Raw genomic sequence first — 57,671 nt, 5'->3', positions numbered from 1 at the left:
CAGACTGAGGGTACATCTCTGCAGTCTGACATAGGGCACATATATAATACATCTATTATAATTATTATTTAATTATAGTATTTTACATATGGATTTGCAAGCTGTATAGTAATAGCAGAAAAAACAAATACATGATGATAGTTACATGTATTACTGTTAAAAGGGGGATACCGTCATGGTAGTTAACATAAAATCAAAAAAGCATGCTTCCTCCAGGGCTCCGGGACACGCGGGCAGCCGCGGCTCCCTTCTGGCAAAACTCTTTCTCTCAACCCTGTATCTGAGCGCATTTACCTTCGGTGGCGGATATGTCATCGTCACACTGATGAAGAAGAAATTTGTAGACGAATACCACTGGATTGATGAACAGGAGATGTTGGATCTGGTGGCCATTGCCCAGTCCTCGCCGGGCGCCATCGCTGTCAACGGGGCTATCGTGGTAGGCTATAAACTGGCCGGCATGGCAGGGGTACTGACCGCGGTCATTGCCACTGTCCTCCCGCCGTTTACCATCCTGACTCTGATCTCCTTCTGCTACGCCGCCTTCCGCTCCAACCTTTTTGTGGGATGGATGTTAAACGGAATGCAGGCCGGCGTGGGGGCTGTCATTGCCCAGGTGGTCTGGGAGATGGGCAGCGGCATCGTAAAAGACAGACAGTGGATATCCGTCCTGATTATGGCCGCGGCCTTTATTGCCAATTATGTATACAATGTCAACGTAGTCCTGATCATCCTTTTGTGCGCCGCCATAGGTGTGGTGCGGACCCTCTCTTCCGGGCATAATAAAAAAGGGACGGAAGGAGGCGCGCTATGATTTACTTCCAGCTATTTTTAAGCTTTCTGCAGATTGGCGCATTCAGTTTCGGAGGCGGATATGCCGCCATGCCTCTGATCCAGAACCAGGTGGTCACCCTTCACGGCTGGCTGAACCTGGCTGAGTTTACAGACCTTGTGACCATTTCCCAGATGACCCCTGGTCCCATTGCCATCAATGCCGCCACCTTCGTGGGCACCCGCATTGCAGGTACGCCCGGGGCCCTGGCGGCGACCATTGGGTGCGTGCTGCCGTCCTGCATCCTGGTTACCCTTCTTGCAAAGATCTATCTCAAATACAGGAATTTAAGCCTGATCCAGGGTGTCCTCAAATCCCTGCGGCCTGCCGTGGTAGCCATGATTGGTGCAGCGGGCGTCAGCATACTGGTCACTGCCTTCTGGGGACTGGCGGGCTTTACCCCTGACCTGGGAGCCATAAACCTGCGTTCCGTATGTATTTTCACCGGCGCCATGATACTGCTCATACGTTTTAAGATGAATCCCATCCTGGTCATGGTGCTGTCAGGACTGGCTGAAACAGCCTGCCAGCTGGCCATGCGCGTGATATAGCATCTGCTTATCATTGACTTTAAAGAGGTTCCGATATAGAATCGAATGGGTACATCAAACAAAACACCCGGAGGATTCTATGTTAGCGGAATGTATTGCACTTGGATTATTTCTGGCAGGTCTCGGACTCTGCATTGTTACGGGCATACAGATTCTGTATGCCCTCAGACTGTAGACAAACTGGTTTTGGGCTTTGTATCCCAAAGCCAGTTTTCTTTTATTAACCAAATTGCGTTCAAAATAAAGTTTGTGAAATGGGCTGCTCCCCATTTCGCTTTCATCCTGGCCAGCTTTTTCAGATTCATGCAGGCAAATGTAAGCCCGACTTTCATTTCCATTCGGGCTTTTCCAAACATCTGTGTATATCGAAAACCATGATTCTCCTTTGCACTTCCAAAGATTCGTTCTATGGTTTCTTTCCTTTGTGAATATAATTCTTTCATACCCAGGGTTTGGCGGATCTCCTCACACATCTCCATGTAAGGTTCCCATATGTGGCGCATAACCGTCTTTACATGATCTTTGCTTTGGGTACATTTTGCAAGATAGGCACAGCTTGCACAGGCACTTCCACAGCTTTTGTACTCGCGATATCCCTCACGGTTGGTTGTTCGATAGGTCAGCACCTGATTGTTGGGACAGATATAGCAGTCGTAATACTCATCATAAACGTACTCGTATTTCTTGAAGAAACCCTCTTTTGTCAGGGGGCGTTTGTATGGTAGGAGCGGTTTGACTCCTTGATCGATCAAAAGTTTTGCTATACCGGGAGTTTTATATCCTGCATCGGCTATCAGGGTCTCTATTCCGATCCCTTTTATCTTGTCATATAAAGACTTGAAGGTTCTGCTGTCATGATTGTTCCCGGGATGAACGCTATAGCTGAGAATCCATCCATTCTTATCACATGCGGTCTGTACTGCATAAGCAAATACATGTTTATGTTCTCCTTTGCGAAACCATCCGCTTTCCGGATCAGAAGTGCTTGCTTTCACTGTCTTTTCTTCTTTGCCGCCGGCTCCACCGGATGGTGTATTGTTGTCATCCTCTTTTTCTTTCAGCGGACGTTTCCCGTGTGCTTCACGGTCTTCATTGATTTCCTGTTTCAGCAGATCTTCAAAAAATAATGCCTCATCATGAGCAATACGCTTCTGCATCTTTTTATTGTTTGCTCTGGCTTTTACATGGGTGGCATCCACAAAAACTTCATTAGGGTCTACCAGCTTAAATTTGTAGCATTCAGAAAGGATATGCGCGAATATCTGTTCAAACAGGTCGGTGTCTTTAAAGCGTCTCGTATAGTTCTTTCCAAAGGTTGAAAAATGTGGCACTTTATCCAGCATATCCAACCCGAGGAACCAGCGATAGGCGACATTTACCTCAATCTCTTTTACCGTCTGGCGCATGCTTTTAATGCCATAAAGATATTGGATGAAAGGAATCTTGATCAGCATGACGGGGTCCATACTGGGGCGTCCGTTGTCCTGACTGTATTTATCTTCTACCAGTTCATAAATGAAGGACCAGTCGATTGCTTTGTCGATGATCCGCAGCAGATGGTCCTGTGGAACCATGTCATCCATGCAAAACAACTGAATCTGTTCTCTTTTTTTATCCGCATTCTGTGTCATCATAAGCATCTCACCGCCTGTATTTGATACATCTATTATACCAAAAAAGAGCCTCAAAGTCTTGTAAGTGCTGACTTTTCTGGCTCAATGGCGAAGAAATTCCGAGGCACTTGTCCTCGGAATTTGTCTACAGTCTGCGGGCATACAGATTCTGTATGCCCTGTTGTTCGGCCTGCTCTGTTTTTCCATCTACTGTCTGGCCAAAGGATATTCGGCAAGGGAAACCGGCTCCATGCTGTGGGAGGGTATTTCCCAGGTACGGAATATCCTTATTATTTTTGTATTTATCGGAGGCCTGACCGCTGTGTGGCGAATCAGCGGCACCATCCCCTATATCCTATATTATGCGGTAGGATTCATACATCCCAGGTATTTCGTGCTCTGCACCTTCCTCCTGTGTTCTTCCATGTCCTTCCTCACCGGTACCTCCTTTGGCACGGCAAGTACCATGGGAGTCATATGCATGCTCATATCGAATGCAGCAGGCTTAAGCCCCTTTCTTACAGGCGGCGCCATCCTCTCCGGAAGCTTTTTCGGGGACCGCTGCTCCCCCATGTCCTCCAGCGCCCAGCTGATATGCAGCCTGACCCGGACAGACATCTATCTGAACATAAAGCTTATGTGCCGCAGCAGCGCGGTTCCCTTAGCCGCAACATGCATCCTCTATGTGGTCCTGGCTTCCGGTTCCAGCGCTCCGGCGGACAGGGAGCTCCTGGACCTGTTCAGGACAAATTTCTCCCTCCACTGGGCCGCCATGCTTCCGGCTGTCCTGATTCTGGTTCTGTCCCTGTTGCGCGTGGATGTAAAATATGCTATGGCCGTCAGCATTGCAGCCGGTGCCGCAGTGGCCCTGTTTGTCCAGGGAGCCTCCCCCCTGGTCCTGCTGCGCTGCTTCCTATACGGATATGAGGCCCAGGACGGGACGCGACTGGCCCAGCTGTTGAACGGTGGCGGCATACGCTCCATGGTAAAGGTGGGCATCATCGTGCTCATCTCCGCCTCCTACTCAGGAATCTTTTCACACACCTGCCTGCTGTCCGGGGTAAAGCATGCCCTTTTAAGGTCTGCCCGGCGCCTTACTCCCTTTGGCACTGTCCTGGTGACCTCGGTCCTCTCCTGTGCGGTCAGCTGCAACCAGAGCCTGGCCACCATCCTTACCTGCCAGATGTGCGACGGGCTTTACCCCAAAAAGGAAAAGCTGGCCCTCGCGCTGGAGGACACAGCCATTCTCATTGCAGCCCTGATTCCCTGGGGTATTGCCGGCACTGTGCCGGTGGCCGCCATCGGCGCTCCCATGGGATGCATGTTTTATGCTTTTTACCTGTATCTGGTTCCCCTGTGGAACCTGATTACGGCCCTGTACCATGACCGGATCCGGGCCGGACGCACTGCCTTCACCTCATTCATGTAATTCCAGCGGCAGGCCGTCGGGATCATGAAAGAACGTCATTCTCCTGCCTGTAAACTGGTCCATGCGGACAGGCTCTGTATCCACTCCCTTTTCATTGAGCTCCCTCACGGCAGCATCCATATCCTCCACCCGGAAAGCCAGGTGTCTCAGTCCCAGGGCTTCAGGGTAACTTGGCCTGGGAGGATTATGCTTCCCTGAAAACAGCTCCAGTTCGCACCCGTCCAGCTCCAGATCCAGCTTATAGTCATCTTTTTCCGGCCTGTAATTTTCCCGGATCACTTTAAATCCCAGAAGCTCCACATAGAATCTTCTGGACACCTCATAATCTGAAACAATAATAGCCACATGGTGTATTTTCTTTAAATCCATTTCATACTTCCTCCTGCTTGCGCCTGGTTATTCCCAGGCTGTCCCTGCTGCGGGCCGCATGTACTCTGTTTCGTCCCTTTTCCGCAGACTGTTCTCTTTCCACAGTCAGCCAAATCCCTACAAAAAGTCACTGAGATACCAGCGTTTTAAGCTCCCCTCCTGAAACACATACTCCGGCGTCTTAAGGGGATAGGAAAGCTCCGAGGCATAATACCACGGATCGTCCATATGAAGGGGATTGTTAAGAATGTGGAAATCCTGGGCGGGCATATATCCCTGGGCCAGAAGGAAACAGATGTCCCCATCCCCGTTCACAGCCACATCCGCCACCATGACGCAGTGCCCCGGACTTCCCCCTTTTATGAACATGTCACCGGCCTTTATCAGGCTTATATCAATGGCCGTACACTCATTGTCCAGGGAAAGGGTGCCTGCGTACATCATCACATACTTCATGTAGAGCAGGAATGTCTCATAAGAATCATCATAAGAAGCCTTCTTAACCCACGACACCTGGTTTCCGTCCACTGACAGGCGGTTCCCTTCTCTCCAGGAGGGATAATCCATCAAAAATCCGTTGGTAAGGTGAAATGCAATCTCATCACCGGCCCCATGGGCCCACAAGTACTCTCCGTACATACGCATGAGGCTGTCCGCGCACTGCTGCAAGTCACTGTCAAATACAGGCAGAGCAAATACCGCTTGATGGGCTGTCTGGTTTCCCTTTTCACTGCCGTCGTACAGCATCACCGGGCTCCCGTCCGGCTTAAGGGGATAGGACCTGATATAGTCCTGGAAGCTTCCCTCCCCGGCATCTGTTCTCTGAAATCCTGACGGTACGGGAATACGCTCTGAAAGAACGGCTCCTGAGGGATTCACGGCAATTCCCGTTCCCTCCGGCTCCGGCGAAGCTGTCTGCGTCACCCTCTGTACATCCCTTCCCTCCAGTCCGGCCACAGCCTGCTGCTGTTCCTCCGCCGTCTGTTCATCTGCCTGCCCCGGACTGCATCCCCACAGGAAAGCAGCCAGAAATACCATACCCGCAGCCCCCCTAATCCATTTAACCATATATTTTTCTCCTCCCTGTCACCTGTCCACAACCACCTTGTCGCTCTTTATGGTCTCCCTTTTATCCCTGCCGTCAGGAACAAACCGGAACACCACAAATTCCACATCCTCCTCCGACTCATTGGCAAAGGTGTGAACCGAGCTTCCCACACGGACAATCTCCTGCTCACGGACCTTCCTCGTCCTCTCCGCCCCGTCCTCCAGCCAGCGGCAGGTCAGCACCCCCTTTGTTATGAGAAGGCACTCATCTATACGGGTATGATAATGCCATTCCTGAACACTCCCCGGTGTAATCCGGTTCAGGTGAATTTCGGATTCCTCAAAGATATGGTAGCTCACATGGGTTCCATTGGGCTTCTGTACGGTTATGGCATCCTCCATGCCAGAAAAACTGATTGGTCTCATATGCCGGCGCCCTCCTTTTACTCAACAGTTTACAGCCTTCCGGCACATGCGTCAATCCTTTGTGCGCTCCCTGTTTAAGAGCGCGCTGTACTCATGCTCCCAACAATGGTATAATGAGCTTACCGCAACACAAAAAAATGAAAGAACAGGGGAATTAATCATGGAAATCATTCAGGTAAAAAAGGACAAAAAGAAGTATCTGGACCTGCTCCTGCTGGCAGACGAACAGGAGGATATGGTGGACCGCTACCTGGAGCGGGGCGATATGTTTGTGCTGACAGACGGCACAGTCCGGGCGGAATGCGTGGTGACAAAAGAAGGTCCCGGCATATATGAGCTTAAAAATATAGCGACAGCCCCCCAGTTCCATAGACAGGGATACGGCCGCCGCCTGATTGAATATGTTTTTACCTATTATCCGGATTTAAGGACCCTTTATGTGGGAACCGGGGACAGCCCTCTCTCCCTGGGCTTTTACCATGCCTGCGGTTTTATAGATTCCCACCGGGTGGAGCGCTTTTTTACCGACAATTACGACCATCCCATCATTGAGGACGGAATCCAGCTGGTGGACATGGTCTATCTGAAACGGGAACGGGACATGGCATAACTGCCGCAAAAGGAGCGGGACCAGGCCGTTTTGCCTCCCGGCTAAACCTGGCTTCCAAACTCCTTCAGCCACTTTCTCCGGGCCTTGTAATCCGGCAGGATCCGCTCCACCTCAGCCCAGAACCGTTGGGAATGGTTCATCTCTTTTCTGTGGGCCAGCTCATGAACCACCACATAATCCAGTATTTCCGGCGGCATGAGCACCAGCTTCCAGTGGAAGTTCAGATTCCCCTGGGCGCTGCAGCTGCCCCAACGGGTCTTGGCGGCCCGCACGGCAATGCGGTTGTAATCCACTGCCATGCGCTTTGCGAAATAGGCGCACCGGTTCTCCAGCTGCATCTTAGCCTTCTTTCGGTAAAGCTTCTCCAGCTCAGGGTCCTTCTCATAGTCTTTGACCGGCCTTGACTGCTCCTGCCTGCGCCGCTCCATAATCATGAACCATTTCTGCACAATCCATTCCTGGCGCTCCTTTATAAAGTCCATCACGTACTGGTTTGGAATGCGCTCCGGCACTCTGGCATACACATGGCCGTCTGCCTTGATTTCCAGTCCTATGGTACGCCGTCTGGAGTAGACCACCTCTACGGGAATGACACCCTCCTGTTCCCTATGGCGCCAGCTAATCTCCACCTTCTGTATCATGTAACGCTCCTTGTTATCCTACAGAACATCAGAAAAATGGGGACGGAGACGCTTGAACATCTTAAGTCCCAGCAAAAGCACCACCGCGGTAAAGCCCCAGTAATAAAGGGTCAGTGTGGGCCGTTCCCAGAACCAGTTTCCTGTTAGCATGGTATCCCTGTACCCGGCCACCACATAATAAAAAGGATTCAGCTTGAACAGCACTTCCACCCATTTTCCCGCTCCGGTAAACATGGATTCGTGGTACATGATGGGAGTCATCCAGATACCGAACTGGAGGCAGATACTCACGATCTGCGCCATATCCTTAAAGAACACATTAACCGCGCTGGTAAAAAATCCGATTCCCAGGGCCAGCAGAGAGGCAGCCAGGGAATAATACACCAGCTGGAACCATATGACAGAGGGCATCCTGCCTATAATCAGATACATCCCAAACATGATGACCACAAAAAAGGCATGGACCAGCAGACAGGATATAAGCTTGATAATGGGCAGTATTTCCACCTTGAACACCACCTTCTTCACCAGATAATTATACTCCTGGAGACAGTTGGTAATGCTGTTGACGGATTCACTGAAAAAGAACCATGGCACAATGCCCGGCACCAGCCACTCCACATAAGTGAACCCTTCAATGGGAGGCGGGGATTTAAAGCCCATTCCGAATACGACCGCATAGATGCTGACTGTCACGATAGGCTGTATGAACATCCACACCACCCCAAAGTAAGAGCCCACAAAGCGTTTCCGGAAATCAGCCTTGCCCAAATCCCATATAAGCTTCCGTTTTCCTATAATCTCTTTCATCAGAGAAAGCACATAATTCATATAAGTAAATTCCTTTTCATCAGAACTTGAAGGTATCCCTGAGGCCGCTCCACTTTCTGTCCTTATCCGATATAATCAGCTGCATGTCCGGTTCTATGGGCCAGTCCACCCCGATTTCAGGGTCGCTCCACAGCAGGCCGCCCTCGTCTCCCGGATGGTAGAAGTCCGTGCACTTATAAGCGAATTCCGCTTCATCGGACAGCACCAGGAATCCATGGGCAAATCCTTCGGGTATATAAAACTGCTTCTTATTCTCTGCGGAAAGAATGACGCCAAACCATTTTCCGTAGGTTTCGGAATCAGAACGCAGATCCACCGCCACATCGTAGACAGTACCTCTCACCACCCTTACCAGCTTGCCCTGGGGATACTGCTTCTGGAAATGCAGCCCTCTCAGTACGCCCTTGACGGACATGGACTGGTTGTCCTGTACGAACACCATGCCGAGACCTGCTTCCTTAAAATCATTCTGATTGTAGGTCTCCATAAAATAGCCTCTCTCATCCTTAAAAACTGCAGGTTCAATCACATACAGCCCCTTGATGTCGCAGGGGGTCACTTTAATCTTTCCCATAAATCCATTCGCTCCTTTTTTATTGTCAAACACGTCTGACCGGCCCGCAGCCGTTTGACAGACGTTATCCACATCCATCTGGCAATTCTATCACTTTATCCACTGACTGGCAAGTCCTTATGCACTTGCGGACCGCAATTTGGGACAGCTTTGTCACACCCTCAGGCATACCAGGCTGAACAGGCGCAGCACCACGTAGATATCCATGGCGGCCATGGCAAACAGCAGTCCCCTGTCATCCCAGTCCGTCCGCACCACCTTGTCATTTTTAAGGCTGAGAAGGAACATGGGGAGAAGCGGAAGCAGATATCTTCCCTGTACACCGTTTATGACATTGGAGCTCACCGGCGTCCAGGCCAGCAGCATGGAGAACATCAGCGCTCCCAGGCATACCAGGCAGAGAAACCATATCCACAGACGGCCCTTCCATTGGATAAAAATGCTCTCTCCTGGTTTTCTGAGCGCCAGCATCACCAATATGGCTGTCAGACCCAGTATGACCGCATAAGGGGTGTTGAGCACTGCATCCATATTCCCCAGCGCTCCTCCAATCATACCGGAGTAGAGCTGTTCCCCCTGCCAGGCCAGGGTATTGTAACACATCTTAAGCACCAGCAAGGGACTGTGAAGCAGCTGTCCGAAGGTGTAGCCTGTTTCCCCGGCCCAGGCTACATATCCCTGGTCAGCCTGGGTGTACAGCGACACCGTCCTGTGGTTTACCACTGCCATGGCCGCGGCAAATGCTCCCAGTACGGAAGCAGCCGACAGGCTCCATTTTCCCCAGCCTCCGAACTTCCTCACCGGTATCAGGAGACAGAAACCGGCTATGACGCCGTACACCATTTTGCAGGGCCCCATGACAGCCATCACAAGGGCCAGTACAGCCACATCCCTAACCTCCACGCGCTCAGCTTTATAGGCCAAATCAAGGCATACCGCTGAAAAGTATCCGCTGAGGGCTATAATCATCACATCATAAGAAAAGGAGGCCGCCAGATGGAGGGTCATGGGAAGCAGGGCTGCTCCTGCTGCCACCTCCTTGCCAAAGGGCATCCTTCGTATAGTGAGACATCCCATGGCAGTAAAAAACATAAGGTTGAACAGGCGTCCCAGAAATAACAGACCCAGACCGCCCAGTCCCAGCATCCTTGCCAGGGCAATGCCCATGGCCTGGGGAACATAGGCCAGGGGCGTGGTCCGTACCGGCATCTGGTATGACATGACTGTGCCCTCCTCACCAGTGCCGCCAAGGCCCCTCTCCTTTATGGTCCTGTATGTGCCCTCCTCCAGCTTCTGTCCCAGTACAACCGCTGTTTTTCCGCCGTTTTCCACAGCTTCATAATCCATAACTCCCGTCAGGTCCTCGATGAATACATCCTGGGCCCTTATGAATACCCGCTCGTCCTCCGCCCGGGCCGTCCTGCCCATCAGGCGGCTTGAAAGCTGGTAGGCGCTGATATAATGGCTCACCTCGTCCGGTGCTGACAGGGGAGGAAGGACCACCATATACATCAGGCCGATTCCCATGGCTGCTGCGGGAAATATCCGCGCCAGGCCATAGTCCCGCCTTACCAGGAACAAATATCCCACTGCCGCCAGTACCAGAACCGCAAAGACCATCAGCCCGCCGTACCATCCGTAGAGGAAGCGGTCCCCTGTTTCAAGGACACCGGCCCTGACATCCGTCATATGCCACAGTCCAAGGGCAAGAACGCTGAAAGAGCCTATCAGCCAGACACAGCGGGAATGTCCGCTCAGCATCCTCCCCGACCCGGCATCGTGCCTGATTCCCGGTCTGCCGCTCTCCTGTTTCCTCCCCGCTTTCTTACCTGCCATCTGTTTCCTCCCCGGCCATTTTCTTTGTACTCATGACCTCCCTGCTGTCCTTTCCGGCTGACTCCTCCTTTTCCAGGAACCGCTGTATCTTAAGCTCCAGTTCCTCCCTGTCCTTCTGGTCCAGTGCAATGCGCTGCACCAGCTCCTTTTGCCTGCTTTCCATCTGGGACATCTGGAGTGTCATTCCAAATACCTTTACAATCAGCAGAAAAATCATGAACAGGAAGAGAAAATTAGGCGTGGAATAAATTCCCAGCAAGTGGGCGCAGGCATCCGCCACAGCCGGAAACAGTGAGAACACCACCAGAATCAGGGCCATGATAACCCAGAACAGCGCCGCCTCAATCTGTACCTTAGCCTGCCGAATCTTCCGCATCATAAAAGCCATAGTCAATATAGAGACTATAACCAGAATCACTCTGAATATCACTGTCATCATAGGATGAATCCCCTGCCTTCTTTTGTTATTTCCAATACTCCTTATTCATACTGCACGCTGCCGCCAGCTTCACAGGAAGGAAACGGTAACACCTGCCCAGACGGTAGCCCGCGTATTTGAATCCGCTCTTTACAATCAGTCCGGGCACCAGCCATGGGCGGCGGTGGGTCACAAGGTAACGGGCTGTCTGTCTGACCAGACGTATTCCCTCGCCCTCCGAGTGAATGCCTGCGAACACCTCCGGATGGTCTGCCTGGGATACGGCCAGGTCGAAATTGCGATGGAACTGGGCCGCGCACCCATAATTGTGGGAATGAATGACTCTGGCCTCCGCCACATACGCGATGGCATAATCGTCCTGGAGCACTGCCTTCCCCGCAAATATCATATCCTCGTTGAATATGGTCTTTTGAATAAAACCGCCCTGGAACCAGAACTTCTCCCTGTCATAGGCGCAGCATACATTGGAGGCAAAAAAGGTCTTGATGCCCATTCTTCCCAGGTCCTCCTTGGTCTTTATACAGCTGTCCTCCGGATAATTAAAGGAACGGGTAAATCGCTCTGCCATGGCGCAGTCCTTATCCGGCAGCTGCCTGGCATAGGCCATGATGACCGACTCACCGCCGGGTCCCCTCTTGTCAAAGGCAGCCGCCAGATGCTCAATCAGTCTTTCATCGGCCGGAACCGCGTCGTCTGTCATGAATACCATGATATCCGCCCTGCTGCAGCGGGCCCCCCTGTTTCTGGTGGCTCCATGGTCAAATTCCTCCTTGGACAGATGATGCACTTCCAGATTGCCGATACCCTCAAAGCCCTTATCATTCCAGTAGGCCTTCTCTGTATTCATGACAATGATTTTGCCTATGGGATAGGTCTGCATGGAAAGCATCTTTAAAAGCCTGGAGAACTTTTTTCCGGGCTTGTAGGTGGGTATGATTACATCCACCCGCAGCACGCGCTTTCTCTCCCGGCCATCCGCTATCTCAGTATTACGTGTTACTTCCTCCATTACCGGCATTCTCCTTTTTCTCACTCTGATAGGCGCCCGCCGTATACAGGCCGAAACCTATCACTAATCCTATCATAAGCAGCAGATAGCAGCCTGCCGCCCCATTGATTCCAAATTTTGATACCAGAAAGCCGGATGATACCGCAGCCGCTGCCGCGGCTGCCAGATACACGGTAAATATGGCCTTCTGCCTGCGCATGATCACAAGGGCATAGTACATCAGGTTGGCCAGGGCATAGAACCCTCCTCCCAGAACTATGATGATGAAAGCCCCGTAATAGCTGACCAGCCTTCCTTCATAGCCGCTCCCAAGAATCATCTCCATCACGGACAGCACCCATTTTCCCAAAACAGCAGTGGCCCCCACTGCCAGTACCGTTAGTCCCAGGATAATGGCGCCGATGCGCATGAGCTCCTTCTTAAAGCAGTCATAGTCCCTTCCGGTCCACAAGTCTGTAAGCCTGGTCAGAAAGGGCCTGATTACAAAATTAGCTACCATATAAATAACAGAGGTAGGCATAAAAATCAAGTTAAAGTATCCCGACGCAGCGTCATTCATCCTGGCGTCAATGGCATACTTGGCAGCTGAGAACACATAAAAGTCCAGAAAAGCCGATATAAACAGGAATAAGGTACTTTTAAACAGCCTTCCCGTCTTTCTTTCCCCCTTGTTCCAGTCCACCGACGGAAGGGCATGGATAACATCCAGGTTAAACAAAGCGATTCCGGCTGCCTGGGCAGCCACCGCGGCCAGACAGGAGAACAAAAGGTGTTCAAACGCCGCCAGCGTCACCAGAAATACGCTGACTGAAAAAAGAGTACGGAAAAAGTTGGATTTTCCCGTAAGATACAGGCTTCCCTGGCGTTGGAACTCCGACTCATATACATCAGCATACCCATCTATTACCTTGTATATGACAAGCAGAATGAGAATCATGCATTTGTCCGCCGGGTAACGCCCCACACCGTGCATAAAGGTGAGGAACACAGCCCCTGCCGCCAGGGCCATAATACATGTTATGTTCCTGTGCTCCAGATAATCCCCGAAGGAATACTCACCTGTTCCGTCCGTAATCTGGAAGGGACGGATACCAAAATAAGCTACAATGAACATCTGCTGTCCCAGAGTGGAAAATCCGAAGGAAAAGATGCCTCCCTGTCCGTCTCCCACCACCCGTATGACCAGAAAAGACAGAACCATGCTGGCCAATGCATAGACAAAACTCCCTGCAATATTCCAGACCACGTTCTGCCGCCCGATATCCGTTCCTTTATATAATAAATGTTTCGTCAGATTCTTCATATATTCTCCAAGCTCCGGAGGATAGCCGGAAAGCAATTTTCAAACGCCCCTAGCGTTTCCTGAAATTCTGAATCATAAGAATGGAAATCAGCATCCTGGCCATATAGTGGACGGCTGTCAGCGGTTTCAAATAGCTCTCCCCCTCCGTCCTTTCGTCAATGGTCACCTGCAGCTCCGCTACCCTGGCACCCTGTTTGATCAGAAAAGAAACTGTATCCGGCTCCGGTCCGTAATTCAGGTTAAGGGCAAATTCCTCTATCATCTTCCGGTTGAACATGCGCATGCCCGAGGTTGGATCCGTCACCCTGGTGCCGGTGGTAAGCCGGATGGCGCTGCCTATGACTCTGCTCCCAATCATCCTGGCCGACCATCCCTTTTTCTCCGTCACGAACCGGGAGCCGATGACAATGTCATACCCTTCCTCCATCTTCTGTCTCATGGCCTCAATGTACTCCGGCCTGTGCTGTCCGTCTCCGTCAAACTGGATGGCGTAGCGGTACCCCTTCCTGTAGGCGTATTTCATACCGGCCTGGAAGCATCCGGCCAATCCCAGATTCACCGGCAGGTCCAGAAGGTTATATCCCTTTTCCCTGCAGATTTTGGCGGTGCAGTCCCTGGAACCGTCGTTCACCACCACATAATCCAGCTGGGGAAAACCCCTGACCAGGTCCTCCACCACCCTCTCTATGTTCTTTTCCTCATTAAAAGCCGGTATCACCAGCAGTACCTTATCCATGTTCGTCTCCTACATCCCCCTGATGATGCCGCAGATACGGTCCACATCCTCCAGCTCCAGATCTGCATAGCACGGAAGCGTCAGCACACGGTCAGCCACATAGGCTGCCACCGGCGTATCCTTGGAGGAAAATCTGCCCTTGTAACACTGGAAATCATTAATCAGGGGATAAAAATATTTTCTCGGGTATATTCTGTGCCCTGCCAGGCAGTCATATACCTGATCCCGGTCAGCTTTAAAGTCCTCAAACAGCACAGGGAAGTAGGCATAATTGGGCGTAAGCCCTTCCCTGAAGGAAGGCAGCCTGATACCCGGCACGCCTGCCAGGCCGGACAGATAACGTTCCACCACCAGCCTGCGCCTGTCTATCTCCTGGTCCAGATGATGCAGGTTGCACAGTCCCATGGCTGCCTGGAATTCATTCATCTTGGCATTCCCGCCTACCCATACCACATGCTCCTGGTCCACAATCCCAAAATTCTTAAGACAATTCAGACGGTGCTCCATCCAGTCCTCCCGGAAGGTAACCGCTCCCCCTTCAATGGAGTTAAACACCTTGGTGGCATGAAAGCTGAAAATACTGGCGTCTCCGAACTCGGCCACGCTTTTTCCCTTATACCGCTCCCCAAAGGTATGGGCCGCATCGTATATCACCCGCAGCCCGTGTTTCCTGGCTATGGCCTCAATCCGCTCCACATCACACAGGTTCCCATACACATGGACCGGCATAATGGCCGAGGTCTTTTCCGTAATCAGGGCCTCGATCTTTTCCGGGTCCATGGTGTAATCCTCGGGACGGATGTCGCAGAATACCGGAGTCAGGTTATTGCGCACAATCGCATGGGTGGTGGACGCAAAGCTGAAGGGGGTGGTAATCACCTCGCCCGTCAGCTCCAGGGCCTGGATGGCCATTTCCAGGGCCATGTGCCCGTTTACAAACAGCACCATGTTCCGGATTCCCATGTACTCCTTAAGCTCCTTTTCCAGCTGTTTATGGAAATCCCCCATATTCGTCAGCCAGGCGCTGTCCCATATGGGTTTTATCATCTCTATATATTCTTCGTAAGAAGGAAGGGAGGACCGGGTGACCAGTATCTCCTTCTCTTTATCTTCCTGTCCGTTCATACGTCATTTTGTCCTTTCTGCAGGCCTCCCTGTATCTCAAAGCCTGCCTCCGCACTCCGCTGCGCCTCTCACTGCCTGCCTTCACGCACCGCTGCGCCTCTCAAAGCCTGCCTTCACGCGCCGCCGCACATCTCTATGCCGATGCCCCGCGCCGTCCTACCACCGCATCCTGCACACCACGGTCAGAAACCACACCTCTGCCAGGACGAGTCCCAATACAGCCCTTGCCGCTGCCATGCCTGCGGGGCCGGTTCCCAGATATTCCTTATAGTAGTACAGCTTGCTCCTGTGAAGCAGCCTCTGCTTATCCACGATCCGTTTAAAGCTTTTGTCAATGCTGACAGAGTGGGCATGGACATAGGACTCATCCGTAACCAGCACGGTCTTAAGCCCCATTTTCCTGAACTTCTGTCCCAGCACCTTTTCTTCATAATACAAAAAGATGTGTTTGTCAAATACTTCTTTTATTTCCCCCGGCGTGAGAATGCCTGTCTTTAACATAAAAAAGGACCCGGGAACCGCATCCACCAGGCGGCAGTCCTCATCCCCCGCATATGCGAGCCTGTAGGAAGGCGTATTCAGCATGGCCTTAAACAGCCGCCTGGTAACCAGTCCTGTATCCAGCAGATCCTTCCACAGAGGAAGGAGGGTCCAGTAAGAAAACAGTTCTCCCCCCATCGGGTCCTTCACCCTGGCCGAGGCAGCCACCGCGCCCTGTGTCTTGTCCAGTGCATCCTTTACCCGCCGGATACAGCGGGGGGTCACATGAATGTCCGGGTTGGCAATGATTACATAGTCTGCCTCCAGACAGCTTACGGCGTAATTGATTCCCTCCTGGTTTCCCATACCGTAGCCGCCGTTTTGCTCCAGCCTGAGCGCGTGGACCTTGCCGCTGCCATTCAGTGTCTGCAGGCGCTTCCATGAATCATCGGATGAGTGATTGTCCACCACCACCACGGAGTCCAGACATTCATAATCCTTAACCTCATCCACCAATGACAGGGTGGTGTAAGAGTCATTATAGTTCAATATAATCATGCTTATCTTATCCATATCATTTCCCGCTTCCAAAAGCCTTCTGCTTCCTGCGGCTGTCCACCAGCCTCATTCCCAGCCTGCGGCTGATCCACAGCCGGAAGGCAGGGCAGATAAGGCTTGCGTGGTTAAACACCCACCACATGTGCATGTACAGCCTCTTTCCCTCCTGCTTTGGGGTTCCCTTCCAGGGAGTCTTATCCAGATAATACTCATAGAGCCTTCTGAAATGGTTGTGGTTCCCGGCTATCCAGGGCCTCTCGTCTCCCAGATAATGGATGATGACAGGGGCCTTTCCCGCCTGCCGGTATCCGTCCTCCCCCACTGCCCGGTATGCCCCGCACATGGACACCAGGGTCCTGTATCTGAAATACCGGTAGTTGGTAAAATAATTATACCGGACCGGCAGCGTCATGATTCTGCCCCTCAGCGCCCCGTTTATGGTATCCTGGTCACAGGCAAAAAGGCTGCCCTGATGAACCCTGTAAAATTCCAGCAGCTGCCCCAGCACATCCTGGTTTCTCCATGCCTCCAGGTCTATAAGCAGGACTCCGGAATTATAGTAAGGCTCATCCTTTTCCATGCCGATGGATTCCTTCATCTCCCTGTAAACCGTTGGCTCCATCACCATGCCGGCCAGATGGTTTCCAAGCTCCGTCTCATACAGAGGACGGATACTTCCGTTCACAATGGTATCGCAGTCCAGATACAGGGCCTTTCTTACGCTGTCCGGCAGCACCTTGGGGGCAAAGAGGCGCCCCATGGCGCTTATATCAAATCCCCTGGTATCCACAGCATAGTCGAACCGCTCCCTCAGGTTTCCCAGCTCAGCCACATGAAGGCTGCGGCAGAATTTCCCCGCAATACCGGCCAGCCGTTCAAGGTAAGCCTCACTCATTCCCACGGACAGGATATATATGTCCATCCGGGGGATATTCCTGTTGTGGTCTAACAGGGAATAAAGGGAGGCTGCCAGATGTCCGGCATACCCGTCATTGGACGCGTAAATAATATTAACAGTTTCTGTATTCCAATCCATATTATGGCACCTGTTTCTTACATTCTCTAGTCTTTCTAAGGTCATTTTGTTTACAATTTTACATTATAGCAGGTAAAAAGTAAATCACATCTGGAATTTTCCTGCCAAATATGATAGATTAAGACATGTATGGTAATCTATATAAAATTCAGGAGGATGTTACGAATGAATAAGTTAATGAAGCGTGCTGCCGCAGCCCTTCTGTCCGGACTTCTGGTCTTAGGTCAGGCCGGACCCGCATTGGCCGCGCAGGATGATTCTAATTATGGTCCGGCTTTTTCCACAAAAGTCGAACAAACCTCCCCTGGTTCTTTAGACGGCCAGAGTGGAGATGGACAGGGCTCCGGCCCTCAGGCGGTGGCTCCGGCCAACGCAGCCCCGGCAGAACAGGCCGATGGCGCCGGCGCAGCAGCCGGCAGCACCGAGGCAGCCGCTGGTACAGCCGGCACGGACGGCGTGACCTCCGCTGCCACGGACCAGAACGCGGCACAGGCAGCAGACGATTCTGCCCAGGCCGATGCCGAGGCAGCCGCCGCAGCCCAGTTTGCAGCAGAAGAAGCAGCCAGACAGGCATCAGCCAATACACCTTTTCTTCAGATTCAGGTGCTCCGTCCGGATACCACATGGACTGACCCTGTAATAGGCGATACACCGGTGGTGTCTGAACAGGGATTCCGTTCCATGTCCGTCTATCTGAACAACATCGTGGGCGATATCCTTTACAGGACGTATACCAGCGCACATGGATGGAGCGACTGGGCCATGAACGGCGGCCACACAACTGTCTGGGAGGACGGTGCCCTGGTGGAAGCCATCCAGATGCGTTTCAACGGCTTTGTGGGCAACACATTTGATATTTACTACTGCACTACCCTGAACGACGGGACAGAGTTAAACTGGGCGCGCAACAGCGCAACAGCAGGAACCATGGGCACAGGAAAGGTGCTGAGCAGCTTCAGGGTCTCTCTCTGGGGCAAAGGTGTGGAAGGCGCTTCCTACAACATGGAGAAACCATTGGAAGCAGCGTTCCCGGATGGAATCCAGGTTGTGGACGGGGCAGTGGCGTACAGCAGCGGCAACGGCGTTCCATTTACCGGATGGGCCTGGAATGACAGGGACCGCTACTACTTTGTAAACAATGCGCCTGTAACAGGCTGGCAGTACATAGACGGTTTCAAGTATTACTTTGACGAAACCGGCAAGCTGCTGACCGACTTAGAGCCCATTGTGGGCAACAGCGGCCCGTTCCTCATCAGCATCAACAAGCAGATGAACTGTATGACCATTTTTGCACAGGACGGCGCCAACGGCTTCATCATCCCGGTAAAGACCTATCTTACCTCTACCGGACCGGATACACCCATTGGAACCTTCCAAACCCCGGCCAAGTACCGTTGGCGTGACATGAACCACGGAATCTTCACCCAGTACGCGACGCGTATTTACAAGGGTTTCCTGATTCACTCCATCCTGTACAGCCGTCCGGACCCCATGACATTAGATCCGCTGACCTATAATTATCTGGGTATCGCAGAGTCAGCCGGCTGTGTCCGCCTCCTTTCCGGAGACGCCAAGTGGGTATATGACAACTGTGCCCTGGGCACAACGGTGACCATCTACAACTCACCAAAGCCAGGCCCTTATGACCGGCCGGCTATTGAGTGGGTCATTCCGGGAGACCAGCACTGGGATCCCACGGATCCTCTCTTTGCCCAGCAGCAGTAATCTTTAAACCATGGGTAATCATTAAAACCAGGCTGTAACGCATACAGCAAAAATGGCGGGGAACCGTTCACTGGAATCACTTTCCAGTGAACGTCTTCCTCGCCATTTCGTATACTACCGGCATGGTGTGCTCAAATCTCAGGAAAAACCGCATCCTGGGCGTAAGCTCTTTATAGTACCTGCGGTACTGTGGATTGAATATCTCTTCAAACTGCTTGGTGTTTACCATTGTCTGGTAATAAGTCCTGCGGGCAGCGCTCTCTGCCGCTTCCTTAAACCTGCCCCCTGTGGCCCTGTCAAACTGCTCATAGGTGCGCTTCATACGATCACAGTAAGCCCTCTGCTTTCCCTGGTAATCCCCGTTCTTTCCCTCCACGGTCCAGGAGCCTGCCACGCCCACCCGGTAGGCGCTCATGGCATCGTCAAAATAATACCCGTATCCATTTGCCGCCGCAATCAGCTGGATGGGCGTATCCCCCACAGGACAGTCCACATAGTAATCCGGCAGCTCCCTCACCAGACGGGCCGGAAATGCCATGGACGACATGGCGTATCCCGAAGGCTTGTCGATGATTTCCTCCGGCGGCAGTACGCGGCTCTCCCGGTACGGCCTCATCTGTCCCTCTGTCAGCGCCCTTCCCACCAAATCTATTTTGGCGCTGTGGATGCACAAGGTACAGTCAGGGTGGGCTTCCATGTAATCCACCTGCTTCTGAAGCTTATCCGGTGACAGGAAATAGTCGTCCCCGTCACACATAAAAATGTACTTTCCCCTGGCCCTGGGGAAGTTAAAGGCTCCGCTGATGTTGTCAATTCCCTGTGAATACTGGTTTTCTGTCTGAATTAACGGCTTCACCTGGTCCGGATACCTGGCCGCATATTCCCGGATAATGCTGCTGGTCCCGTCCGTGGATGCATCATCGTGAACCAGTATCTCAAATGCAAAATCTGTCTTCTGCATCAGAAAGCTGTCCAGGGCTGTTCTGATATAATCTGCATGGTTGAATGTAACACAGTTGATGCTGGCCATAATAGCTGTATCTGCGGTCTGAGGCCCGGTTCCGCCTTCCACTCTGTCTCCCATATCCTGTCACACCTCCCTGTCACTCTACCTTGGTGATATATTCTTCGTATTTTCTGGCAATATACATGCTCTTGATACGGTCGTCCCGCTCTATTTCCCTGCCCTCAAAGCAGCGCAGATGGTTTGTCACACAGTCATATCCCGCCAGGCAGGAAAACTCCACCCCGCCGGAAAACCTGGGGTTGCACTCCAGCATGTGGTAAACGCCGTCCCGGTCCTCTATAAATTCCATGTTTACGCATCCCCTGACTCCCAACAGCCCGGCAATGGCACGGCACCGTTCTTCCAGCTGCCGGTTCCTGAACACCAGCACTGAGGTTCCCGCGCCGTTTAAGGTCCGCAAAAGCTCCCTGCGGCAGACGGTTGCGCACGTGCCCTGCTCAGGACTTCGTACCACGTCCACCGTGACCACGTTTCCCTTTATCATGGGCTGGACAATATAACCTGCCGGATCGGTTTCCCCCAGGAACCCCTCCATCTCACGGCGGGAGCCCACAAACCTAAGGCCCTGGCTGCTCCTTCCGTTGCAGGGCTTGCACACAGCCGGGTAGCTGATTTCATCCAAATCCGCATCCTCCAGGCGCACAGTGGGAATCACGGTTCCCTCCATGTGCTCCTCCAGATAACGGTACAGCTCCATCTTGTCGCGGCACAGGCCGATACATGCCTTGTCCGACATACATAAGGCGGCATTTATTTCGCCGAATTCGCGGCGGTGCAGGTTGAACACATCGATCTCCGCGTCCGTCAGCGGGATGACAGCCTTTGCCCCTTCCTTCCGGCAAATGGACAACATAGTCTCAATATAATGGTCTGTATCCGATGCATAGGGAACCTGATAAAACGCATCCACATTCCCGGCGTCCGCAATCCACTCACCGGGATACACGTCGCAGCCTATGACCCGCATACCATTTTCCCTGCATTTCTTGATGACGATATCAGCCGAAAACGACCCTATGGCTGTCACAACCACTGTCCTCATTTTTCGCTCCTCCTGCTTACTCTCCACTTGTTATCCCTCATTCTGATTGATTGATTCCTGACAGCTTCCATCCTGTTTACTTTCTTCCGGGCAGCCTGTCCACTGCCAGGCCCCTGATATACCGGAACACTTCCAGGCCCAGAACCCAGGATGCCAGCATGTACACAACCGCGCCAAAGAGAATCTGCATTCCCAGGCCCAGCCATCCCCCAGGAACATATCTTCCCGCAGCCATGACAGCCGCAGCCATAAGGATTGAGACTGCCACCGACGGAATGATATCCTTCCACTGTTCTATTATGCTGTAATTAAGAAGGCGCTTATTGGGCCACGCGTTGATGAAGGTGCACAGGAAATCCGCCGCAGCCTTAAGCGCTACCAGCACCAGTGGATTATAGCGTATGCCCACTGCCAGAACTGCCAGGCCCACCATCTTTTTTACAATTTCCAATTTAAGGAATATATCGCTGCGTCCCATGGCATTCAGCGCCTGAAGGTTGGCAATGTGAATGGGCCAGAAGGAATAGGCCACACACATGATTTGAAGAAAGGGAACACAGGCCAGCCATTTTTCCCCCAACAGCAGCAGTACCATGGGGCGGGCTACTGCTATAAGGCCCGCCATCATGGGAAGCACCAGATAGGAGCTGACGGTGATGGCCCTTCGCAGCATGGACTTTACACGCTCCGGCTCGTCCTGGCTGGCTGACAGCACAGGCAGCATAACGGACTGGATGGCGGCTCCCAGGTTGCTGACAATCAGCTTGGGAAACTGTTCTCCCCGGTTATAGTTGCCCAGCATGGATTCATTGTAAATCCTGCCAATCACCAGTCCGTATATATTGTTATATACCGTATCCAGAAGGGAGGCGCACAGCAGCTTCCATCCAAAGGCGAACATGGTCTTAATCCGCAGAATACTGAACAAAAGGCGGGGTTTCCAGCTGATGCTCATAAACAGAATCAGCATGTAGAAAAAGTAATATGCAATCTGCTGCCATACCAGGGCCCATACCCCCAGCCCACTACAGGCCAGGAAAATGCTGATTGCCCCTGATATCATGGATGCCACAAAGGAGGATATGAACAAGCCCTTAAACTCCATATTCCTGGACACATAGGCATTCTGTATGGAGATTACCCCTCCCGGAAACAGGACCACGGCCAGCACCCGCACCAGAGCCGTCATCTCCTGGTTGCGGTAAAAGTATGCGATGCCGGGCGCTGCCAGGAACAGGACCAGGTAAATGACCGCGGATACAGCCATGTTAAAGAAGAAAACCGAAGAAAAATCCGTGTCATCCACCTTCCGCTTCTGAATCAGCGCAGTGCTGAAGCCGTTCTGAACCAATACATTGGCAATGGTGACAAATATAAGTATGACGCCCACCACACCGTACTCTTCCGGCGAGAGCAGGCGCGCCAGTATGATGGAAACCAGGAACTGGACACCCTGGGCGCCTCCATTTTCCATTAACTTCCAAAACAGGCCGTTTAAGACCTTTGTCGTTGTCTGTTTTTCATTCAATGCCTGTTTTCCTTCCTTTCTTCATGGAACCGCGGACAGACCGGCACCTCAGGGCACACCTTTGAAACAGGCTCCCGGTCAGTCCCCAATGAACAGCATCTGCCCCAGTGTACGCACCAGCGTGTTCTTGGTAAAGCCGTACTTCACAATCAGTCCCATTTTTCCCAGCCGGCCGCAGCGGGGCAGTCTTATGAAAGCCTCCAGTGTTTCCTGCTGTTCCCGGTTCAGACGGCTGTAAAACATATGGTAAAAGCTGTCCGCCTGACCAAACATCCTCCTGTAATTCTCTCTGGCGCTGCTTCCGTCCTTTACCCGTGTCCTGACAGAATCCAGGCTGTCTCCCTTCTCAGCTCCCAGGGTATTGCCGCCATGCTGCCTGTAATAGTACAGGGGCCTGTCCACCCATCCTATCTCTCCAAAGCAGGACGCGATAAGGGCCAGCCATGCATCGTGCATAAGGCAGACCCCGGGAATCTCCTTTAGATAAGGCAGCATACTGCGGCTGACCATCACGGCGCCTCCGGTCACATTGTTCTGTACCAGAAGCTGGGGCAGGCTGGTGCGTTCCGGGGAAATTTTCTGATACCGGAAAAAGCTGTCCGCTATGGGCCGCAAAGCCTCATTCGCCACGGTCAGGTCTGAATGCACCAAAAGGGGAACATTGCCACGGCCCGGTTTCCGTTCCATTTCTTTCATCTTATCAGACAGCATCCGCGCCTTTTGGGGCATCCAGACATCGTCCTGGTCGCTCAGCATAAAATAATCCGCCCCGGCCAGACGCCCCAGATGGGCCAGCTGGCTTTTTGTCATCTCATACTCTGGCAGCAGGCTCCCATGCTGAGGCTGCTCCTCCGGACCATGGGCTGCATCCGCCATCAGCTTAAGGAGCTTCAGGAAATGGACAGCTGCTCCTCCGGACGGCTCCTTCCGTAAAAGCACCAGCACCCGGTCCCCCCGGCTTGCCTCATATTCCTTCAGCAGTTCCCTGGAGCCGTCCGAGGAACAGTCATCCGACACCAGGATACGGACGTCTTCCTCATCCTGTGCCAGTATGGAATCCAGCTGCTGCCTTATATATCTGCTTCCATTATAAGAAGCCATCAGTACCGTAATCATTTTGAGCGTTTCTTCCTTCCATTCATCCATGGCAGCCGTGTCTCAATCAGACGCACCACCCCAGGATCCACTGCCAGCACCAGGGCAAAAAGCAGGATATCCCAGGGCGTACTGCCTAATACTCCCGGATACATCATTCTGCCTGCCGCCACCTTAAAAAATGCAATGACCGGAACCAGATGGGTACACATGACAGTCAGGGAATGTGTTCCGTAATATGTAAAGAACGGCACAAGAACCCGGCTGAAAATCCGCCATTCCTTCCAGCTGCCTCCGCAGGCAGACACCCGCTCCCCAAACATCAGGATGGTGACAGAGGAAAACCAGGCGGTCAGAATCCAGGATACCGGATTTTCCATGGTCAGAAAATTAAAATCACACCCCGGAATCAAAACCGTCAGGACAATGCCCAGGCACATGAGCAGAAAGGCAGCCGCCAAACCGGCCCGGCCCTTTAAGTACATGGATGCCTTCTGCCACGCGTCACAGGCAAATGTACCCCCCAGGGCCAGCAGGAAGCCCACCAGGCCCTTGATATACACCATAATCGGCAGATGTATGACGCGCCACAGAGTGGTATCCTGTCTGGAACCATTGATATAGAGGATGAGGCACACACTGGCCGCCCCGGCCAGACAGGCTGCAATCCCCATTTTCCTGCGGCTGCCGTATATCATGTTAAACAGCAGCTCCGCTATGAACATACTGGGAAGGAACCACAGTGTCTCTAACCCCACCAATGTGCCCGTATAATAGATGTCGGACATAAGTACCAGGAAGGTATACTGCTGGGGCCACACCAGGAATATCCGAGAGAAAATAAACAGCACGCTGTAGCACACATACGGAATTCCCAGGGATATAAGCCTTTTTCCTGCCATCTCCCGGCTGGATATGCCTGTCCTTTCCTTCCCGTAACGCAGCGCATACCGCCATCCTGTATAGACATAAAAAACAGCCAGCATAAAGAAGCCGTACCAGTCAGAGAGTATGCCTAGGCTGGTCTCCACCAGACAATGGCTGGCTACCACTCCCAGCATTCCCATGCCCTTTGCCACATCCAGATAGACCTGGCGGTCCTGTGTCTTAGTCATCTGCCGTATATCCTTCCTGTCCTTTGTCCTGTCTTATCCGAAAATCTCCTCTGCCCTGTTCATGGCAGACTCGATTACCTTGTCCATGTCGTAGTACTTATATTCTCCCAGGCGGCCGCCAAACAATACATGGGATTCCGCCCTGGCCAGTTCCTCATACCTCTGGTACAGCTCCTGGTTTTTCTGGTCATTCACCGGATAGTAGGGTTCCATGCCCTCCTGCCAGCTCACCGGATACTCCCTGGTAATCACTGTCTTTGGCTGTGTGCCGAACTCAAAATGCTTGTGCTCGATTACCCTGGTATAGGGCGTGTCGCGGTCCGTGTAATTCACCACCGCCACTCCCTGGTGGTTTTCCCGGTCCAGCACCTGGGACTCAAAACGCAGGCTGCGGTACTCCAGCTTGCCGAACCGGTAGCCGTAAAATGCGTCAATGGTGCCTGTGTATACCACGGTCTCTCCCAGGCTGTCATAGTGTTCCCTGTTTTCCAGGTAATCCGCCGAAGTCTCTATATCACAGCCCTCAAACAGCTTCTCCACTATGACATTATATCCCCCTATGGGAATTCCCTGATAGGGATCATTGAAATAATTGTTGTCATAGATATACCGCACAGGTATACGTTTGATGATAAAGGCCGGAAGCTCCTTGCAGTCCCTGCCCCACTGCTTTTCCGTATACCCCTTAATTAATTTCTCGTACAGTTCCCTTCCCACCAGACGGATGGCCTGTTCCTCCAGGTTCTTCGGCTCGCCAGTAATCTCCGCCCTCTGCTTCTCGATGATGGCCTTAGCCTCATCCGGTGTGGATATGCCCCACATGCGGCTGAAGGTATTCATATTAAACGGCATGTTGTACATCTGGCCTTTATAATTGGCCACCGGGCTGTTGGTATAGCGGTTAAACTCCGCCAGGGAATTCACAAATTCCCACACCTTCCGGTTGCCCGTATGAAAGATATGGGCGCCGTACTTGTGCACATGGATGCCCTCAACGTCCTCACAGTACACGTTTCCGCCTATGTGGTTCCTCTTCTCCACCACCAGACAGCGCTTTTTGTTCTTTCTGGCGTACCAGGCAAACACGCCTGCATACAGACCGCTTCCCACTAATATATAATCATATTTTTTCATATCCGGATATGCTCCTTTGCTTCTCGCTCTCTTTGCTTTCACAATTGTACTATGTTTCACCGGAAATGTAAATGGATTATGTCCCCTGCCGCCCCCGCAAGGTCCCGGACCCGCAGGAAACCATGAAACATAAACGGACGTACACAAAAACGCGGAACACAGACAATGGCATCCCTCATTTATAAAGACTGGATGCCATGTCTTTGTTCCGCGTCCCGGTTAACTGGTGGTCATGAATTGTTTCAGCGCATGAAACAGCTGGTGAAAATCAATGGGTTTTGCTATGTGGTAATTCATTCCGCTGGTCAGTGCCTTTGCCACATCCTCGGCAAAGGCATTGGCAGTCAGGGCAATAATGGGGATGGTTCGGGCCTGGGGGTGGCTGCTTGCCCGGATCATGCGGGCTGCGGTGCAGCCGTCCATCACCGGCATCTGCAGGTCCATGAGCACTGCCTCATATGTACCTGGTGCTGAGGAGGTGAAGCGCTCATATGCTTCCTGTCCGTTTTCTGCCCCATCCACTTCCAGGCCGTGTTCACAGAGTATGGCCCTGGCAATTTCCATGTTAAGGGCATTGTCCTCCACCAGGAGAATCCGCCTTCCCGCCAGGGAGGCACAGTCCATGTCATCGTCCCGGATGCAGTCTCTCATACCTCCTGCCCTTTCCTGTTCCTTTCCCTGGATTCTGAAATTCAGGGTGACTGTAAAACTGCTTCCCTCTCCCTCCCTGCTCTCGACATGTATGTCCCCCTGCATGGTGGACACTATGCCATGGGCAATGGACATGCCCAGGCCGGTTCCCTGCTGCTCCTGCACCACAGGCACGACGGCCCTGGAAAATGGTTCAAACACCTGCTTCATATATTCCTCTGACATGCCGATGCCGTTGTCCTCCACCACAAACCGGTAGCAGGCCCACCCCGCTTTCCCCATGGGGACTTCCTCGGTCGTCACTCGGATGATTCCGTTGTCCGGCGTGTATTTCACCGCGTTGGTAATCAGGTTTAAAAGCACCTGCTTCACCCGGTTGGCGTCCCCTATAAGCGACTCATGGATCACACCCTTCCGGCTGAAGGTTATGTCATGGTTTTTCTCCATGGCAGTGGGCTTGATGATGGAATATATGTTATCCAGCATGGTTTCCAGATGAAAGGGTTCCTCCAAAAGTTCCAGCTTCCCCTTCTCGATTCTGGACATATCCAGTATCTCATTAATCAGGGACAGCAGATGGCTGCTGGAGATGCTGATTTTTTCCAGGCAGTCCCTTACCCGCTCCGGCTGGTCTGTGTGGGATGCTGCAAGCGCCGTCATCCCTATGATTGCGTTCATGGGCGTGCGTATGTCATGGGACATCCGGGCCAGGAAATTACTTTTGGCCTCGTTGGCCATGGTGGCTGATTCGTATGCTGCAAACAGGCTTTTCTTATTCTCAGCTTCCTCCTCCAGCTCCTTGCGCTTCTGCTCATCAATGCCCATATTGGCGAAAATGACCTTGGTGACAACGCCGTCTGCGGTCTCCGCAATGCTGAACCTGGACCTGACCCATCTTATACCGTCCGGATATACCCGGCGGAAATCCACATCGTACACCGGCTGCTCCGGTGTAAGGTTCGTCCTCAGAAACTCCGGGCTTCCAACCCGCCGCATCTTTTCCTGGTCCTCCTCATAGACATGACAGCGGACGAATTTCTCATAATACACAGCCATGGAACCCTTGGGAAATTCCTGGCGCCTGCGAATGATTTCCTCCTGCCAGATTGCCTCCTCTATATCGTGCTCCAAATCAAACAGATAGATGGAATAGTAGCACTGGCACAGGTTGGTCAGCACGCTCTCCCGCAGCTCCACCTCCTGCCTGGCATCAATATTCCGCCCTGTTATGAGAATCCGGTCGCCCAGTTCCATATGGATGGGAACCCCATAGTAACGGTAATAATGAAGCTTCCGGTCCCGGTCCCGGATTCTCAGAATGCCCTCCAGGGATTCTGTGTCCCTGTAGCTGTCAGGAGAACAGATCTGTTCAAGCTTTTCTTTGTCCTCCCGGGGAAGGGACGGCATCACCTGGCTGAGTAATTCGCTGAGCATTCCCTTAGGCGCTATCTTCAGCCGATCTCCCATGTAATGGAGGCAGCTGTACTCCTGACTTGTTGGGTCCAGGCTCAGGACAAGAGTATAAATCGTGGATACAGCCACTCTGGCCGTTACCTCGTCCATCCGTTTCTCCACCTCACCGTCCTGTATGTCAAATGCCAGGATAGCTCTGGCTTTTAAATCGGATTCAGGTGCAAACGGTATGGCCATAACCCGCTGCCAGCTTCCGCTTCGGATACGGTACAATTCCTCTATCTGCTTTTCCCCTGACAGGAACTGTTCCTGTATATATTCATATTCCGCAAACCGTTCAATCCTGTTTCTGAATTCCGGTCTGATGCAGGACCGTGAATATCCGCGGAGAAATTCCCTGAAATCCGTATATTTCGTCAGATTATCCTTTAAATCCTCCGCAGCCTTGATTATCTTATAGGAGCCGTCCCTTAAATCGCACAGCAGGATTCCCCTGTAGCGTCCGCTCAGGGTCTGGATGACCGCATCATATTCCTTCTGGAACATGATGGTATCCGTGATGTTCTGGTGGTATCCCCGCAGGCGGATTCCATCCTCCCATTCCTGATCCTTCATGCCGCCGCACCGCACGGATATAGGCCCCCACAGGGGATGGTTCCATTTATACTGGACTTCCTGCACCTCTGCCCGGGTACTGGCAATCGCCTTGGACACGGTCTCCTGCACAGCTCCTTTGTATTCATCCTGGATTCTGTTATACCATACCTGGTAGCACTCCTCCGGTGCCGGCGCAGCGTCCAGCCCCAGAAGTTCCAGCATGACACTGTCCGCGTGCATGACAGGCTCCCTGCCCTGACAGAGTATGATTTCCCACAGTCCTGTGCGGGTGCTGCGCAGAATGTCTGTCTTCCCTTTATCTGTAAAGTAATCCTGCATAGAGGCCATTCCTTTCTCAGGCCGGAATTTTCTTCCGCCCTCTGTGCGTCCCATTTCGCCGCCTTTCCTCTATTATACACAGAACCACCCTGACATGACAAGCAAATAACAAAACACAGTCCCTGCAATACCGCACCCGCGCCTCTTCTTATATCACAATGTCCTTATATATACCCTGCATTCATAAGGCTTCAGTTGTTCCAATGTCTGTCCGCAATCCGCTTCCCCGTAGTTGCCTATCAGCTGCCGGCAGCCTTCAAGCTCCGGTTTTTCTCCCAAATCCGCAGCAGAAGCCTTCATATTGGCCAGCACTACAAGTTCCTGACCCTGATAGGTGCGCCTGTACGCCAGCACCTGAGGATGTTCCCTGTATATGAATTCAATCTCCCCTTCTGATATGACTTTATATTCTTTCCTCAGGGCAATCAGCCTCTTGTAATAATTCAATATGGAGCCGGAATCCGCTGCCTCTGCCTGGGCATTGATATAAGAATGGTTCTCCGGTATGCCTATCCACGGCTCCCCCTGTGAAAATCCGGCATATCGGCTGCCGTCCCACTGCATGGGCGTCCGGCCGTTATCTCTGGAACGGGCAGCCAGCACCTTCAGCGCTTCCTCCCCGGTGATTCCCCGCTCTGTCAGGATACGGTAATAGTTAATGCTTTCAACATCCCGGTACTGGGAAATATCCCCGTAATGCGGGTTGGTCATTCCCAGCTCTTCCCCCTGGTACACATACGGCGTGCCGCGGAACATGTGGATGACCGTTGCCAGCATTTTGGCAGATTCCTTCCAGTATCGGCCGTCATCCCCGAACCGTGATATGGCTCTGGGCTGGTCGTGGTTGCACCAGAACACGGCATTCCAGCCGTTTTCCCGCTCCATGCCTTCCTGCCACTCCATGAACAGCTGTTTAAGCCGGACCAGGTCAGGCTCCGTCAGTTTCCACTTATCCCCGTCCCTGTAGTCCACCTTCAGGTGATGGAAGTTAAAGCACATGGATAACTCCCGGTCCTCCGGCCTGCTGTAGCGGATACAGTTATCCAGGGTGGTGGAGGACATCTCTCCCACTGTCACCATGTCCTCTATGCCCGTATCCCGCACCAGCTCCTGGAGATACTCATGTACCCTGGGCCCGTCGGTATAGAAGCGGCGGCCATCCCCTTTGTGATCATCCTCAAAAATATCCGGTTTGGATATCAGATTCACCACGTCGAACCGGAATCCCTTCACTCCCTTTGCCTTCCAGAACAGGATTACCTCCTTAAGCTCCTGACGCACCCTGGGATTATCCCAGTTTAAGTCGGCCTGGGTTACATCGAACAGGTGGAGATACCATTTTTTCAGGCGGGGTACATACTCCCAGGCATTTCCCCCGAATTTGGACTGCCAGTTGGTGGGCGGCGCGTCCGGGCTCCCTTCCCTGAAGATATAATAATCCATGTACTCCGGATTGCCCTCAAGTGCCTTCTTAAACCATGGGTGTTCCGTGGATGTGTGGTTAAATACCATATCAAACATGCATCCCATGCCCCTTATGTCCGCTTCCCGGATCAGTTCCTCCACATCCTTCATGGTGCCGAATACAGGGTCAACTGCCCGGTAGTCAGCCACATCGTACCCGTTATCATTGAGTGGGGAGCTAAAAAACGGTGTCAGCCAGATATAATCAATTCCCAGCTCTTTTAAATAGTCCAGCCTGCTTATGACTCCGCGTATGTCGCCCAGGCCGTTTCCTGTTGTATCCTGAAAGGACTTGGTATAAATCTGGTAAACCGTACTGTCCTTAAAATGTCCCATAAATGGTTCCTCCTTCATATCTGCTCCGTCATATCTGCTCCGACAAATCTGCCCCGTTATATGACTCAATCTATCCTGGCCACCGCATCCGCCAAAGCCCTTACCCTTCGTCCGGTCTGCCAGCTTATAGCTCCTGAATTTCCGGGATTGGTAAGGACCATGATGACCATGTCGCTGTGCCCTGCCCCGGCAATCTTCTCACGGTCAAATGCAATCAGTTCCTCTCCGGCTCTGACCCTGTCCCCGGGCTTTACAAAGGCCCTGAAACCATCTCCCTTCATATCCACTGTATCCAGCCCTATGTGTAACAGCAGTTCCATGCCGTTATCCAGAACCAGTCCGCAGGCATGCAGGCTTTCTTCCATGACAACAGCCACCATGGCGTCAGCCGGCGCCCTCAAAACGCCGTCTTCCGGTTTAATGGCCACCCCGTCCCCCAGTGCCCTGGATGCAAACACCTGGTCAGGAACATCTTCCATGGGGATAACTTCACCGGATACATATGCTTTTAATTCCCTGATTGGCTGGCTTGCAGAGTCTTTCCTTTCCTCCCAGCTGGCTTCATGGCCGGACTCATTTTGGTTCTCCCGGCCGCCGCCTATCCCCTTCTTCCTTCCTATGGCATAGGTCAGGCAGAACGGAATCAGGATTACCAGTCCCATGGCAGCCGCGAAGAGTCCCATGTACTGGGGCTGGATGGACAGGATGCCCGGTATGCCTCCCACACCAATGGCATTGGCCTTGATTCCGCTGACAACAGACAGCACCGCGCCCACTGCCGATCCGGCCATTCCGCAGATAAATGGAAAACCGTATTTCAGATTCACACCAAACATGGCTGGTTCTGTTACACCCAGGTAACAGGAAATGCAGGCGGGTACGGATACTTCCTTTGCCTTGGCGTCATTCTTCTGGAGAAGTATCATGGCCAGTACAGCGGAGCCCTGGGCGATATTGGACAGGGCAATCATGGGCCACAGGGTGGTGCCTCCAAAGTCAGCTATCAGCTGGAGGTCAATGGCATTGCTCATATGATGCAGTCCTGTGATTACAAGAGGTGCATAGAAAAAACCAAAAATACCGGCAAACACGCCCTTAAAGGGAGATGTCAGGCCCGCGTTCACACAGTCTGAAATCACGGCGCCAATCTTCCAGCCAATGGGTCCAAGGATGCCGTGGGCCACTGCCACGGATATCAGCAGGGAGCAGAAGGGGACCACAATCATGGAAATCATGGCAGGACATATTTTTCTGAAGAACCGCTCCAGGTACACCAGGGTAAAGCCGGCCAGCACAGCCGGAAGCACCTGGGCCTGATATCCAATCATATCCACCTGGAAGAGTCCGAAATTCCACTTTGGTATCTCTGCCGCCGCCGTGGTGGCAACACTGTACGCATTTAACAGCTGGGGCGACACCAGTGTGATTCCCAGAACGATTCCCAGGGCCTGGGTCGTTCCCATCTTCTTGGTGATGGACCAGACAATGCACACAGGCAGGAAATGGAATACGGCCTCGCCGATAAGCCACAGGAAGCTGTTGATACCAGCCCAGAATACAGATATCTGGGTCAGTGTCTTAGTGCCGCCGTCAAACAGGGCAATCTCCCCGATGATATTGCGGAATCCCAGAATCAGACCGCCTACAATGATAGCCGGAATCAAGGGCGCAAATATCTCTGCCAGACTGCTCATGATTCTCTGGATAAGGGTCTGGTTCTGCATGGCAGCCTTCTTCACCGCCTCCTTGGAGACTCCCTCTATGCCTGCCACCTCCGCAAAATCATTGTAAAAGGTACTCACCTCATTGCCGATTATGACCTGGAACTGCCCTGCCTGGGTGAATGTACCCTTGGCAGAGGACAGGCTTTCGATGGCCTCTGTATCCGCCTTGGACGGATCGTTTAACACAAAGCGCATCCTGGTAACACAGTGTGATACGGCTGCAATATTCTCCCTGCCGCCCACATACTCCAACAGTTTCTTTGAATCCCCGGTAAACTTTCCCACGTTCAATACCTCCTATGAATCTGACCACGAAACAGCATCTTGTTTAAACAAGTACCTTATATTTGGATTATATCTTGTTTAAACAAGTTTGTCAATAATGATTTTGACTTTTTCCGGTGTTTTTCACATTCTGTACCTAAAAAGCACCGGACGAACATTTGCCTGAAGCTCCCTGTTCTCCGATGCCTTGATTTACCTACTTTGTCCGATGGGCCAGATCGTAAAATACGAACCGGTCCGGTCTGTGCCTGGACTGGGTGAACTCAAACATGACTCCCTCCTTGTTATAGGTCATGCTGCTCACCACTGCCATACAATTATAATCCTTTAAATCCAGATACGTTTCATCAATCTGGTTGACGCGCTCCACGGTCATTTTCCTCTTGGTGGTCACAATGCTTTCACCCAGGTCCTTTTCCATATATTCATAGATGGAACGCTCCGCGATCTCCGGTGTCAGGTCCCGTACCACATCCTTTAAGAAATAGTTGTGGTCAATGATTAAGGCTTCCCCCTCAATGCAGCGCACACGCTGGATATAATAAATCTGGGCTCCCACAGGAAAGGTGGTCCTCCTTTGTATGGTCTCATCCACGGTCAGCTCCGCGAAACAGACCACCCTGGTGGTATAGTTCTTCCTGTTCCTGGCCACTGCTTCCTTCAGGCTCTCTATGCCGCCCAGTATGAACTCCGACTGCTGCTGTCCGGGCTGGTAAATGATTCTCACTCCCTTGCCGTGGATACTCTGCACGTATCCTTCCGACGCCAGCTGCCCGATGGCCCGGCGGATGGTATTCCTTGAACAGTCAAACTCCTTTACCAGGGTATTTTCCGAGGGCAGCAGTTCCTGGAACCCGTAGGTCCCATCCTCCATCTTTTCCCGGAGCGCCATATAAATCTCATTATATTTTGTCTTTGCCATATAAACCTCATACATCTCTTTTTATAATGGGTCTGCCGGATAAATCCCCTGCGCAAACCAAAACAGTTTTGTCCGTTTTAAACCGGCATGCCCCGGAATTATCCGAGAGGAATTCCTACCACATACAGCCGTATGAAAAACAGTACCATTAAATGCAGCGGGTAAAACCAATAGAAGGCGTATTTCCATGGAGCCTGTCCCTTTTTTCCGTTGTAAAAATACAGGGGAACAGCAGACAGAATCCCTGCCCCATAACATATATTCCAGGATTCCAGTAAAGACAGGATACCGCCGGACATCACCTGGACAATGCGCTTCTCCCGCAGGAGATAAAACAATGAGATAATTAGTATCCCATCCATGTCGTAATCCGCCTTCAAAAACACAGCGGCCAGACATCCGCCTCCGATTACGGCCGCCATCCCGGCGGCGCGGCGCGGCTGTGTTAAGCCCTCGCTCTGTTTCAGGCCCCGGAGCACCAGCAGCCCGATTGCCAGCTCAACGTACACGTTGCTGCTTCCCCCGGCCCACGTATTCCACACAGCCAGGCGGAAAGGAATTTCCGAGATAAGCGCAAACGCAGCCATCCTGAGCCAGTATCTGCGCCAGTCCCTTGTATGAAGGAATCCCTCCACCAGCAAAAAGCAGTAAATGGGAAATGCAATCCTCCCAACTGTTCTGAGCATCCGCCACAGCCAATAAAGGGTATCCCCCCATTGGGATGTCATGAGCATGGCGACCTGTTCCAGGTTCCCCCGGTAGTATACAATCCGTTCCAGCAGCACAGCTCCAATATGGTCCGCAAGCATGGTGGCCATGGCAATATATTTCAGGGCGGTACCGCTTAATCCTACCTGTATTTCCGGTTTCTTTCTGCTGAACGGCATGCCTTCATTCCTTCCTTATATCTAATCTATCTATTTATCTTATCACCGGGTGATTGGTTTGCAAAGTATTTTCTTCACACATTCTTTATGAAGCCACCAGCTTTTCCCCCTTGTATTTATTTCCACATGATATATAATGCTCTATAAGACTTCTGCTAAAAAGATGTTAAGAAATGGAGGATTTTATGAAGAAAAAGACACAATTCTTGTTAAACCTGGCGCTTACCGCCATCTTTTTTATTTTGATCATTTTCCAGGGGCCCAATCTGAATCCCCTGTATCCGGATGGGGCATTTTCATGGTGTTTCATCATCAGCTGCTATGTGGTGCTGAACTTTTTCGTAGCCCTGGGCAGTGTCCGGGTAGGTGCCAATGAATACGGCCGCCCGCAGATCAGCATTGACAAAAGTGTAAGGGGTTATAAAAGGGGCTTCGTCCTTCTCGCCATCCTTTGGGTACTGTATTTTGGCGTTTCCATCCTGTCCATGCCCCTTTTTAATTACAAGGCCTACAGGGACCAGTTAGGCGTCCCGGCCGTATCAGAATTCACGGATACGGTACAGCCCCTTGCTTTGGACCAGCTTCCAATCGTGGACAAGAGTCTGGCAAGAGAGCTGGCCGATAAGAAGGTGGGCGAAAATCCCGGCCTGGGAAGCCAGGTCATCCTGGGTACCCCTGTCATCCAGAAGGTAGACGGAAAACTGGTATGGGTCGTTCCCCTGGAGCATTCCGGCTTCTTCAAATGGCTTAAAAACATGGACGGCTCCGCGGGTTATATCGTGGTGTCGGCCAGTGATGTCAGCGACGTAACCCTGGTAACAGACTATAAAATCAAATACCAGGCCAACGCCTACCTGTTAGACGACTTAAACCGCCATGTGCGCTTCTTTGGCGGCGGACTCTTTAAAGGTCTTACAGACTATTCCTTTGAGCTGGATGATGACGGCGTTCCTTACTGGGTCATTACCTCCTATCAAAACCGCTGGCTCTTTAACCTGCCGGAGGCCGACGGAGTGCTGACGGTCAATGCCACCACAGGAGAGACCACCCATTATACCATCGCCACACTGCCGGATTGGGTGGACCGCGTACAGCCTGAGAATTTTGTAATGCAGCAGATACAGAACCAGGGTGTCTATGTGCACGGCATTTTCAACTTCTCCAACCAGGACAAATTCCGCCCCAGCCAGGGTGATATCATCATCTATAACGGCGCCCGCTGTTACCTGTTCACAGGCCTAACCAGCGTGGGATCCGATGAATCAGCCATTGGCTTCATACTGGTGGACATGGTGACCAAGGAATCCAACATCTACCAGATGAGCGGCGCAACTGAAATGGCAGCCCAGAGCTCTGCGGAAGGAAAAGTCCAGCAGTTTGGCTACCGGGCCTCCTTCCCAATGATTATCAATCTGGACGGACAGCCCACCTACTTCATGACCTTAAAGGATAATGCGGGCCTGATTAAACAGTACGCCTTTGTGTCTGTCTCCAACTATACCAATGTGGGAACCGGAGAGACCATTGACAGCGCCCTGCGCAATTTCCGCCAGGTGCGCGGAAACGCCGGAGTGAACATTACCACCGGCCAGACCATTTCCAAGGAGGAGGGCACTGTCCTGCGCATTGCCAGCGAAACCATAGACAACACTGTCACCTATAAACTGATACTGGAGGAAAAACAGGACTATATCTTCACCGTGTCCTATGACCTGAGTAACGAGCTGGCCCTGACCCAGCCAGGAGACAAAGTGGCCCTGGAGTACATGGATGACCCGTCCGGAATCTGCTCCGCGTCGTCCTTTGACAATCTGGAATTTGACCAGTCCGGGCAGTAATATGACGATCCTCCCAGAGACTGGCGCAGACCTGCCGCAGACAGGCTAAGCACAAATAAATCAAAAAGACGGTACTGAACATAAGGTAATCGAAATGATTCCTTGTTCAGTCCCGTCTTTTTTGTATCTGGAGTTCCTGCTTTAGATAAATCCTAATCGCTCAGAAATCTTCCCGGCGCACTCCCGAACCTTCTTCAGCTCCTCTGAATAGTCCACTCCTACCTCCTTCACACCAAACACGCCGACCACCCCTGACAGCCTTGTCTCGAAATTGTAAATCGGACTGGCAATGTTATAAAAGGGACCGGGGCCGTCTAATCCGTAGGAAGCAAGTTTCTCCGTCCTGATGCGGTTCTTCTCCTCCTTCGACAGCTGGCATATTTTCTTTTCATGATGTGTGAACACTTCGGCTATTTTGGCAAATGCCGTGTTCTTGATCGGTTCCTCGTCTCCGATGGACGGCGTCATGACAACCGGATGCTTAGGCTCACATTTTGCAATATAGAGAATCTTTTCACCGTCTATCTTGCCTAATAGTACCGCCTTTCCAATATCCTCTGCCAGAGCCTTCATACACTGGTAAGAATTGCTCAGCAGATCCGAATTCTTCGAGTAGGAACGCCCGATGGCATATGCACGGAACCCAATGCCGTAACAGACCTTATCTGTGCACCTGTATATCATGGCGCGCTCTTCCAGGGCGTGCAGGATATCATACACGCTGGTCTTTGGATATCCTGTTATCTTCACTAAATCTGCCAGTGATATTTCGCCATGCTTGGAAATTATCTCCAATATCTCCACCGTTCTTAACACAGTCCTGTTCATGTTTCACCCTTATCCTTCGTATATTGACTTAATTATACAATAAATCAGGCAAAAACAAAACAATCTGTGGAAAAATCACAAGAAGCCCAATTACCGACATAATCATCGCCACGAATATCCATACCTCTTTACCTGCCTTTGAGACCGTAGTTTTGGCGATAGAGGAGCCCAAATACAATAAACTTCCCACAGGCGGGGTGATGGAACCCACCAACACGGTGAGCACCAGCACAATACCGAAATACAGCGTGTCAATCCCATAAGCTTCCATGGCCGGTACCAGGATGGGCGCAAATACAATCAACACAGGGATTCCCTCCACAAAAAGTCCCAGTACGAACAGAAACAAAATCACCATACACAGGGCCACTGTCCCATTAGAAGTCAGGGCCTGCATCACATTTACCACGGTCTCCGGAAAACTCTCCCATGCCAGGAACCAGCTGAATATGGACGCCATGGCGATTATAAAGAGGGATACAGCAGTTGTGGCAGCCCCCTTTACCAGTATCCTCGGGATATCCTTTAATTTAATGGTTTTATACACAAATATCCCGATAATAAACGCATATACCACTGCCACCACACCGGCCTCTGTGGCCGTGAAAATTCCTGACAGGATTCCACCCATAATAATGATCGGCATCAGCATCGGGATGACTGCCTGCTTTGCAGCTTTACCTATATTTTTAAGAGAAAATGTCCCAGCTGTACCATATCCGCGTTTGAGGCTGATAAAGTATACGGCAACACTCATGGCCAAGGCCATCAGAATCCCGGGTACAATTCCGGCAATCAGTATCTTAGTAATATTTACGCTGGCAATCACCGCATACATCACAAGCATGACACTGGGTGGTATAATGGGGCCAATAGTAGAGGATGCCACTGTTACCGCCACGCTGAATTCCTTTGAATAGCCATCCTTGACCATCATCGGAATCTCCAGAGAACCCAGGGCAGCTGTATCTGCCGTGGCTGAACCGGACAACCCTGCAAACAAAACGCTGGCCAGGATGTTGACAATAGCCAGGCCTCCCCTTAAAAAACCTACCAGCGCACGGGCCAGATTCAATATCCTATCCGTCAGATCCGCCTCGTTCATAAGCTCCCCTGCAAGGATAAAAAACGGAACCGCCATCAGCGAAAATGAATCCGTGGCACTGAACATCCTGGTTATAAGCATATTGAGGGGCATTTGGGAGTATACAACCGTCCCCAGACAGGCGATGCCCATGGTAAATGCAATTGGCATTCCCAAAACAAGCAGTATGATAAATATAGACGCAAGTATAACGAGCACGTTTACCCTCCTCCTCCCGGAGACAGCCTTTACAGCTGTCTCCGCATTCCTAAGTCTTCCATCAGATGATCCAGATAGTATATAAACAGCAGCAAAAATCCCATCGGTATTGCCGCGTACACTGCTCCCATAGGAACATTGAGCGCAGGGGAAAACTGTTTGAAATTAATCGGTATTACCTGCGCCCCCACAATGACAATCACAGCGGAAAATACCAAAACAAGCAGATCTATGATTACCGCCAGCCGCCTCACCGCCTGTTCCGGTAGTTTGGAAGTAAAATAATCAACTCCCAGGTGCATTCCCTGTTTCCCGGCCCACGCTGCGCCTATGAATACAATATAGATAAAGGAATAGCGGGACAGCTCTTCCGTCCAATACAGAGGCGAATTGAATACAAACCGGAATACCACCTGCAAAAACATGGATATGATCATAGAGGAGGCTGCTATTGTGAGAAGAAATGCAACGACAAAATCTGCTGCCTTTATAAGAATTTTCATTTTCCTCCCCCTCACGTTAATTGAATGATTTTCCCAATTCCTCTTCTGCCAGCACTTTCACAGTATCGCTGATTCCGCCTGCGTATTCCGTATAAACAGAAGCCGTAGCGTCAATAAAACTCTGTTTATCCACCTCGTTAATCTGAACACCTTTTTCCTCCAGCTTCTTCTTCATCTCCTCCTGAAGCTTCTCGTCCATCTCACGTTCCATTTTGCCAAAGCGTATTGCGGATTCAGTCAGGTATTCTTTAAGATCATCAGGAAGGGAATCATATGACTTCTGGCTGATAGCCACTACTCCGGGAGGCGCGAAATGTTCCGTTAAAGACACATTTTTGCATATCTCATAGTATCCGTCTGAATAAATATTTCCCAGAGCATTTTCCGCTCCGTCCATTACACCCTGTTGAATAGCTGAATACAGCTCACTGTACGCCATCGGTGTTCCTGAAGCACCCATTGCATTCAGGGTTGCTATCATTACATCGCTCTCCATGACACGTATCTTCAATCCCTTCATATCTGCCGGAGTGGTCACCGGAGTATTCTTGGTATACACGTTTCTAAAACCATTCGAAAACCATGTAAGGCCTTTTATACCGATTCCTTCGAGTTCAGCAAACAATTCGTCTCCCATCGGTCCGTTAAACACCTTCTCCATCTCCGCGTAATCCTTGAAAAAATACGGAAATGACAGCAGCGAGAAATCATTGAGAAAACCGTTGACGGCTGCGCTTGAAACCTGGGCCATCTCTATATTGCCAAGCTGCATTCCCTCCACATAGTCTCTCTCTCCTCCCAGCTGGCTGCTTCCCATTACTTTAAGAATCAGCCGTCCGTTGGTCTTTTCCTTTGCCTCCTGTGCCCATTCATTCAGCACAGTATTATGCAGATGACTGTCGCTGGATACAATGGCAATTCTTATGGTATATGTCTTGCCGTCATCTTTTGCACTCTGAGACGCAGATGTCTCTGTCACTGCCTCTCCTCCTGCATTTTTCTCTCCCCCCGTCTTTTCCGCTCCTGCTGGCTGCCCGGATACAGTTGCTGGTGCAGGTGTTTCTTTTGTCCCGCATCCGGCTGTTCCAAATGCCATGACAACTGCCAATAATCCCCATAAAAATCTTCTCGTCATATTTCCTTCCTCCCTCGTTATAAATCGTACAAATAACGGTTCAACGAAACACACGCATTCTCTTCAACCAACATAACGGTCTCGATCCTAAGTCCGCCCCACTCCATTCCGTGAAGGTCAAACTTAGTGGCAAGCGTCATACCTGGAACCATGATGAATGAAGCGTCATCATCCAGATTGGGCCTTTCCACACAGTCCAGCCCGATGCTGTGTCCCACTGCTCTAAGCCCCTTCGCATATGGTTCGAAATACTCTTCCACATGGTTTTTTCTGGCATAATGCAGAAACATCTCATAGATCCGGGAAGCTGGTTCCCCTGGCCTTAAACATTCAATGGACTGAACGACCGCATCTCTGGATGCCTTTAAAATGGCTTTCTGACCGTCCGTGGCTTTTCCATTGATTACCGTTACAGCTACATCCGTTGCATAGCCCTTGTATGCAGGAGCCACGTCAATGATTACCGCCTCTCCATCTTCTATCCGCTTATGAGTGGGCCTCCATGTAGGTACCTCAGTATTCATGCCTGAGGACAGCACCGTGGCGCAGCTTAAATCACAGCCATTAGATTTCATCACATATTCAGCCGTAGCGCACAGGTCAATCTCCGTTACCTCTGACTCCCTCATCTTCTCTACGCAGGCTTTCAGAGACATATCACCTATGTGCGCTGCGTATCTGGCCAGCTCAATTTCCTCCGGTTCCTTCACAGCCCTCATCTCAGTGAGCTTGTCATCCATGTCCACATAATCATTTCCTACCAGCCAGCCATTAAGACGCTTAAAATACTTTACGGGAAGCAGGTCCTGTCCGCTCAGTCCGATGAGCAGAGGTCCTCCCTTCTTATCCCTGAGTCCTTTAAAATAATCGGACAGTGTCTCAATATTCCGGATATCCGCAATCCAGGACACTCTTCTGGCCGATTGGGAATTGATGGCCCCCAGAAATAATGTCACTTTCCCTTCCGGAGTCACAAATACTCCCTGAGGAGATTCCTCAATTACATTGATTGGTTTATAGTCAGAAAAATAAGTCGTAAATCCCGCCCTGTACTCATCTGAAAAAATAAATGCCCCATCCAGATGATTACCGCGAACATATTGCGCAATTATCTGAATACGTTTCTCAAAAATAGGCACAGGAATACCTGTATACCCTCCCATACAACACCTCCTGATATATTTGTATTTACGAACGCCGTTCTAAATATTGTACTTATATTATATCATTGCCATAAGCTGATTTCAATTTATTTGATGCCGCAATCGTTCGTATATACGTTTTTTCCAGCTTTTCATTTACTAAATCTCTTTATTTATCAAGGAATTCTCCCCCTTCCACCAAAAATCAGAGCAAATAAAAAGCAGATTCCGAAGAACCTGCCGTCTATCATATAATGATACTTAATAATCAGATTTTAAAACCAGTTTTAGTACACTCCCCGCTGTCTTTTGCATTGGAACATGTAGTCCCCGGTGCTCCTCAAAAAAGGACCGGCCCCAAAAGGCCGGTCCTGCAATCCTTAATTAATGTAACACCTTCACATCCAATATAACATACCCAATATCAGCTGCCAATTAATAGAACAGTCTGTTCACCGCACTGAATATGCCGCGGAGGGAAGCCCTTGTGATGTTGGAGCTGATACCCACGCCGTAAGTGGCCTTGCCTGTCACCTGGTCTACCAGATGGATGTAGGAAGCAGCCTCTGCACCGGAACCGGATGCCAATGCGTGCTCACTGTAGTCCAGAACCTTAATCTGGATGCCCAGGGCATCCTCCATGCCTCTCTGAACAGCATCAATAGGTCCGTTTCCAACGCCCTCAAATGTCTTCTCAATACCGTGATCTGAGTAAGTCACCTTAGCCAGTGTTGCAAACTCGCCGTCTCCTGTCTCCGTATCGGTTATGCGGCATTTTCTGAAGTGCATGGGTTCCTTGCGCTCCAGGTAATTTTTCTTGAATTCCTCCATGATCTGCTCAGGTGCAACCTCACCCTGCTGCTCGGAAATCTTCTGGATGACATCTGCGAATTCCTTGTGCATACCCTTTGGCAGCTTGAAGCCATAGAAGGTATCCATGACAAAGGCCACGCCGCCCTTTCCGGACTGGCTGTTGATACGCACGATTGGCTCGTACTCCCTGCCGATATCGCTGGGATCGATAGGAAGATATGGAACCTCCCAGTACTGTCCGTTTCTCTCATGAAGGGCCTGCATACCCTTGTTGATGGCATCCTGATGGGAACCGGAAAATGCAGTGAACACCAGCTTGCCGGCATAGGGATGTCTGGGCGGAATATCCATCTTGGTGCAGCGCTCACATACATCTGCAATCTCACGGATATTCTCAATGTTAAGTTCAGGGTTGATTCCCTGTGAGAACATATTATATGCAACTGTCAGTATGTCCACATTACCGGTACGCTCCCCGTTGCCGAAAAGAGTACCCTCCACCCTGTCGGCTCCTGCAAGGAGGGCCAGTTCTGTGGAAGCCACACCCTCTCCCCTGTCATTGTGGGGATGGATGCTTAATATAATGCTTTCCCTGTTCTTAAAATGTGTATTCATCCATTCGATCTGGTCCGCATACACATTAGGGGTGGTCATCTCCACTGTGGACGGGAGATTAATGATAATGGGATTTTCCCTGGTGGCGCCCCAGGTCTCCTGCACCGCTGTACAGATATCAAGGGCAAAATCCAGCTCTGTGCCGGTAAAGCTCTCAGGGGAATACTCCAGACGAATCTGGGTATCGCAGTCAGCCATATACCGCTGGACCATCTTGGTTCCTATGACGGCTATGTCCTTTATATCTTCCCTGTCCTTATGGAACACCACATCCCTCTGTAAGGTGGATGTGGAATTGTAGATATGTACAATGGCCTTCTTAACACCTTCAAGGGCCTCAAAGGTCCTCTTAATCAGATGCTCGCGGCACTGCACCAGCACCTGGACCTCCACGTCATCCGGGATGAGCTTGCGCTCCACCAGGGTGCGTAAGAAATCATACTCAATCTGTGATGCGGCAGGAAAGCCAACCTCGATCTCCTTAAAGCCCAGCTTCACAAGAAGGTTGAACATCTCCACCTTCTCCTCCACCACCATAGGCTCCACAAGGGCCTGGTTGCCGTCCCTTAAGTCCACGCTGCACCATATGGGAGCCTTCATAATCTCCTTATTCGGCCATGTGCGCTCCGGGAAATCCACCACAGGGACCCTCTTATATCTTTGATAATTTAACATAATTCATTCCTCCATTCTGTTCATCTGATTTCAGGCGCCTGAAAACGCCTGGTTCCGTCCATATTCCAATCTCACTTCATACGGTGTCCTGTTCCACTTTAAGGTGATATTTGTATCTTCACTCCTGTTTTGAAACTTCACTTGTGTCCTCAGCCCATTCCGGGCAGTCGCTCAATAACACCGTAATGACGGATGATGAACAGCACGACTCTTACTGGTTCAGCCCCATTTCACATCATTCCTTTGCTCTGAAAATCGCTGGCCGTAAGGACGCAGGCCCCTGTCAGGGCCATACGGTAAATGCAGAAATCCCGGAGCACGGCGCTCCGGGATTTCTGTTGTCCTCTTAGCAACGTTATCTAATTATAGCACATTTCAAAATAACTGACAATAAGGAGTCGCCGGTTGACTATTCTCAATAGTTATGGCTTTTATTCCTCTGTTTCATAAAATGTACTCCAAGACTACCTCTTTCATTTTCAGGGAATCGCTCACAGCACCTTGCATACGGCCCTAAATGCAATGCCCCCGGTCCTTCATAACCTGGATTACCTGGTCCACATATGTCTCGCAGGTCTGGATATCAGGCGCCTCCACCATGACGCGTACCACCGGCTCGGTTCCTGACTGGCGCAGCAGGATTCTTCCGTCGCTGCCCAGGCTCCTGGTCACCCTGGCCACCTCAGCCTGCACTGCCTCGTCATCCTGGGCTGTCTTTTTATCCTTTACCCGCACATTCTTAAGTACCTGAGGGTAAATCTCCACCTCAGAAGCCAGCTTATCAAGGGGCTGCTTTTTCTCCAGCACCACCTCCATCACCTTTAGGGAGGTAAGGATTCCGTCTCCTGTGGTGGCATGTTTGCTGAATATAATATGACCGGACTGCTCTCCGCCCAGACAGTGCCCGGTGGCGGCCATGTTCTCATACACATATTTGTCCCCCACCGCCGTCTTCACATAGGCAATGCCTTCCCGGTCAAATGCCTTATATAATCCGAAATTGGACATGATGGTGGTGACTACCGTATTATTGAACAGGCTTCCCTGCTCCTTCATGTATTTGCCGCAGATGTACATGATGCTGTCCCCGTCCACCACGCGGCCGTTCTTATCAACCGCAATGCACCGGTCCGCATCGCCGTCATAGGCAAATCCTATATCGCATTTCTCATCTGCCACAAACTTCTGGAGATGTTCGATATGGGTGGAGCCGCAGTCCGTATTGATGTTCAGTCCGTTGGGCTCATTGTTCATCACATGTGTCTCCGCACCCAGGGCGTCAAACACGTTTTTGGCAATGGCGGACGCGCTTCCGTTGGAACAGTCCAGGGCCACCTTCATGTTCTTGAAGGAACGGGTGGCAATGGATATAAGGTATCCGATATAGCGGTTCCGGCCAGCTGCAAAGTCCACGGTCCGGCCAATATGTTCCCTTTTTGCCAGCGGGATCTCTCCCATCTCCCCATCGAGATATTTCTCAACCTCCAGGATAACGGACTCTTCTAGCTTCTCGCCCTTCTCGTTGATGACCTTGATGCCGTTGTCGTAAAATGGGTTGTGGCTGGCAGAAATCATAATTCCGCAGTTAAATCCCTCGGTGCGCACCACATAGGACACGCTGGGGGTGGTGGTGACATGCAGCAGATATACATCCGCGCCTGAGGCTGTCAGCCCCGCCACCAGGGAATATTCAAACATGTAGCTGCTGCGTCTGGTATCCTTTCCGATAACCACCCTGCAGCGCTCATCCGGCGTCTTCTGTCCATAGTACCAGCCCAGGAAACGGCCTACCTTGTAGGCGTGCTCCACGGTCAGGTCCACATTGGCCTCACCGCGGAAGCCGTCTGTCCCAAAATATTTTCCCATTGTTATTCATTCCTCCCTGTCTTGTTATTAAAGCCCCCGTTACATGGCTTTGCCGCAGCCGTTCCGCCCCGGTTTATGCCATCCCGTTGTCCTTAAGAGCCTTCAGGTAACGCTCCAGCGCATTCTGCCATGAGGGCAGACGTTCAAAGCCGTTCTCCGTCAGCTTTTCCTTACTCATACGGCTGTTGGAGGGCCGCTTTGCCTTGGCAGGGAAACCGTCTGAATCCACAGGGGTCACCTTCACCTCATCCATGCCGGCCTGGCGGAATATCTCACACGCAAACTCATACCAGCTGCACAGCCCCTCGTTGGTGGCATGGTAGCGCCCGTACTTGTCTGTCTGAATCATATCCACCAGAAGGCGGGCCAGGTCGTAGGTATATGTGGGGGAACCAATCTGGTCATTTACAACGGATACAGCCCCCTTCTCCTTCCCCAGACGGAGCATGGTCTTAATGAAGTTCTTGCCGTTGACGCCAAATACCCACGCGATGCGCACAATGAAATACTTCTGTACATTCTGCTCCACCGCAATCTCGCCCTCATACTTTGTCAGTCCGTACACATTAAGGGGTTCTCTGTGATCATCGGGCTCCCATGGCCGTTCACCGCCGCCATTAAACACATAGTCCGTGCTGATGTACATCATCTTGATATCCATGGCCTTGCAGACCCTGGCTATATTGCGTGTCCCCTCAGCATTGATTTTACGGCACAGTTCCAGGTTATCTTCTGCAGCATCTACTGCAGTATATGCTGCACAGTGGATAACTGCGTCTGGTTTTTCCTGAGAAATCACAGTTTCACACGCTGTGCGGTCCGTGATATCCATTTCCTCCACGTCCACACCGAATCCCTCAATGCCGCGAAGGGCCAGTTCATCCATCACGTCATGGCCCAGCTGGCCTTTTACACCTGTTACCAGAACTTTCATAATCCATTTACCTCCGTTCTTAATAATGGCCGGCGAAGGACAGGAATTCCCGAAACGGACACGTCTCACAAACGTGCTCCGGGGCATTTCCCTCCTCCGTCAGCCACATGTTTACCTACAGGCGGCTGCCGTACATCTTATCGAAATAATTGCTGTACTCGCCGCTCAGTATATTCTTCCACCAGTCCTGGTTGTCCAGGTACCACCGGATGGTCTGCTCAATTCCTGTATCAAAATTATACGTTGGCTTCCATCCCAGCTCTGTTTCTATCTTGGTCGGGTCAATGGCATAGCGCATGTCATGGCCGGGACGGTCTGTCACGAACTTAATCAGGCTCTCAGGCTTATCAAGTGCCTTCAGAATGGTCTTTACCACTTCCAGGTTGGTGCGCTCATTATGCCCGCCGATGTTATAGACTTCCCCCTCGCGTCCCTTGTGGATAACCAGGTCAATGGCCTGGCAGTGATCCGCCACATGCAGCCAGTCGCGCACGTTCTCCCCTGTGCCGTATACAGGAAGCTCCTCATCTGCCAGGGCGCGGCTGATAATAAGGGGAATCAGCTTCTCCGGGAAATGATAAGGGCCGTAGTTGTTGGAACACCTGGACACGGTCACCGGCAGGCCGTAGGTCCTGTGGTACGCCAGCACGAACAAATCGGCGCTTGCCTTGGATGAGGAATAAGGGCTGGAAGTGTGCAGAGGCGTTTCCTCTGTAAAGAAAAGGTCCGGTCTGTCAAGAGGCAGGTCGCCGTACACCTCATCAGTGGAAACCTGATGGTAGCGCTTGATGCCGTAGGTGCGGCAGGCGTCCAGAAGGGTTGTGGTTCCCATGACGTTGGTCCTGACAAAGGCCTCCGGGTCTGTAATGGAGCGGTCCACATGGCTCTCGGCCGCAAAGTTTACCACCACGTCCGGCTTTTCCTTCTCAAACAGTTCAAATATAAATTTCCGGTCGGCAATGTCGCCCTTTACAAATTTGTAGTTAGGCTTGTCCTCTACCGGCTTTAAGTTTTCCAGGTTGCCCGCATAGGTCAGCAGGTCCAGGTTGATGATTTCATAATCCGGGTATTTATTTACCATGTGGTGTACAAAGTTGCTGCCGATAAAGCCGGCTCCGCCGGTTACAATAATTTTCATGTATATTTTCCTCCGTTAAAAATCCTGTGGGTGTATCTTATCCACATACTTTCCGTCCAGAACGTCCTTTAAATACTTGCCGTACTGGTTCTTTTTAAGAATCTCATAGGTCTCCATAACCTGTTCCCTGGTAATCCAGCCCCTGAGGTAGGCAATCTCCTCCAGGCAGGCAATCTTGCGGTGCTGATGTGTCTCCACAGTCTTCACGAAGTTGGTGGCCTCCACCAGAGACTCATGGGTCCCTGTATCCAGCCATGTAAAGCCCTGTCCAAGAAGAATCACATCCAGCTCGCCCTTCTCCAGGTAAATGCGGTTTAAGTCCGTGATCTCCAGCTCGCCCCTGGCTGATGGCTTTAAGTTCTTCGCATACTCCACCACCCGGTTGTCGTAGAAATAAAGACCGGTGACACAGTAGTTGGACTTGGGCTTCTCCGGCTTTTCCTCAATGGAAATAGCCTTGCCGTCCCCGTCAAACTCCACAATACCGAAGCGTTCCGGATCGTCCACATAGTAGCCGAACACCGTGGCTCCCTTTTCCTTGTTCGCTGCGGCGCGCAGGCGCTTGGCAAGCCCCTGTCCGTGGAAAATATTATCACCCAGGACCATTGCCACGGAATCGCTTCCAATAAATTCCTCACCGATGATAAAAGCCTGGGCCAGTCCGTCCGGGCTTGGCTGTACCGCATAGCTCAGCTCAATGCCGAACTGGTGGCCGTCGCCCAAAAGAGCTTCAAACCTTGGCGTGTCGTCCGGAGTGGAGATAATCAGGATATCCCTGATTCCCGCATTCATAAGGACAGACAGCGGATAGTATATCATTGGTTTGTCGTAAATCGGAAGCAGCTGTTTGGAAGTCACCTTGGTGAGCGGATAGAGCCGCGTCCCGCTTCCTCCGGCCAGTATAATCCCTTTCATATTTCCTCCTTGGTTCGCTGTAAGCGCGAAAAGACCGCTTAGCGCACGTCTTTACCTGAATTTTTCTTTGTCCAATATATCACACTATCTCTATTTTTTCAAATAAACTGATAAATATTTCGTTATTATTAAGAAGATATCAATATACATAACTACTGAAGGATTTCCACACCGTTACCTACGTCCCCCACTTCACCCACAGGGTTGTCGCGGATGTCCAGATACTCCAGAAATTCCGCCTGTTTCAGAGGGGCCAGGTCCGTTATATAATTGTCCTTAAGGCTGAGTCTTTTAAGGTTCTTAAGACCTGCGGCAAAATTCAGATCCGCCAGCTCGTTGCTGTCCAGGTACAGCTCCTCCAGATTAGGGAAGCGGGACAGGATATCCATATGTTCCCCCAACTTCACATCATCATACCACACACTGGTCATTCCGCCGTAGGATTCTACATAATAATTCTTGTGAAGCTCCATATTTCTGAGGCCCAGCACCCGCAGGCTGGGATTTTCCTTTATCTTGTCAAAGTTTATCTCAAATTTACCGTTATCCAGATACAATTCCTCCAGGCCCTGGTGGTTAAAAATGGAACTCACATCCCCATACACCTCCACCAGGTAGTTATAGCCACTCCAGCCCGTTCCGTCCAGATTACCGGTGAAGTCAGCATATTTAAGTCCTGTCATGCCTTTGAGGAAGTCCAGGTTTCTCAAATTCCCCTGGGAATTCCATACAGAGTAAAATGTAAGCCGTTCCACCCCGGTCAGGGATGAGAGGGCGTCCGCCTGGTCCACATTGCAGTTGTGTATGGAAAGCTCCTTCAGACTGCTAAGCCCCCTGATAGAGGAAATGGACATAAAGCCCTTGATTTCCAACCTTTCCAGGCCGGAGAGGGATGACAGGTCCGGGTCCGGCTGGGACGTCATCTTATCAATGCTTAAGGACGTCAGCCCTGGGGCTGTTCCCACCGGTCCGAAATCCTGCACCTTGTTATTTCCCAATAGCGTCAGGGAGCGCAGAGCGGGCACCTCTGACAGGGAAGCCAGGCTGATGACAGCAGTATCCTCTAACGTAAGGTCCTCCAATGCAGGAAGTCCCTTGATAAAGCCGATGTCCTTAATGATATCCGAATTCAGGTACAGGGATTTAAGACCGCACATCACCGAGATGGCAGAGTAATCCTTCACCCTTATCTTATCCTTGTCCGTGCTGATAATGGAATCAGAGTCCACCGTGTCTTCCAGCGACAGGTAATTAAGACTCTTTAATGGCACCAGCTGCTTTAAGTTGGTGTCGGGATAATCCCGGACAGTCAGGCGTTCCAGATTCTCAAAGGATGCGATTCCCTCCATAGAGGTAATTCCCTTAAGCTGCAGCTCTGTAATCTGTGCCGGGTCGTCCAGCATATCCTTTATGCCGGAAATTTCCACATTTCCCGCTGTGATGCCCTTAAGTTCCTTAAGCCCCTTTAAAGTGCGGACCCTGGACAGCCCTGACCCCAAATCCAGTTTCACCAGTCCTGTAAAAGCCGCCGCGTCCTGGGGCTCCCAGTCCATGGCCCCAAAGGAGGCCGTCTGCACCACCGGCTCCTTTTCGCTGTAAGGGTCGTCGAAGCTGTACCATACCCGGTCTGTTTCCAGGGATGTCTCCACTTTAAGATACCTGACTCCGGCCAGGTCCTCCGGGCTGATTTCCGACGGTTCCTTTTGGAACATCTCCCATGTCATGGCATGAAACAGGGGCGAATCTGCCTTTGGAGCCGTTTCCTCCTCCCGGACTTCCTCCCCTGCTTCCCCTTCCTTCCCCAAGTATCCGGCCGGGCGGGTGTAGGCGGGAATTGACGGCGGAGCGGTCCGCGGCCCGGAGGAAGAACCGGAACCAGAGGACAGGATAAAAGCAGCCAGCAGAACGCCCGCGCAGGCCAAGCCAGCACCAAGGGCTATTTTGGCCCCGTTTCCCTGGTCTTTGCCGGAAGGGGTTGTCTGGTATATATTGTAATTTGTAATATGCTGGACTTTCTCATCGTCCAGCAGGAACTGGCTCCCGCAGTATTCGCATGTTATAAGCTTTGTCTGTGAATCCTCCACCTTAAGCTTACCCCCGCAGGAAGGGCATTTTATCTCTACCATTTTCATAAACACTTTTCCTCTTTGCCTTTGCTGGTAATCGCGGTTTCAAACCGGACCGCTTCGCGGCCTCATATGACACCATTATAATTCATTTCAGGCAGGTATGGCAAGCAGCTTTGCAGTCTTACCGCAGCAGCAAGAGAGGGACAACCCGTGCAGCAGGTGATGTCCCTCTCTCGTTTACCATTTTTTTGTTTTTTATGCCGTTATGCCGTTCTGCCGTTGACCGCCTTCATGAACCGCCCTGCAATCTCCAGCGGCCGGGTGATGGCCCCGCCCACAATGACTGCCCATGCTCCCATATCCAGCATTTTCACAGCCTCCTCCGGCGTGTGGACACGGCCTTCCCCGATAACAGGAATGGGAAGTTCTTCCGAAAGCCGCCTGACCAGCTCAAAATCCGGTCCTTCCAGCCTGGGGGTGTAATCCGTATATCCGCTCATGGTGGTGCTCACCAGGTCAATTCCGCTTTTCCACGCCTGAATCCCCTCCTGATAATCGGAGATATCGGCCATCAGAATCTGATCCGGATATCTTTCTTTGATGGTCCCAATGTATTCCCATGGGCTCAGCCCATCCCCACGCTTCCTGTCTGTGCAGTCAACGGCAATGATGTCGGCCCCTGCCTCCGCCAGGGCGTCCACCTCCCGCATAGTGGGAGTGATATATCCGTCATATCCCTCATACACCTGCTTGATCAGACCGATGACAGGAAGCCCTGTCTCCCTCTTGATTCCCACCACATCCCGCACCGTGTTGGCGCGTATCATGGGGCTTCCGGCCTCTCTGGCCGCCCTGGCCATATAAGGCATCAGGGTACGCTCCGGGTCATAGAGAGGTTCCCCGGGCAGGGCCTGGCAGGAGATGATGAGCTTTCCTTTGATACGGTTAAATAGTTCTGTTTTGTCCATTTCGTTCCAATCCTTTCCCTCCGGCTTTCACGGCCTCTCATCAGCCACAGCCACCTTAACCACACATTTTTTGATATCTTCAGGCTGTTCCAGGCATCCGCCCGGCCCATGAGCCTCCCCTGCCATGCACAGAATAAACCTGCCGGGCCCCATAACGCAGCGTCCCCCTGCTCCAGCACAGGCTGCCGCCTTCTGAAAATCCGGCCGGTATTCCCCAATGGGAGTCACACCGTTAAGGGCCGTCTCTATGACCTCGCAACCGTCTATATCTATCTGGATATCCATATAATCTCTGTGCACTTCATAACTCTCATCCGTCAGCTCATGGGTCCTGGCCTCCATCACCTGCAGAAATACCCTGTCCCCGTCAATCTCCGTCTTTCCCAAAGGAAGGGTGTTTATATCCACAGTCATCAGATAATCAATGGCCTTATCCAGATTCCTGTTCATGCCCCTGTAATTTCCTATATTAGCCAGCAAATCGTATATCATATCAGCAGTATTTCTCCTTTGCGGCTTCTATCATGGCGGCTGCCTCCCCGGCAATGGCCCGGTCGCCATCGCATAAGTCTGTCAGCGGTTTTCGCACGCCTCCTATATCAATTCCCCTGCTGACCCGCAGCACTTCCTTTATCATGGCATACATATTGCAGGTTCCTGAGCAGAGCTTATATATAATTTCATCCGCATCATACTGGATAGCCCTGGCCTCTGCCATCCTGTTTTCTGATACCAGATCATATATCTTTAAAAACAGTTCGGGCATGGCTCCGTAGGTGCCGCCGATTCCTCCATCCGCCCCCATGGCCAGACCGGACACCAGCTGTTCGTCGGGTCCATTGAACACGATAAAATCCTCCCGTGTCTTCATGGCCTCGGCCTTAAACATCTGGATGTCCTGGACCGGCATGGATGAGTTCTTCACGCCTGCCACACGTCCGTTTAAGAGCATTGTCCTTAAAAGACTCATGGTCAGGGCCGTACCGGCCAGCTGGGGTATGTTATAGATAATAAAATCCGTATCAGGCGCTGCCTCTGATATATCATTCCAGTACCCGGCAGCCGAATATTCCGGAAGCTTAAAATAAATGGGCGGTATGGCTGCAATCCCGTCCACACCCAGGGACTGGGCATGGGCTGCCAGAATACGGCTGTCCCTTGTGTTATTGCAGGCAACATGGGCTATGACCGTGAGATGGCCCGCGGCCTCGTCCATCACAGCCTCCAGCGTCTTTTTCCTGTCCTCCACAGACTGGTAGATGCATTCTCCCGAAGACCCGCCCACATAGACGCCCTTCACTCCCTGGTCCACAAAGTACCTGGTCAAGGCCCGCACTCCGTCCCCGCTTACCTCTCCCGCCCTGTCGTAGCAGGCGTAAAATGCCGGGATGATTCCCCTGTATTTGTCAAGCTTCATTCTTATTTCACCCCCGTTATCTCAGAAAGTTTTACCTTCCTGTTCTCAAACCGGGACCTGGTGCAGGCGTCTGCCGTGGCAATGGCGTTCCTGGCAGCCTCCCCTGTAAGCAGGGCCTTAAACTCCTCGTCCGGCTGGGCGCCATGCATGATATTGTTAAAGTACTCCATCTCATCATACATGATGCTGTGAAGCCACATAGGAGGCTTTTTCCCGGGTTTGCCGTACATGATGGCGCCGTCCATCTCCGTGCCGTGATAGATTCTGGTGCGGTCATCATCCTCCTCCTGGGTTTTGTGCATAAGGAAAGGTTCTTCCTTATCCCCCTTCTTAAGGGTTCCTCCGCAGTTGAACATATCCAGGCGGATGGCGCCCTCTGTTCCCTGAATCAGCACATAATGTTCCGGCCAGTGGAAGGCGGATCCGTACTCCAGCACAGCGTATCTGTTATCCCCGTATTCCATGGTGATGAACAGCATATCGTCCTCATCCCCAAACTGCTCTCCGCAGTGGGCCACATTGCCGCCCGCCATGGTCACTTCCTCGGGGCAGCCGCCCATAAGGAACTGGATACAGTCCAGCTCATGGATGTGATGGTAGAGGTGGCCTCCTGATTTTGCCCTTATTTTCTTCCAGCTGACTGAGGGCTGTATATCCTCCCAGCCGTTCCTGGCCGAGTGGCAGTACAGCACCTTTCCTATGACTCCGTCATTAATCATCTTCTTGGCTGTGCGCACGCCCTTAAAAAAGTTCATTACATGGCCTGCCATGAAGGTGACATTGTGGGCAACGCATGCCTCCACCATCTCCACGCAGTCCTGATAGGACAGGGCAATGGGTTTCTCACAGAATACGTGTACCCCGTGCTCCGCCGCCTTGATGACCGGTTCCTTGTGAAGGTAATTGGGGGATGCCACGATTACCGCGTCCACGTCTTCACGGCTGTATAGCCGGTCCAGGTCCGTCTCCGTGTCACAGCCCAGCTCCGCCGCCACTGTACCTGCATTCTCCGGGTCATAGACAGCCACTACCCTGGCCCCCTCCTGCTCCTTCATGATGCGGGCCAGCTCCGCCCCAAAATATCCCGTTCCAACCACTGCATATCCGATTGTCTTCATGACTGTTCTCCTTTACCGTCCATATTTTTCACTTCATGATTTCGCTGAGTTTTACCTTCCTGTCTTCCTTAAGAGACAGGGTGCAGGCGTCTGCCGTAGCAATGGAATTCCTGGCAGCCTCACCGGTGAGAAGGGGAAGGAACTCGTCTGTAACCGGGGCGCCGTGAAGCACATTGTTCAGAAACTCCATCTCTTCGTCCATGATGCCCTGAAGCCACAGAAAGGGCTTTCTTCCCGGCCTTCCGAACTGGTTGCCGTTGTCCCGCTCCGTCTCCCTGTAAATCCGGGTCCTGTCATCGTCCTCCTCTTTTGTGCGGTGCACCAGGAAATGTTCTTCCTTTTCCCCTGTCTTAAGGGTCATGCCGCAGCTGCACATATCAATCTTTATGGCTCCTCTGGTTCCCTGTATCAGCAGATAGTGCTCCTGCCACCGGAAAGCGGAACCATATTCCAGGACCGCATAGCGCCTGTCCGGATATTCCATGGTGATAAACAGCATATCGTCCTCATCCCCGAACCGGTCGTCCCTGTGGGCAGCATTGCCTCCTGCCATGGTCACTGTTTCAGGACAGCCCCCCATAAGGAACTGGACGCAGTCCAGCTCATGGATATGGTGGTACAGGTGCCCTCCTGATTTGGATCGTGTCTTTTTCCAGGTTTCTGATGCACCGGTTCCCTCCCATGCGTTGCGTGCCCCGTGGCAGTAGAGAATGTCCCCGATAACGCCCTGTCCGATGAGTTCCTTTGCCTTTCTCACGCCACGGAAGAAATTCATCACATGACCTGCCATGAATACCACATGGTTTTCCCGGCATGCATCCACCATCTCCCTGCAGTCCTCAAAGCTTAAGGCGATGGGCTTTTCGCAGAACACATGAAGTCCATGCTCCGCCGCGGCCAGCACCGGCTCCTTGTGCAGATAATTGGGTGTGGCCACAATCACCGCCTGTATATCCTTTCTGGATACCAATGATTCCAGGCTGTCCTCTGCATCGCATCCCAGCTCTGCCGCCACCGGACCTCCGTTTTCAGGGTCATAGACAGCCCGTATCTGGGCCCCTGGTTTTGTATTCATGATGCGTGCCAGCTCCGCCCCGAAATAGCCGGAGCCCACCACGCCGTATCCAATGGTTCCCGTTATAGCTTCCATAAAATATAACTCCTTTTCCCTTTCTGTTAAATTCATCAGGACTTCACAGCGCCCTCCGACATGCCGCCTGCAATCTTGTTCTGTATGAGGCAGAAGAAAATGACAGAGGGAAGCACCACCAGAGCAGATGCTGCCATCATGTCTCCCCAGTCCAGTATCTCAGCTCCGTCCAGGGAGCGCAGGGCCACCGCAACAGTCATCTTGCTGGTATTATTCATCAAAATCAACGCATACAGAAACTCATTCCAGGTGTTGATGAAGGTATAGATGGCCGTGGCCACCACACCGGGCGCCACCAGGGGAAGCACCACCTGGACAAAGGTCTGCATTTTATTGGCCCCGTCGATTCTGGCCGCCTCCTCGATTTCCAGGGGTACGGTCCTGAAGAATCCGGTCAGAAGCCACACCGCATAGGGCACGGAGAAGGACAGGTACACGATAACCAGGCCAATCCTTGTGTTAATCAGTCCCAGCTTTCCCATGACCACAGAGTAGGGAATGGCCAGAAGGATGGGCGGGAATATGTAAGTGGTCACCAGCACCTTGGACATGGCTGATCCCAGCCGCTTAAAGAACCTGACGATTCCATAGGCTGCCAGCGCAGCCACCGTAATGGCAATCAGGGTTGTCACCAGGGAGATGATAACGCTGTTTCTTATATTGACAAAAAACTTAAGGTCGTTGATAACATGGGCGTAATAGTCAAAGGTCCATGTCTCAGGCCAGAAGGCCGTGGGATTTCCCGTCAGTTCACCCTTGCCCTTCAGGGAGGATATGATAATCCATACCAGCGGGAAAATGGAGATAAGGGTCAGAATAATCAGGTATATATGGCTGATAACGTTTCCTGCTTTAAACTTTTTCATTTACTGTCCTCCTTTTCCCACTTATTGATGACCGCGAAGTAGATGCCGCATATAATCATCAGGAATATAAACAGCAGCACGGTCACTGCCGATGAACGTCCGATCAGCTTGGTGCTCCATCCCATATTGTAGGCGTAGAGCGGTATGGTCTGGGTGGTGCCCGCCGGTCCGCCGCCCGTAATCAGGTAAATCAGGTCAAAGTTGTTAAAAATCCACACGGTCCTTAGAACCACCAGCAGTCCCACCACCATCTTGATATGGGGCACTGTGACATAGTAGAAGGACTGCCACGGCCTGGCCCCGTCTATCTGGGCGGCCTCGTACTGGTCCTTGGGAACTGTTTCCAGAGCCGAGAGCACATTTACCATAATCATGGGCGCTCCGAACCATATATTAATCAGCACCAGGCTTACAAAAGCCAGCGTACCGCTGGTCAGAAACTGGGGCGCGGCCTCACAGATTCCCAGCTTCACCAGGATATTCGGCAGGAAGCCGTACACTCCGTTGAGAATCCATTTCCAGGAAAATGCAATGACGATGGAGGGAAATGCCCAGGGAATGATGAGAAGGGTCTTGTAAACGCCCTTACACACCTTAATCCGCTTCAGGGCCAGGGCAGCGGTAAAACCCACTGCTATCTGTCCCACCAAGGACAGGACCGTCCATTTCAGGGAATTGAAAAATGAAAGCCAGAAGCCGCTGTCCCTTAACACCTCTGCATAATTCTTAAAGCCAATGAATTTATAGGCCGGCTTAATCAGGTTTTTGTTTGTAAAGCTGTATACGATGCTGGAACAGATGGGATATATGAATAATGCAATTACAATGACGATTGCAGGAAGTACAAACAACCACCTTGTATAACTTTTCTTCCCCAAGATTTCCTCCTCCTTCTCAGTATTAGAGCGTGTCTCAAAAATGCATGCGCTTTTTCAGACACGCTCCGCGACAACTTATTCAGCTGTCTCAAACAGTGCGTTCAGTTTATCTTCTGCTGTTTTGGCAGCAGTCTTTACATCTGTCCCGTTGGTAATGATATCCTGGAACATATCCTCGATCACATGGTTGTTCTGCATAATACCAGCCTGGACATTAGGACCGTGCTCATAACCAAATGCAGTACCGATATCGGCTGCCGCTGTCAGCACTTCCTCTGCATGTGTAAACTGCCTGATGGTGTCATCATCCTTGTATGCATCTGTGTCAGCGATTCCCTTGATGGCAGGAAGCATGCCCACCGGGGTTGCGTGCAGGAATTCGACGTATGTATCCTCATCATAAAGAGTTTTCATAAATGCCTTGCAGATTTCGGGATGCTTGGAAGCCTTCCACACAACCATAGGCGTGTTTGTGGTCATGATTCCCTCGTCCGGGTCATCCGCGTTGATTTTTGGAATCGGATAGCAGTCCACATACTGGAGCAGGTCCGGCGAGTTGGCTGCAACACCTGAAATCTGGAAGCCGGAGTTAAAATCAAATGCGGTTTTGCCCTGGTAATACAGGGTAGCCTGGTCCAGCACATCAAAGTTAATGGAATCCTTAGGCGAGCAGTCATTGTATACCTTCAGCCAGTAGTTGATGCCGTCAATGGCCAGGTCGCTGGTCAGGTTGGCTTTCAGGTCATCGGTCAGCAGGCTGCCTCCGCCGCT

51 protein-coding genes (1 of these 51 cut by a window edge) are annotated in these 57,671 nt (G+C 51.6%); 6 read left to right on the top strand and 45 right to left on the bottom strand.

Features of this window, described 5'->3' with window-relative positions:
- Positions 1-175 precede the first annotated feature (175 nt).
- Positions 176-814: a chromate transporter gene (locus CGC65_RS03610; protein ID WP_002568292.1), complete on the top strand. Its 639-nt coding sequence runs from the start codon at positions 176-178 to the stop codon at positions 812-814.
- On the top strand, positions 811-1,383 hold the full coding sequence (locus tag CGC65_RS03605) for a chromate transporter (RefSeq protein WP_002568293.1): 573 nt from the start codon (positions 811-813) through the stop codon (positions 1,381-1,383). The genes CGC65_RS03610 and CGC65_RS03605 overlap by 4 nt, the downstream gene beginning before the upstream one ends.
- A gap of 164 nt (positions 1,384-1,547) precedes the next feature.
- Here CGC65_RS03605 and CGC65_RS03600 read toward each other — a convergent pair whose 3' ends face one another.
- Positions 1,548-3,023, bottom strand: coding sequence for an IS1182-like element ISClbo1 family transposase (locus tag CGC65_RS03600; RefSeq protein WP_007037661.1), 1,476 nt, complete (start codon positions 3,021-3,023; stop codon positions 1,548-1,550).
- A 58-nt stretch (positions 3,024-3,081) separates the two neighbouring features.
- On the opposite strand from CGC65_RS03600, the gene CGC65_RS03595 reads away from it, so the two are divergent.
- Positions 3,082-4,425: a Na+/H+ antiporter NhaC family protein gene (locus tag CGC65_RS03595; protein ID WP_235622264.1), complete on the top strand. Its 1,344-nt coding sequence runs from the start codon at positions 3,082-3,084 to the stop codon at positions 4,423-4,425.
- On the opposite strand, the gene gloA2 is transcribed toward CGC65_RS03595, so the two are convergent.
- The 3 genes from gloA2 to CGC65_RS03580 form a co-directional block, all read right to left on the bottom strand.
- Positions 4,414-4,794: an SMU1112c/YaeR family gloxylase I-like metalloprotein gene (gloA2, locus tag CGC65_RS03590; RefSeq protein ID WP_002568297.1), complete on the bottom strand. Its 381-nt coding sequence runs from the start codon at positions 4,792-4,794 to the stop codon at positions 4,414-4,416. The two genes, CGC65_RS03595 and gloA2, sit on opposite strands and share 12 nt — an antisense overlap.
- A gap of 117 nt (positions 4,795-4,911) precedes the next feature.
- Positions 4,912-5,862, bottom strand: coding sequence for a DUF4846 domain-containing protein (locus CGC65_RS03585; protein ID WP_002568298.1), 951 nt, complete (start codon positions 5,860-5,862; stop codon positions 4,912-4,914).
- 18 nt (positions 5,863-5,880) lie between these two features.
- Entirely contained in the window at positions 5,881-6,267 is a 387-nt protein-coding gene (locus CGC65_RS03580; protein ID WP_002568299.1) for a cupin domain-containing protein, read from the bottom strand.
- A 160-nt stretch (positions 6,268-6,427) separates the two neighbouring features.
- Between CGC65_RS03580 and CGC65_RS03575 the strand changes: the two genes are divergently transcribed.
- Positions 6,428-6,877, top strand: coding sequence for a GNAT family N-acetyltransferase (locus CGC65_RS03575; RefSeq protein WP_002568300.1), 450 nt, complete (start codon positions 6,428-6,430; stop codon positions 6,875-6,877).
- Between the two features lie 41 nt (positions 6,878-6,918).
- Here CGC65_RS03575 and CGC65_RS03570 read toward each other — a convergent pair whose 3' ends face one another.
- The 11 genes from CGC65_RS03570 to CGC65_RS03520 all read right to left on the bottom strand — a co-directional run bounded on the left by CGC65_RS03570 (position 6,919) and on the right by CGC65_RS03520 (position 17,445).
- Positions 6,919-7,518, bottom strand: coding sequence for a M48 family metallopeptidase (locus CGC65_RS03570; RefSeq protein ID WP_002568301.1), 600 nt, complete (start codon positions 7,516-7,518; stop codon positions 6,919-6,921).
- Positions 7,519-7,536: 18 nt separating this feature from the next.
- Positions 7,537-8,349 carry an ABC transporter permease gene (locus CGC65_RS03565; RefSeq protein ID WP_002568302.1) on the bottom strand — a complete coding sequence of 271 codons (813 nt, stop codon included), beginning with the start codon at positions 8,347-8,349 and terminating at the stop codon, positions 7,537-7,539.
- 19 nt (positions 8,350-8,368) lie between these two features.
- Positions 8,369-8,923, bottom strand: coding sequence for a dTDP-4-dehydrorhamnose 3,5-epimerase (rfbC, locus tag CGC65_RS03560; RefSeq protein WP_002568303.1), 555 nt, complete (start codon positions 8,921-8,923; stop codon positions 8,369-8,371).
- Positions 8,924-9,076: 153 nt separating this feature from the next.
- Positions 9,077-10,759: a DUF2142 domain-containing protein gene (locus CGC65_RS03555; protein WP_002568304.1), complete on the bottom strand. Its 1,683-nt coding sequence runs from the start codon at positions 10,757-10,759 to the stop codon at positions 9,077-9,079.
- Positions 10,749-11,198 carry a DUF2304 domain-containing protein gene (locus tag CGC65_RS03550; protein WP_002568305.1) on the bottom strand — a complete coding sequence of 150 codons (450 nt, stop codon included), beginning with the start codon at positions 11,196-11,198 and terminating at the stop codon, positions 10,749-10,751. Before CGC65_RS03550 ends, CGC65_RS03555 begins: the two co-directional genes overlap by 11 nt.
- 25 nt (positions 11,199-11,223) lie before the next feature.
- Positions 11,224-12,207, bottom strand: coding sequence for a glycosyltransferase (locus CGC65_RS03545; protein WP_002568306.1), 984 nt, complete (start codon positions 12,205-12,207; stop codon positions 11,224-11,226).
- Positions 12,188-13,510 carry a lipopolysaccharide biosynthesis protein gene (locus CGC65_RS03540; protein ID WP_002568307.1) on the bottom strand — a complete coding sequence of 441 codons (1,323 nt, stop codon included), beginning with the start codon at positions 13,508-13,510 and terminating at the stop codon, positions 12,188-12,190. Before CGC65_RS03540 ends, CGC65_RS03545 begins: the two co-directional genes overlap by 20 nt.
- A 49-nt stretch (positions 13,511-13,559) precedes the next feature.
- The gene (locus CGC65_RS03535; protein ID WP_002568308.1) at positions 13,560-14,246 is read right to left on the bottom strand and encodes a glycosyltransferase family 2 protein; all 687 of its coding nucleotides are present in this window, start codon (positions 14,244-14,246) and stop codon (positions 13,560-13,562) included.
- A 9-nt stretch (positions 14,247-14,255) separates the two neighbouring features.
- Positions 14,256-15,371: a DegT/DnrJ/EryC1/StrS family aminotransferase gene (locus CGC65_RS03530; protein ID WP_002568309.1), complete on the bottom strand. Its 1,116-nt coding sequence runs from the start codon at positions 15,369-15,371 to the stop codon at positions 14,256-14,258.
- Positions 15,372-15,527: 156 nt separating this feature from the next.
- On the bottom strand, positions 15,528-16,424 hold the full coding sequence (locus CGC65_RS03525) for a glycosyltransferase family 2 protein (RefSeq protein WP_002568310.1): 897 nt from the start codon (positions 16,422-16,424) through the stop codon (positions 15,528-15,530).
- 1 nt (position 16,425) lies between these two features.
- A complete protein-coding gene (locus tag CGC65_RS03520; RefSeq protein WP_002568311.1) occupies positions 16,426-17,445 on the bottom strand; it encodes a glycosyltransferase family 8 protein in 1,020 nt (339 codons plus the stop codon).
- A gap of 165 nt (positions 17,446-17,610) precedes the next feature.
- On the opposite strand from CGC65_RS03520, the gene CGC65_RS03515 reads away from it, so the two are divergent.
- On the top strand, positions 17,611-19,170 hold the full coding sequence (locus CGC65_RS03515; RefSeq protein ID WP_002568312.1) for a L,D-transpeptidase: 1,560 nt from the start codon (positions 17,611-17,613) through the stop codon (positions 19,168-19,170).
- A gap of 76 nt (positions 19,171-19,246) precedes the next feature.
- On the opposite strand, the gene CGC65_RS03510 is transcribed toward CGC65_RS03515, so the two are convergent.
- The 11 genes from CGC65_RS03510 to CGC65_RS03460 form a co-directional block, all read right to left on the bottom strand.
- Entirely contained in the window at positions 19,247-20,254 is a 1,008-nt protein-coding gene (locus CGC65_RS03510) for a glycosyltransferase family 2 protein (RefSeq protein ID WP_002568313.1), read from the bottom strand.
- Positions 20,255-20,273: 19 nt separating this feature from the next.
- Positions 20,274-21,239, bottom strand: coding sequence for an ATP-grasp domain-containing protein (locus tag CGC65_RS03505; RefSeq protein ID WP_002568314.1), 966 nt, complete (start codon positions 21,237-21,239; stop codon positions 20,274-20,276).
- Between the two features lie 76 nt (positions 21,240-21,315).
- The gene (locus CGC65_RS03500) at positions 21,316-22,767 is read right to left on the bottom strand and encodes a lipopolysaccharide biosynthesis protein (RefSeq protein WP_002568315.1); all 1,452 of its coding nucleotides are present in this window, start codon (positions 22,765-22,767) and stop codon (positions 21,316-21,318) included.
- A 78-nt stretch (positions 22,768-22,845) separates the two neighbouring features.
- Entirely contained in the window at positions 22,846-23,883 is a 1,038-nt protein-coding gene (locus CGC65_RS03495; RefSeq protein ID WP_002568316.1) for a glycosyltransferase family 2 protein, read from the bottom strand.
- The gene (locus CGC65_RS03490; protein WP_002568317.1) at positions 23,880-24,977 is read right to left on the bottom strand and encodes an acyltransferase family protein; all 1,098 of its coding nucleotides are present in this window, start codon (positions 24,975-24,977) and stop codon (positions 23,880-23,882) included. The genes CGC65_RS03495 and CGC65_RS03490 overlap by 4 nt, the downstream gene beginning before the upstream one ends.
- 33 nt (positions 24,978-25,010) lie before the next feature.
- Positions 25,011-26,111 (bottom strand): UDP-galactopyranose mutase, encoded by a 1,101-nt coding sequence (gene glf / locus CGC65_RS03485; protein WP_002568318.1) that lies wholly within the window; start codon positions 26,109-26,111, stop codon positions 25,011-25,013.
- Between the two features lie 219 nt (positions 26,112-26,330).
- Complete coding sequence (locus CGC65_RS03480; protein ID WP_002568319.1) at positions 26,331-29,165, bottom strand: ATP-binding protein; 2,835 nt, start codon at positions 29,163-29,165, stop codon at positions 26,331-26,333.
- Between the two features lie 99 nt (positions 29,166-29,264).
- On the bottom strand, positions 29,265-30,911 hold the full coding sequence (treC, locus tag CGC65_RS03475; protein ID WP_002568320.1) for an alpha,alpha-phosphotrehalase: 1,647 nt from the start codon (positions 30,909-30,911) through the stop codon (positions 29,265-29,267).
- Positions 30,912-30,976: 65 nt separating this feature from the next.
- On the bottom strand, positions 30,977-32,920 hold the full coding sequence (treP, locus tag CGC65_RS03470; protein WP_002568321.1) for a PTS system trehalose-specific EIIBC component: 1,944 nt from the start codon (positions 32,918-32,920) through the stop codon (positions 30,977-30,979).
- A 196-nt stretch (positions 32,921-33,116) separates the two neighbouring features.
- The gene (gene treR / locus CGC65_RS03465; RefSeq protein ID WP_002568322.1) at positions 33,117-33,842 is read right to left on the bottom strand and encodes a trehalose operon repressor; all 726 of its coding nucleotides are present in this window, start codon (positions 33,840-33,842) and stop codon (positions 33,117-33,119) included.
- Between the two features lie 98 nt (positions 33,843-33,940).
- Complete coding sequence (locus tag CGC65_RS03460) at positions 33,941-34,729, bottom strand: TraX family protein (protein ID WP_002568323.1); 789 nt, start codon at positions 34,727-34,729, stop codon at positions 33,941-33,943.
- 185 nt (positions 34,730-34,914) lie between these two features.
- On the opposite strand from CGC65_RS03460, the gene CGC65_RS03455 reads away from it, so the two are divergent.
- Entirely contained in the window at positions 34,915-36,567 is a 1,653-nt protein-coding gene (locus tag CGC65_RS03455) for a hypothetical protein (RefSeq protein ID WP_002568324.1), read from the top strand.
- Between the two features lie 141 nt (positions 36,568-36,708).
- Here CGC65_RS03455 and CGC65_RS03450 read toward each other — a convergent pair whose 3' ends face one another.
- The 19 genes from CGC65_RS03450 to CGC65_RS03360 all read right to left on the bottom strand — a co-directional run.
- Positions 36,709-37,395 (bottom strand): IclR family transcriptional regulator, encoded by a 687-nt coding sequence (locus CGC65_RS03450; protein ID WP_002568325.1) that lies wholly within the window; start codon positions 37,393-37,395, stop codon positions 36,709-36,711.
- A 28-nt stretch (positions 37,396-37,423) separates the two neighbouring features.
- Positions 37,424-38,698, bottom strand: coding sequence for a TRAP transporter large permease (locus CGC65_RS03445; RefSeq protein ID WP_002568326.1), 1,275 nt, complete (start codon positions 38,696-38,698; stop codon positions 37,424-37,426).
- 29 nt (positions 38,699-38,727) lie between these two features.
- Positions 38,728-39,201: a TRAP transporter small permease gene (locus CGC65_RS03440; RefSeq protein ID WP_002568327.1), complete on the bottom strand. Its 474-nt coding sequence runs from the start codon at positions 39,199-39,201 to the stop codon at positions 38,728-38,730.
- Positions 39,202-39,217: 16 nt separating this feature from the next.
- The gene (locus tag CGC65_RS03435; RefSeq protein WP_002568328.1) at positions 39,218-40,336 is read right to left on the bottom strand and encodes a TRAP transporter substrate-binding protein; all 1,119 of its coding nucleotides are present in this window, start codon (positions 40,334-40,336) and stop codon (positions 39,218-39,220) included.
- A 17-nt stretch (positions 40,337-40,353) separates the two neighbouring features.
- The gene (locus CGC65_RS03430; RefSeq protein WP_002568329.1) at positions 40,354-41,499 is read right to left on the bottom strand and encodes a M24 family metallopeptidase; all 1,146 of its coding nucleotides are present in this window, start codon (positions 41,497-41,499) and stop codon (positions 40,354-40,356) included.
- A gap of 414 nt (positions 41,500-41,913) precedes the next feature.
- Positions 41,914-43,581, bottom strand: coding sequence for a 2-isopropylmalate synthase (leuA, locus tag CGC65_RS03425; protein WP_002568330.1), 1,668 nt, complete (start codon positions 43,579-43,581; stop codon positions 41,914-41,916).
- Between the two features lie 513 nt (positions 43,582-44,094).
- Positions 44,095-45,447 (bottom strand): phosphoglucosamine mutase, encoded by a 1,353-nt coding sequence (gene glmM / locus CGC65_RS03420; protein ID WP_002568331.1) that lies wholly within the window; start codon positions 45,445-45,447, stop codon positions 44,095-44,097.
- Positions 45,448-45,520: 73 nt separating this feature from the next.
- Entirely contained in the window at positions 45,521-46,381 is an 861-nt protein-coding gene (rfbD, locus tag CGC65_RS03415) for a dTDP-4-dehydrorhamnose reductase (RefSeq protein WP_007037641.1), read from the bottom strand.
- Between the two features lie 115 nt (positions 46,382-46,496).
- Positions 46,497-47,519, bottom strand: a complete 1,023-nt coding sequence (rfbB, locus tag CGC65_RS03410; protein ID WP_002568333.1) for a dTDP-glucose 4,6-dehydratase — start codon at positions 47,517-47,519, stop codon at positions 46,497-46,499.
- Between the two features lie 15 nt (positions 47,520-47,534).
- A complete protein-coding gene (gene rfbA, locus CGC65_RS03405; protein WP_002568334.1) occupies positions 47,535-48,434 on the bottom strand; it encodes a glucose-1-phosphate thymidylyltransferase RfbA in 900 nt (299 codons plus the stop codon).
- A gap of 152 nt (positions 48,435-48,586) precedes the next feature.
- Positions 48,587-50,566: a leucine-rich repeat domain-containing protein gene (locus tag CGC65_RS31520; RefSeq protein WP_002568335.1), complete on the bottom strand. Its 1,980-nt coding sequence runs from the start codon at positions 50,564-50,566 to the stop codon at positions 48,587-48,589.
- A 200-nt stretch (positions 50,567-50,766) separates the two neighbouring features.
- Positions 50,767-51,471, bottom strand: coding sequence for an N-acetylmannosamine-6-phosphate 2-epimerase (locus CGC65_RS03395; RefSeq protein WP_002568336.1), 705 nt, complete (start codon positions 51,469-51,471; stop codon positions 50,767-50,769).
- A 27-nt stretch (positions 51,472-51,498) separates the two neighbouring features.
- Positions 51,499-51,963, bottom strand: a complete 465-nt coding sequence (locus CGC65_RS03390) for a NanQ anomerase/TabA/YiaL family protein (protein WP_002568337.1) — start codon at positions 51,961-51,963, stop codon at positions 51,499-51,501.
- Between the two features lies 1 nt (position 51,964).
- Positions 51,965-52,888, bottom strand: a complete 924-nt coding sequence (locus tag CGC65_RS03385) for a dihydrodipicolinate synthase family protein (protein WP_002568338.1) — start codon at positions 52,886-52,888, stop codon at positions 51,965-51,967.
- 2 nt (positions 52,889-52,890) lie between these two features.
- Positions 52,891-54,006 (bottom strand): Gfo/Idh/MocA family protein, encoded by a 1,116-nt coding sequence (locus CGC65_RS03380; RefSeq protein WP_002568339.1) that lies wholly within the window; start codon positions 54,004-54,006, stop codon positions 52,891-52,893.
- A gap of 28 nt (positions 54,007-54,034) precedes the next feature.
- Complete coding sequence (locus tag CGC65_RS03375; RefSeq protein WP_002568340.1) at positions 54,035-55,156, bottom strand: Gfo/Idh/MocA family protein; 1,122 nt, start codon at positions 55,154-55,156, stop codon at positions 54,035-54,037.
- 35 nt (positions 55,157-55,191) lie between these two features.
- Positions 55,192-56,022, bottom strand: a complete 831-nt coding sequence (locus tag CGC65_RS03370; RefSeq protein ID WP_002568341.1) for a carbohydrate ABC transporter permease — start codon at positions 56,020-56,022, stop codon at positions 55,192-55,194.
- Positions 56,019-56,900 (bottom strand): carbohydrate ABC transporter permease, encoded by an 882-nt coding sequence (locus CGC65_RS03365; protein WP_002568342.1) that lies wholly within the window; start codon positions 56,898-56,900, stop codon positions 56,019-56,021. The genes CGC65_RS03370 and CGC65_RS03365 overlap by 4 nt, the downstream gene beginning before the upstream one ends.
- A gap of 75 nt (positions 56,901-56,975) precedes the next feature.
- A protein-coding gene (locus tag CGC65_RS03360; RefSeq protein WP_002568343.1) for an ABC transporter substrate-binding protein crosses the window boundary here: on the bottom strand, positions 56,976-57,671 show its end. The gene runs 705 nt beyond the window's last position; only the last 696 of its 1,401 coding nucleotides appear in the window; its start codon lies off the right edge, out of view; the stop codon is at positions 56,976-56,978.

It is taken from the genome of Enterocloster bolteae (assembly GCF_002234575.2).
In the GTDB taxonomy this organism is placed as follows: Bacteria; Bacillota; Clostridia; order Lachnospirales; family Lachnospiraceae; genus Enterocloster; species Enterocloster bolteae.
This window is presented reverse-complemented; position numbering and strand designations above follow the sequence as displayed.

Bases quoted from the DNA above. Each gene is read 5' to 3' on its own strand.
- CGC65_RS03460 (WP_002568323.1), bottom strand. From the start codon at position 34,729: ATGCCGTTCAGCAGAAAGAAACCGGAAATACAGGTAGGATTAAGCGGT.
- CGC65_RS03610 (WP_002568292.1), top strand. From the start codon at position 176: ATGGTAGTTAACATAAAATCAAAAAAGCATGCTTCCTCCAGGGCTCCG.
- CGC65_RS03375 (WP_002568340.1), bottom strand. From the start codon at position 55,156: ATGGAAGCTATAACGGGAACCATTGGATACGGCGTGGTGGGCTCCGGC.
- CGC65_RS03370 (WP_002568341.1), bottom strand. From the start codon at position 56,022: ATGAAAAAGTTTAAAGCAGGAAACGTTATCAGCCATATATACCTGATT.
- CGC65_RS03520 (WP_002568311.1), bottom strand. From the start codon at position 17,445: ATGGATTGGAATACAGAAACTGTTAATATTATTTACGCGTCCAATGAC.
- CGC65_RS03555 (WP_002568304.1), bottom strand. From the start codon at position 10,759: ATGGCAGGTAAGAAAGCGGGGAGGAAACAGGAGAGCGGCAGACCGGGA.
- CGC65_RS03580 (WP_002568299.1), bottom strand. From the start codon at position 6,267: ATGAGACCAATCAGTTTTTCTGGCATGGAGGATGCCATAACCGTACAG.
- CGC65_RS03495 (WP_002568316.1), bottom strand. From the start codon at position 23,883: ATGATTACGGTACTGATGGCTTCTTATAATGGAAGCAGATATATAAGG.
- CGC65_RS03565 (WP_002568302.1), bottom strand. From the start codon at position 8,349: ATGAATTATGTGCTTTCTCTGATGAAAGAGATTATAGGAAAACGGAAG.
- CGC65_RS03510 (WP_002568313.1), bottom strand. From the start codon at position 20,254: ATGGGAGACAGAGTGGAAGGCGGAACCGGGCCTCAGACCGCAGATACA.
- CGC65_RS03440 (WP_002568327.1), bottom strand. From the start codon at position 39,201: ATGAAAATTCTTATAAAGGCAGCAGATTTTGTCGTTGCATTTCTTCTC.
- CGC65_RS03540 (WP_002568307.1), bottom strand. From the start codon at position 13,510: ATGAAGAATCTGACGAAACATTTATTATATAAAGGAACGGATATCGGG.
- gloA2 (WP_002568297.1), bottom strand. From the start codon at position 4,794: ATGGATTTAAAGAAAATACACCATGTGGCTATTATTGTTTCAGATTAT.
- CGC65_RS03435 (WP_002568328.1), bottom strand. From the start codon at position 40,336: ATGACGAGAAGATTTTTATGGGGATTATTGGCAGTTGTCATGGCATTT.
- CGC65_RS03380 (WP_002568339.1), bottom strand. From the start codon at position 54,006: ATGAAGACAATCGGATATGCAGTGGTTGGAACGGGATATTTTGGGGCG.
- treC (WP_002568320.1), bottom strand. From the start codon at position 30,911: ATGGGACATTTTAAGGACAGTACGGTTTACCAGATTTATACCAAGTCC.
- CGC65_RS03570 (WP_002568301.1), bottom strand. From the start codon at position 7,518: ATGATACAGAAGGTGGAGATTAGCTGGCGCCATAGGGAACAGGAGGGT.
- glmM (WP_002568331.1), bottom strand. From the start codon at position 45,447: ATGGGAAAATATTTTGGGACAGACGGCTTCCGCGGTGAGGCCAATGTG.
- rfbB (WP_002568333.1), bottom strand. From the start codon at position 47,519: ATGAAAATTATTGTAACCGGCGGAGCCGGCTTTATCGGCAGCAACTTT.
- CGC65_RS31520 (WP_002568335.1), bottom strand. From the start codon at position 50,566: ATGAAAATGGTAGAGATAAAATGCCCTTCCTGCGGGGGTAAGCTTAAG.
- CGC65_RS03430 (WP_002568329.1), bottom strand. From the start codon at position 41,499: ATGGGAGGGTATACAGGTATTCCTGTGCCTATTTTTGAGAAACGTATT.
- CGC65_RS03605 (WP_002568293.1), top strand. From the start codon at position 811: ATGATTTACTTCCAGCTATTTTTAAGCTTTCTGCAGATTGGCGCATTC.
- treR (WP_002568322.1), bottom strand. From the start codon at position 33,842: ATGGCAAAGACAAAATATAATGAGATTTATATGGCGCTCCGGGAAAAG.
- CGC65_RS03535 (WP_002568308.1), bottom strand. From the start codon at position 14,246: ATGGATAAGGTACTGCTGGTGATACCGGCTTTTAATGAGGAAAAGAAC.
- CGC65_RS03525 (WP_002568310.1), bottom strand. From the start codon at position 16,424: ATGGATAAGATAAGCATGATTATATTGAACTATAATGACTCTTACACC.
- CGC65_RS03385 (WP_002568338.1), bottom strand. From the start codon at position 52,888: ATGAAGCTTGACAAATACAGGGGAATCATCCCGGCATTTTACGCCTGC.
- rfbA (WP_002568334.1), bottom strand. From the start codon at position 48,434: ATGAAAGGGATTATACTGGCCGGAGGAAGCGGGACGCGGCTCTATCCG.
- CGC65_RS03480 (WP_002568319.1), bottom strand. From the start codon at position 29,165: ATGGGACGCACAGAGGGCGGAAGAAAATTCCGGCCTGAGAAAGGAATG.
- CGC65_RS03550 (WP_002568305.1), bottom strand. From the start codon at position 11,198: ATGATGACAGTGATATTCAGAGTGATTCTGGTTATAGTCTCTATATTG.
- rfbD (WP_007037641.1), bottom strand. From the start codon at position 46,381: ATGAAAGTTCTGGTAACAGGTGTAAAAGGCCAGCTGGGCCATGACGTG.
- CGC65_RS03545 (WP_002568306.1), bottom strand. From the start codon at position 12,207: ATGGAGGAAGTAACACGTAATACTGAGATAGCGGATGGCCGGGAGAGA.
- leuA (WP_002568330.1), bottom strand. From the start codon at position 43,581: ATGTTAAATTATCAAAGATATAAGAGGGTCCCTGTGGTGGATTTCCCG.
- CGC65_RS03585 (WP_002568298.1), bottom strand. From the start codon at position 5,862: ATGGTTAAATGGATTAGGGGGGCTGCGGGTATGGTATTTCTGGCTGCT.
- CGC65_RS03490 (WP_002568317.1), bottom strand. From the start codon at position 24,977: ATGACTAAGACACAGGACCGCCAGGTCTATCTGGATGTGGCAAAGGGC.
- CGC65_RS03515 (WP_002568312.1), top strand. From the start codon at position 17,611: ATGAATAAGTTAATGAAGCGTGCTGCCGCAGCCCTTCTGTCCGGACTT.
- CGC65_RS03395 (WP_002568336.1), bottom strand. From the start codon at position 51,471: ATGGACAAAACAGAACTATTTAACCGTATCAAAGGAAAGCTCATCATC.
- rfbC (WP_002568303.1), bottom strand. From the start codon at position 8,923: ATGGGAAAGATTAAAGTGACCCCCTGCGACATCAAGGGGCTGTATGTG.
- CGC65_RS03575 (WP_002568300.1), top strand. From the start codon at position 6,428: ATGGAAATCATTCAGGTAAAAAAGGACAAAAAGAAGTATCTGGACCTG.
- CGC65_RS03450 (WP_002568325.1), bottom strand. From the start codon at position 37,395: ATGAACAGGACTGTGTTAAGAACGGTGGAGATATTGGAGATAATTTCC.
- CGC65_RS03530 (WP_002568309.1), bottom strand. From the start codon at position 15,371: ATGAACGGACAGGAAGATAAAGAGAAGGAGATACTGGTCACCCGGTCC.
- CGC65_RS03600 (WP_007037661.1), bottom strand. From the start codon at position 3,023: ATGCTTATGATGACACAGAATGCGGATAAAAAAAGAGAACAGATTCAG.
- glf (WP_002568318.1), bottom strand. From the start codon at position 26,111: ATGAAAAAATATGATTATATATTAGTGGGAAGCGGTCTGTATGCAGGC.
- CGC65_RS03455 (WP_002568324.1), top strand. From the start codon at position 34,915: ATGAAGAAAAAGACACAATTCTTGTTAAACCTGGCGCTTACCGCCATC.
- CGC65_RS03505 (WP_002568314.1), bottom strand. From the start codon at position 21,239: ATGAGGACAGTGGTTGTGACAGCCATAGGGTCGTTTTCGGCTGATATC.
- CGC65_RS03390 (WP_002568337.1), bottom strand. From the start codon at position 51,963: ATGATATACGATTTGCTGGCTAATATAGGAAATTACAGGGGCATGAAC.